This window comes from Streptomyces sp. NPDC050448 (assembly GCF_040655295.1).
GTDB lineage: Bacteria > Actinomycetota > Actinomycetes > Streptomycetales > Streptomycetaceae > Streptomyces.
The window spans coordinates 114,049-159,736 of the sequence record NZ_JBFAJR010000018.1 but is presented as its reverse complement, the minus strand read 5'-3'; the positions used below and the strand labels follow the sequence as shown (position 1 = coordinate 159,736).

The 45,688-nt window shown below is 71.2% G+C and carries 31 protein-coding genes and 1 pseudogene (1 of these 32 cut by a window edge); 20 read left to right on the top strand and 12 right to left on the bottom strand.

Annotation, left to right across the window (positions count from 1 at the left end; translation table 11 throughout):
- The first annotated feature begins 112 nt into the window (after positions 1 to 112).
- The 5 genes and pseudogenes from AB0I68_RS22215 to AB0I68_RS22195 all read left to right on the top strand — a co-directional run bounded on the left by AB0I68_RS22215 (position 113) and on the right by AB0I68_RS22195 (position 4,325).
- The gene (locus AB0I68_RS22215) at positions 113 to 1,009 is read left to right on the top strand and encodes an XRE family transcriptional regulator (RefSeq protein WP_363179060.1); all 897 of its coding nucleotides are present in this window, start codon (positions 113 to 115) and stop codon (positions 1,007 to 1,009) included.
- 319 nt (positions 1,010 to 1,328) lie between these two features.
- Positions 1,329 to 1,604 (top strand): annotated as a pseudogene (locus AB0I68_RS22210) (MFS transporter); the annotation flags it as partial.
- A gap of 22 nt (positions 1,605 to 1,626) precedes the next feature.
- Positions 1,627 to 2,136 (top strand): MarR family transcriptional regulator, encoded by a 510-nt coding sequence (locus AB0I68_RS22205; protein ID WP_363179059.1) that lies wholly within the window; start codon positions 1,627 to 1,629, stop codon positions 2,134 to 2,136.
- A 71-nt stretch (positions 2,137 to 2,207) separates the two neighbouring features.
- Complete coding sequence (locus AB0I68_RS22200; RefSeq protein ID WP_363179058.1) at positions 2,208 to 2,537, top strand: DUF3817 domain-containing protein; 330 nt, start codon at positions 2,208 to 2,210, stop codon at positions 2,535 to 2,537.
- A gap of 87 nt (positions 2,538 to 2,624) precedes the next feature.
- Entirely contained in the window at positions 2,625 to 4,325 is a 1,701-nt protein-coding gene (locus AB0I68_RS22195; protein ID WP_363179057.1) for a methylmalonyl-CoA mutase family protein, read from the top strand.
- Between the two features lie 111 nt (positions 4,326 to 4,436).
- Here the strand turns inward: AB0I68_RS22195 and AB0I68_RS22190 are convergent, their stop codons facing one another.
- The gene (locus AB0I68_RS22190) at positions 4,437 to 5,063 is read right to left on the bottom strand and encodes a TetR/AcrR family transcriptional regulator (RefSeq protein WP_363179056.1); all 627 of its coding nucleotides are present in this window, start codon (positions 5,061 to 5,063) and stop codon (positions 4,437 to 4,439) included.
- A 250-nt stretch (positions 5,064 to 5,313) separates the two neighbouring features.
- Between AB0I68_RS22190 and AB0I68_RS22185 the strand changes: the two genes are divergently transcribed.
- From AB0I68_RS22185 to AB0I68_RS22170, 4 genes are all read left to right on the top strand, one after another.
- Positions 5,314 to 6,318 (top strand): tetratricopeptide repeat protein, encoded by a 1,005-nt coding sequence (locus AB0I68_RS22185; protein WP_363179055.1) that lies wholly within the window; start codon positions 5,314 to 5,316, stop codon positions 6,316 to 6,318.
- 597 nt (positions 6,319 to 6,915) lie between these two features.
- Positions 6,916 to 7,554, top strand: coding sequence for a DUF6230 family protein (locus AB0I68_RS22180; protein ID WP_363179054.1), 639 nt, complete (start codon positions 6,916 to 6,918; stop codon positions 7,552 to 7,554).
- Between the two features lie 111 nt (positions 7,555 to 7,665).
- Positions 7,666 to 8,238: a DUF6114 domain-containing protein gene (locus tag AB0I68_RS22175; RefSeq protein ID WP_363179053.1), complete on the top strand. Its 573-nt coding sequence runs from the start codon at positions 7,666 to 7,668 to the stop codon at positions 8,236 to 8,238.
- The gene (locus tag AB0I68_RS22170; RefSeq protein WP_363179052.1) at positions 8,228 to 9,514 is read left to right on the top strand and encodes a hypothetical protein; all 1,287 of its coding nucleotides are present in this window, start codon (positions 8,228 to 8,230) and stop codon (positions 9,512 to 9,514) included. Before AB0I68_RS22175 ends, AB0I68_RS22170 begins: the two co-directional genes overlap by 11 nt.
- A 133-nt stretch (positions 9,515 to 9,647) precedes the next feature.
- Here the strand turns inward: AB0I68_RS22170 and pyk are convergent, their stop codons facing one another.
- The 3 genes from pyk to pta form a co-directional block, all read right to left on the bottom strand.
- On the bottom strand, positions 9,648 to 11,078 hold the full coding sequence (gene pyk / locus AB0I68_RS22165; protein WP_363179051.1) for a pyruvate kinase: 1,431 nt from the start codon (positions 11,076 to 11,078) through the stop codon (positions 9,648 to 9,650).
- A 61-nt stretch (positions 11,079 to 11,139) separates the two neighbouring features.
- Positions 11,140 to 12,357 carry an acetate kinase gene (locus AB0I68_RS22160; protein WP_363179050.1) on the bottom strand — a complete coding sequence of 406 codons (1,218 nt, stop codon included), beginning with the start codon at positions 12,355 to 12,357 and terminating at the stop codon, positions 11,140 to 11,142.
- A gap of 86 nt (positions 12,358 to 12,443) precedes the next feature.
- Positions 12,444 to 14,528: a phosphate acetyltransferase gene (pta, locus tag AB0I68_RS22155; RefSeq protein WP_363179049.1), complete on the bottom strand. Its 2,085-nt coding sequence runs from the start codon at positions 14,526 to 14,528 to the stop codon at positions 12,444 to 12,446.
- A gap of 308 nt (positions 14,529 to 14,836) precedes the next feature.
- Here pta and AB0I68_RS22150 point away from each other — a divergent pair, with 308 nt between their 5' ends.
- Both AB0I68_RS22150 and AB0I68_RS22145 read left to right on the top strand, forming a co-directional pair.
- A complete protein-coding gene (locus AB0I68_RS22150) occupies positions 14,837 to 15,862 on the top strand; it encodes an ATP-dependent 6-phosphofructokinase (RefSeq protein WP_363179048.1) in 1,026 nt (341 codons plus the stop codon).
- 303 nt (positions 15,863 to 16,165) lie between these two features.
- Positions 16,166 to 18,184, top strand: a complete 2,019-nt coding sequence (locus tag AB0I68_RS22145) for a hypothetical protein (protein WP_363179047.1) — start codon at positions 16,166 to 16,168, stop codon at positions 18,182 to 18,184.
- 49 nt (positions 18,185 to 18,233) lie between these two features.
- Here the strand turns inward: AB0I68_RS22145 and AB0I68_RS22140 are convergent, their stop codons facing one another.
- From AB0I68_RS22140 to AB0I68_RS22120, 5 genes are all read right to left on the bottom strand, one after another.
- On the bottom strand, positions 18,234 to 18,923 hold the full coding sequence (locus AB0I68_RS22140) for a helix-turn-helix transcriptional regulator (RefSeq protein WP_363179046.1): 690 nt from the start codon (positions 18,921 to 18,923) through the stop codon (positions 18,234 to 18,236).
- 366 nt (positions 18,924 to 19,289) lie between these two features.
- A complete protein-coding gene (glgB, locus tag AB0I68_RS22135) occupies positions 19,290 to 21,461 on the bottom strand; it encodes a 1,4-alpha-glucan branching enzyme (protein WP_363179045.1) in 2,172 nt (723 codons plus the stop codon).
- 140 nt (positions 21,462 to 21,601) lie between these two features.
- Complete coding sequence (locus tag AB0I68_RS22130; protein ID WP_363179044.1) at positions 21,602 to 23,158, bottom strand: maltokinase; 1,557 nt, start codon at positions 23,156 to 23,158, stop codon at positions 21,602 to 21,604.
- A gap of 174 nt (positions 23,159 to 23,332) precedes the next feature.
- Positions 23,333 to 25,027 (bottom strand): maltose alpha-D-glucosyltransferase, encoded by a 1,695-nt coding sequence (gene treS / locus AB0I68_RS22125; protein WP_363179043.1) that lies wholly within the window; start codon positions 25,025 to 25,027, stop codon positions 23,333 to 23,335.
- Positions 25,024 to 27,018: an alpha-1,4-glucan--maltose-1-phosphate maltosyltransferase gene (locus AB0I68_RS22120; RefSeq protein WP_363179042.1), complete on the bottom strand. Its 1,995-nt coding sequence runs from the start codon at positions 27,016 to 27,018 to the stop codon at positions 25,024 to 25,026. Before AB0I68_RS22120 ends, treS begins: the two co-directional genes overlap by 4 nt.
- A 550-nt stretch (positions 27,019 to 27,568) precedes the next feature.
- On the opposite strand from AB0I68_RS22120, the gene AB0I68_RS22115 reads away from it, so the two are divergent.
- From AB0I68_RS22115 to glgP, 3 genes are all read left to right on the top strand, one after another.
- Positions 27,569 to 28,276, top strand: coding sequence for a hypothetical protein (locus AB0I68_RS22115; RefSeq protein ID WP_363179041.1), 708 nt, complete (start codon positions 27,569 to 27,571; stop codon positions 28,274 to 28,276).
- Between the two features lie 79 nt (positions 28,277 to 28,355).
- Complete coding sequence (locus AB0I68_RS22110) at positions 28,356 to 28,601, top strand: hypothetical protein (protein ID WP_363179040.1); 246 nt, start codon at positions 28,356 to 28,358, stop codon at positions 28,599 to 28,601.
- 188 nt (positions 28,602 to 28,789) lie between these two features.
- Positions 28,790 to 31,444: an alpha-glucan family phosphorylase gene (gene glgP, locus AB0I68_RS22105; protein ID WP_363179039.1), complete on the top strand. Its 2,655-nt coding sequence runs from the start codon at positions 28,790 to 28,792 to the stop codon at positions 31,442 to 31,444.
- 53 nt (positions 31,445 to 31,497) lie between these two features.
- Here glgP and AB0I68_RS22100 read toward each other — a convergent pair whose 3' ends face one another.
- A complete protein-coding gene (locus AB0I68_RS22100; protein WP_363179038.1) occupies positions 31,498 to 32,607 on the bottom strand; it encodes an AsnC family transcriptional regulator in 1,110 nt (369 codons plus the stop codon).
- Positions 32,608 to 32,745: 138 nt separating this feature from the next.
- Here AB0I68_RS22100 and AB0I68_RS22095 point away from each other — a divergent pair, with 138 nt between their 5' ends.
- Together AB0I68_RS22095 and AB0I68_RS22090 are read left to right on the top strand one after the other, a co-directional pair.
- Positions 32,746 to 34,275, top strand: a complete 1,530-nt coding sequence (locus AB0I68_RS22095) for an MFS transporter (RefSeq protein ID WP_363179037.1) — start codon at positions 32,746 to 32,748, stop codon at positions 34,273 to 34,275.
- Between the two features lie 165 nt (positions 34,276 to 34,440).
- Positions 34,441 to 35,307, top strand: a complete 867-nt coding sequence (locus AB0I68_RS22090; protein WP_363179036.1) for a hypothetical protein — start codon at positions 34,441 to 34,443, stop codon at positions 35,305 to 35,307.
- Between the two features lie 109 nt (positions 35,308 to 35,416).
- Here the strand turns inward: AB0I68_RS22090 and AB0I68_RS22085 are convergent, their stop codons facing one another.
- The gene (locus AB0I68_RS22085; RefSeq protein WP_363179035.1) at positions 35,417 to 37,684 is read right to left on the bottom strand and encodes a M4 family metallopeptidase; all 2,268 of its coding nucleotides are present in this window, start codon (positions 37,682 to 37,684) and stop codon (positions 35,417 to 35,419) included.
- A gap of 382 nt (positions 37,685 to 38,066) precedes the next feature.
- Here AB0I68_RS22085 and AB0I68_RS22080 point away from each other — a divergent pair, with 382 nt between their 5' ends.
- On the top strand, positions 38,067 to 39,554 hold the full coding sequence (locus tag AB0I68_RS22080) for a sugar transferase (RefSeq protein WP_363179034.1): 1,488 nt from the start codon (positions 38,067 to 38,069) through the stop codon (positions 39,552 to 39,554).
- Between the two features lie 25 nt (positions 39,555 to 39,579).
- Here AB0I68_RS22080 and AB0I68_RS22075 read toward each other — a convergent pair whose 3' ends face one another.
- Positions 39,580 to 40,524: a GDP-L-fucose synthase gene (locus tag AB0I68_RS22075; protein WP_363179033.1), complete on the bottom strand. Its 945-nt coding sequence runs from the start codon at positions 40,522 to 40,524 to the stop codon at positions 39,580 to 39,582.
- Between the two features lie 395 nt (positions 40,525 to 40,919).
- Between AB0I68_RS22075 and gmd the strand changes: the two genes are divergently transcribed.
- The 3 genes from gmd to AB0I68_RS22060 all read left to right on the top strand — a co-directional run.
- A complete protein-coding gene (gene gmd / locus AB0I68_RS22070) occupies positions 40,920 to 41,933 on the top strand; it encodes a GDP-mannose 4,6-dehydratase (protein WP_363179032.1) in 1,014 nt (337 codons plus the stop codon).
- A 246-nt stretch (positions 41,934 to 42,179) separates the two neighbouring features.
- Positions 42,180 to 44,960: a DNRLRE domain-containing protein gene (locus tag AB0I68_RS22065; protein ID WP_363179031.1), complete on the top strand. Its 2,781-nt coding sequence runs from the start codon at positions 42,180 to 42,182 to the stop codon at positions 44,958 to 44,960.
- A gap of 122 nt (positions 44,961 to 45,082) precedes the next feature.
- Positions 45,083 to 45,688, top strand: the 5' portion of a protein-coding gene (locus AB0I68_RS22060; protein ID WP_363179030.1) for a hypothetical protein. It continues 69 nt past the right edge of the window; only the first 606 of its 675 coding nucleotides appear in the window; its start codon is at positions 45,083 to 45,085; its stop codon lies off the right edge, out of view.

Genomic DNA, 45,688 nt, shown 5'->3' with positions numbered 1-45,688 from the left:
TGCCGTTGCGAGGGTGTCCAGGTCTTTCGTCACACATTGACCCTGGACGCCCTCGCGCCATGTCCGCAGGCGAACCCTTGGACTCATTCATCTAGCTGTCCTTGAAGGTGAAGTGGACCGACGCGAGTTCCTTACCGACGTGGCCGGGGCCGCCATAGCCCCTGTCGTCGCCTCCGATCTGATCAGCGCAGGATTCGCCGCCCGGTTGCGTGGCGGGCCGTCAGCGGACGAGTGGGAGGCCAAGCTCGCGACGTACGGCACCCAGTACATGTCCATGGGTGCAGCGGACATCCAACGTCGGGTCTCCGGTGAACTCGTCACGGTGCAGCAGCAACTCGATGACCCTCGCCTGTGGTCCGTCGCCTCCCGCCTGATGACCCTCTACGCCAAGACGTTCCCCGGGTCGGACGGCTCCAAGGCGGTGCACTGGTACCGGATGGCAGCGACGGCTGCTGACGAGTCCGGCAACGACGATGCGCGCGTATGGGTCAGGGGCCGTGCGGCTATCGCCCTGGGCTACGAGGGCGCGTCTCTCGGGGTTGCTGACGTGCTGGCCGACCAAGCCATGGCGATTTCGGATCGGCCCTCCCTCGGCCTCCTCAACGCCGTCGTGGGCAAGGCGCACGCAGCGGCGATCCGAGGGGACCGCGCAACGGCACTCCACCTGGCGGACCGGGGCCGGCGCATCTTCGACAAGGCGGGGTCGCACGAGCAGACCAGCGACTACGCCGTGCCCTGGTGGCGCATGAACGTCTTCCTGTCCCTCCTCCTGGCCCGTCTGGGAGACGAACGGGGAGCCGTAGAAGCCCAGGAAGCTGCGCGCCGGGAACTCCCCGCAGAGCTGCCCCGCTTCGCGACGCACCTTGAGATGCACCGGGGGCTCATGCTCGCCCGATCCGGAGACCGGTTGGGCGGAGCCGCCTACGCCCGGACAGCTCTGGATGCCCTGCCGCCGGAAAAGCACTCCCTGACGCTGCGCTTGCTCATGGCGGAGATCGAACAGACCTGACGGCCGACGACCGCGAAACCCGTACGCGGGCAGGGCTGCCACCACGTTCCTGTCCCTTGGCTGGGCGTTTCGGGGGTCCTCCCCACCTCCTCACAGGGTTGTTCTCGGGTGGTGGCGGAGTCGTTTGCGCTGGTCAGCGCCAAACACGGACCGAAAAACCACGTTGCACCCAGGGCGTGCACTCCGTGCTTGGGCCGGGATCGCCGACGGGTCTGGGCGCCCAGCTTCCGGACCGCCCTTCCCTCGCTTGACCGGATCGCCATGCTCACAAAGGGCAACCGCCCAGATCGCGGGCGCCCTGCTCGCCGGTCTGGTGCACGCGTACACCCTCGGCCTCGACCAGTGGTACGTCGAAGCGGTCCCGGACGAGCTGCGCGGCCGGGCGATGACCCTGCTGAGCACGGGCCTGATGACCCTCCAGGGCGTCGGCATGGCCCTGGCCGGGCTGGCCGCCGAGTTCCTGCCGGTGCACGTGGTCGTCACCGGGGCCGCCGTGCTCGGCACGGCGGTGGTCCTGCTCCTCCTCGCCGAACTGCGGTCCGCGAGCGGGCGGGACGGCGGACCGAAGAATGAGACGGGGCCCACGGCCAAATGACCGCCCCGGTAGGGTCGGGTGCGTGTCCAAGCCGCTCAGCCTCCCCTTCGATCCCATCGCCCGCGCCGACGAGCTCTGGCAGCGCCGCTGGGGGCCGGTGCCGTCGATGGCCGCCATCACCTCGATCATGCGCGCGCACCAGATCCTGCTCGGCGAGGTCGACGCGGTGGTCAAGCCGTACGGGCTGACGTTCGCGCGGTACGAGGCGCTGGTCCTGCTCACGTTCTCCAAGGCCGGCGAGCTGCCGATGTCGAAGATCGGCGAGCGGCTGATGGTCCACCCGACGTCGGTGACGAACACGGTGGACCGGCTGGTGCGGTCCGGGCTGGTGGCCAAGCGGCCGAACCCGAACGACGGCCGCGGCACGCTCGCGTCCATCACGGACAAGGGCCGCGAGGTCGTCGAGGCGGCGACGAAGGACCTGATGGCGGTCGACTTCGGGCTCCGCGTGTACGACGCCGAGGAGTGCCAGGAGATCTTCGCGCTCCTGCGCCCCCTGCGGATCGCGGCCGAGGACTTCGAGGAGCAGTAGCCGCCGACGCCGGGCCGCCGACGCCGGGCCCCCGTCAAGATCGCGCAAAACGGACGGTTACGCTCGTATTCATGAAACGAAGCGTGCTGACCCGCTACCGCGTCATGGCCTATCTGACCGCGGTCATGCTGTTGATCCTCTGCACCTGCATGGTTCTCAAGTACGGCTTCGACACCGGCGCCGACCTGACCCTGGCGGTCTCGCAGGTGCACGGTGTGCTGTTCATGATCTACCTGGTGTTCGCCTTCGACCTCGGCTCCAAGGCCAGGTGGCCGTTCCCGAAGCTGCTCTGGGTGCTCGTCTCCGGCACGATCCCGCTGGCCGCCTTCTTCGTCGAGCGCAAGGTCCGGGCCGAGATCGAGCCGCTCGTCGTCGACGGCATGGCCACCGCCGACGCCTAGAGCGACGCTGGCCCGCAGGGCACCCCGGGGAGACTCCCCGGGGTTTCCCATCGACATTTACTAGGACGTCCTAGTAAATTCATGGGTATGGACGCTGACGCCATCGAGGAGGGCCGCCGCCGCTGGCAGGCCCGTTATGACAAGGCCCGCAAGCGCGAGGCCGATTTCACCACGCTCTCCGGGGATGACGTCGATCCCGTCTACGGGCCCCGGCCCGGTGATGCGTACGAGGGATTCGAGCGCATCGGCTGGCCGGGTGAGTACCCCTACACCCGCGGCCTGCACGCCACCGGATACCGCGGCCGGACCTGGACCATCCGCCAGTTCGCCGGGTTCGGCAACGCCGAGCAGACCAACGAGCGCTACAAGATGATCCTGGCCGCCGGCGGCGGCGGGCTCTCCGTGGCCTTCGACATGCCGACCCTCATGGGCCGCGACTCCGACGACCCCCGCGCCCTCGGCGAGGTCGGCCACTGCGGGGTCGCCATCGACTCCGCCGCCGACATGGAGGTCCTGTTCAAGGACATCCCGCTCGGCGACGTGACCACCTCGATGACGATCTCGGGCCCGGCCGTGCCCGCCTTCTGCATGTACCTGGTCGCCGCCGAACGGCAGGGCGTGGACCCGGCCCTGCTCAACGGCACCCTCCAGACGGACATCTTCAAGGAGTACATCGCCCAGAAGGAGTGGCTCTTCGAACCGGAGCCGCACCTGCGCCTCATCGGCGACCTCATGGAGTACTGCGCGAAGGGCATCCCGGCGTACAAGCCGCTGTCCGTCTCCGGGTACCACATCCGCGAGGCCGGTGCGACCGCCGCGCAGGAGCTCGCGTACACCCTCGCCGACGGCTTCGGCTACGTGGAGCTCGGCCTCTCCCGGGGTCTGGACGTCGACCACTTCGCGTCCGGCCTCTCCTTCTTCTTCGACGCGCACCTCGACTTCTTCGAGGAGATCGCCAAGTTCCGCGCCGCGCGCCGGATCTGGGCGCGCTGGATGAAGGAGGTGTACGGGGCGCAGAGCGAGAAGTCGATGTGGCTGCGCTTCCACACCCAGACCGCCGGCGTCTCGCTGACCGCGCAGCAGCCGTACAACAACGTCGTGCGCACCGCCGTCGAGGCCCTCGCGGCCGTCCTCGGCGGCACCAACTCGCTGCACACCAACGCCCTCGACGAGACCCTCGCGCTCCCGAGCGAGCAGGCGGCCGAGATCGCCCTGCGCACCCAGCAGGTGCTGATGGAGGAGACCGGGGTGGCCAACGTGGCCGACCCGCTGGGCGGTTCCTGGTACGTGGAGCAGCTCACCGACCGCATCGAGGCCGACGCCGAGAAGATCTTCGACCAGATCAAGGAGCGCGGCCTGCGCGCCCATCCGGACGGGCAGCACCCGATCGGGCCGATCACCTCGGGCATCCTGCGCGGCATCGAGGACGGCTGGTTCACCGGGGAGATCGCCGAGTCGGCCTTCCAGTACCAGCGGGCGCTGGAGAAGGGCGACAAGCGGGTCGTCGGCGTCAACGTGCACCACGGGTCGGTGACCGGGGACCTGGAGATCCTCCGCGTCAGCCACGAGGTGGAGCGCGTACAGGTGCAGGAGCTGGCCGCGCGCAGGGAGCGGCGCGACGACGCCAGGGTGAAGTCCTCCCTGGACGCCATGCTGGCCGCCGCCCGCGACGGGTCGAACATGATCCCGGCGATGCTGGACGCGGTGCGCGCCGAGGCCACGCTCGGCGAGATCTGCAACGTGCTGCGCGACGAGTGGGGCACCTACACGGAACCGCCGGGCTTCTAGGTCCGTCGCCCGGGATCCGGACTGCGGAGCATGCGCGGAAGGCCGGTCGTGGCAGCCCCTGAGGGGGCGGCCGCGACCGGCCTTCCCCGTTCCTGTGGGGGCGGGCCCGCGTCAGGCGTGGGCCGGGCCCCGGAGGCCGTGCATCAGGAGGGCAGTGAAGGTGGACACCCAGAGCTCGTCCACCGGTTCGGAGCTCACCAGCGCCCGGTGCACCACCGTGCCCGCGATCACGTCGAAGATCAGGTCCGTGGTGCGGCCGGCGAGGGTCTCGTCCTCCTCGTACGGGAGTTCGCCGCGGGCCTGGGCCCGTTCGCGGCCCAGTACGACGAGACGTTTCTGCCGGTCCACGATCGCCGACCGGATCCGGTCGCGCAGGGCCTCGTCCCGGGTGGACTCGGCGACGACGGCCATCAGGGCCGTACGGGCCTCCGGCCGCCGCAGCAGCGCCGCGAACTGGAGGACCACGTTCTCTATGTCGGCTTCGAGGGAGCCCCGGTCGGGGAGTTCGAGGGAGTCGAAGAGCTCTGCGACGGCGTCCACGACCAGCTCGTTCTTGCCCGCCCAGCGGCGGTAGAGGGTGGTCTTGGCGACCCCGGCCCGGGCCGAGACGTCGCCCATCGTCAGCTTCGACCAGCCCAGCTCGACCAGCCCGTCCCGCGTCGCGGCGAGGATCGCGGCGTCCGCAGCGGCGCTGCGGGGGCGGCCGGTGCGTCCGGTCGGGGAGCTGGGGTTGCGCATGGCCGAGACCATACCCGCCGGTAGCGGAACCGTTGGTCCCCGAATTGCTGTGGTTCAGATCACGGGGCGCGAAGGGCCGCGGGGAGTTACGCTACGGCTCGTAGCGTAAGAGCGACAACCACGCGAAGAGCTACCGGCGCCAGGTGGGGACCCGGCGCCACCACCGCACAACCGATCGGGTCCGACGCGGCAAGAAGGCATTTCGGCCGATCTTTTTCGTCGGCGCGCGCACACGGGGGAGGATGTACGCATGCAGCCCAGAAACATGTCCATGAGCGGCGTCGTCGACCTCGCCGCGGTGAAGGCGGCCGGCGAGGCCAAGGCGAAGGCCGAGCAGGCCCGTGCCGAAGCCGCCCGGCAGTCCGCCCAGAGCGGCGCACCCGCGTCCGCGGGTGCCGTGCCGCCGTCCGCGCTCGTGATCGACGTCGACGAGGCCGGCTTCGAACGCGACGTCCTCCAGCTCTCCGCCGAGGTCCCGGTCGTCCTGGACTTCTGGGCCGAGTGGTGCGAGCCCTGCAAGCAGCTCAGCCCGCTGCTGGAGCGCCTGACGCTCGAGGCGAACGGCCGCCTCCTCCTGGCCAAGGTCGACGTCGACTCCAACCAGATGCTGATGCAGCAGTTCGGCATCCAGGGCATCCCGGCCGTGTTCGCCGTGGTCGCGGGCCAGGTGCTGCCGCTGTTCCAGGGCGTGGCGCCCGAGCAGGAGATCCGCGCGACCCTGGCGCAGCTGATCCAGGTCGCCGAGGAGCGCTTCGGGATCATCGGCATCGAGGTGGATCCGAACGCCGAGGGCGGCCCCGCGGGCGCCCCGGCCGCCGAGGCCGAGGCCCCGGAGGGCCCGTACGACGCGCTGCTCGAGGCGGCGGTCGTCGCGCTGGACGCCGGTGACCTGGGTGGCGCGGTGCAGGCGTACAAGAACGTACTGGCGGACGACCCGGCCAACACCGAGGCCAAGCTGGGCCTGGCCCAGGCCGAGCTGCTCGCCCGGGTCAAGGACATGAACCCGCAGGCGGTCCGCACCGCGGCGGCCGAGAACCCGAAGGACCCGGCGGCCCAGATCGCCGCGGCGGACCTGGATCTGGCCGGCGGCCACGTGGAGGACGCCTTCGGGCGCCTGGTGGACACGGTCAGGGTGACGGCCGGCGCCGACCGGGACGCGGTCCGGGTGCGGCTGCTGGAGCTGTTCGAGGTCATCGGGGCCGACGATCCCCGGGTGGCGGCGGCGCGTACGGCGCTCGCGCGGGTGCTGTTCTAGAGTCCCTTCCGGAGGCGTCCGGGAGGCCGGCGAACCACCGGCGATTTGTTGACACGTAGATAAACAGCGGCCGCACTTTGCCAAAACTTGGCAATGGTGGCCGCTGTTACTCGCAGTAAGTAGAACCCCGCGATCTGTCCGGTGTGTTCATAAATCCGACACTCTGTCGTGGCCTTTGGTGACACCCTGCGTTGTCGCCCGATGGCACCGGGTCGACCCCTGGTTATCTTGCCGTTACCCGCCAGTAACGAACCCCCTTGTGTCCCGGCCTGGAATGGACCACGATCGGCGACGCTCGGTCCTTCCCGCAGAGCCGCTCATCCGGAACCGCGGCGGAGGGTCCCCACCGGGCCGGCCGGTGGCAGTGTCGCCGGCTGTGGGACAGGGGGGTCTTCGCCACACCGGCGGAGCCTGTCCTCCTGGTTGCGCGAACGCGTGACCCAGTGGTTGTCGCTCGGGGGTGAACGCCGGTGAACCGGACGCGGCTCTGCCGCGGCTCGGCGGCCTGCGCTCCTTCCCGAGGACGTAGCACTTCTCCCATCCCAGGACGGGTACGGCCCGGACCGGAGATGTACGTCCGAGAAGGAGGAACGAATAATGAGTTCTCAGGTTCGTGGCGGGACCAGATGGAAGCGCTTCGCTCTCGTCATGGTGCCGAGCATCGCGGCCACCGCCGCGGTCGGTGTGGGTCTGGCGCAGGGTGCCCTCGCGGCGTCCTTCAGCGTCTCCGGCCAGGACTTCAAGGTCTCGGCCGACAAGCTCGACGGTGACAACCTCATTCAGTACGGCGGTATCGCCGAGGGTCACGACCTCAAGGGCAACGCTGCGCACCACCCGGTGACCATCTCCGGGTTCAGCCACGCCGAGATCACCAACATGTGCCAGTCGCTGGTGACCCCGACCCCGCTGGGCAACATCACGCTCCAGCTGCGGACGGGCCAGAAGGGCAGGCCGGCCGTCGCCGACAACATCTACCTGGATGTTGCCGAGCTCGACACCGACGCCGAGTTCAAGAACCTTGACATCGGTGTCGCCGTGGGCGACGCGAGCCACAAGACCAAGCCGCAGGCCGGTACGGTCGCGAGCCCGTACGCGTTCTCCCAGCGCGCCGACAAGGCGATTCTGACGAACGTGCGCCAGAAGGCGTGGGCGACGACGGCGGGTACGTTCAAGCTGCCCGACCTCAAGCTGCGCCTGCTCGGCGGCGACCAGCCGTGCTACCAGGACGAGAACTGATCCGTCCCGGAGTGTGACCGGAGGGCGGTCGGCGGCGGCAGCGGCCGTCTCCGCCCGCCCGTCCGGCTCCACCCAGTTTTCCGTACCACCGTTTCCAGGGAGCTGTAGTCCATGAACCACCAGGCCCCGGTCTACGTTCGCCGCTCTGATGATGCTTGGCTCACCGTGGGGTACTACCACTTCTACGCCTGGCGCGGCCGCCGTCCGTTCTGGGCAGGCCTGTTCACGCTCCTCGGTGGTTTCCCGATCGCCTACTTCCCGTACGCGGACGTGCGGCTGGGCAACATCACCCTCGCGATGGCGACCACGGCCGGCTCCGGCTCTCTGATCATCGGCATCCTGCTGATCACGCTGGGCCTGGCCCTCTGGTTCCAGCAGGGCATCCGCGTCTTCGCCGGGGTCGCCTCGATCCTGCTCGCCCTGGTGTCCCTGCCGGTGTCCAACCTCGGCGGTTTCTTCCTGGGCTTCATCTTCTCCATGGTCGGCGGCGCCCTCGCACTCGCGTGGGTCCCCGGCAGCCCGCAGGAAGAGATCACCGCCCCGGCCGGTGACACGGGCAAGGCAGCGGCGATGGCGGGCAGCCCCCAGGGCATCCCCGGCATCCCGGCGCCCCGCGAGACGGAAACGGTACACGCGAGCGAGACGACTGCCCACGCCGATGGCGGGAGGAACAGTGCGGGGTGACGATACGCAGCGGGACGTGGCCCCGAGTGCAGAGTCCCGTGTAGGAAGGGGCCCGCGGCACGCCGCACCCCGGAAGTCGCTGCTGAACAAGATCCAGATACCCGTCGGCAAGACGATGGCGCTGGCGGCCATGCCGACCGCGGTCTTCGTCGGGATGGGCATGGCGCCCAAGCTGGCCCTGGCCGACGACAAGGAGATCCCCTTCGCGCCCGGACCGTGTGTGACGCGGTCCGACGCACCCGCGGAATCGGCCTCTCCGAGCCCCTCCACGTCGCCCTCGCCGAGTTCGTCGCCCACCGCGACCCCCTCGCCCGGTGCGTCCACGGCACCGAAGCCCGGCGTCACCCCGCCGGCTCCGAAGCCGTCCGCCAGCAAGGCCGCCGACTCCACCACCGCGTCGAAGCAGACGGCCCCGTCGGCCCCGGCCGCCGCACCGTCCCCGTCCAAGACCCCGAACCCGCTGGACCCGCTGGGCGTCGGCGACAAGGTCAAGGGCATCTTCGACGCGCTCGGCCAGCCGCTCCAGACCGCGCAGCCGTCGGCGACCCCGACGCCCACGCCCACGCCGTCCAAGTCCGCCACGGCGACGCCGTCCCCGACGACGCCCGCCCCGGACCCGGCCACGGACGCGATCCGCGACGCGGCGAAGAAGGCCGGCGTCGACGTCAAGGAGCTGTCCCAGGACGTCAAGGACACCGCGACGACCCCGAAGGACGAGACGGCCAAGACGGACGAGGGCGCGGACAAGCCCAAGCCCGAGGAGACGAAGGACGCGGACGGGAAGCAACCCTTCCCCTGCCCGACCTACGACGCCAAGGCGCTGGCCGACGCCCAGCTGGAGCCGGGCATCCCGCTCCTGCCGGACGAGCCCTGGTACCTCGACAGCTCGCTGCTGACCCTCTACGGCCTGGACTACCACGGCATCGTCGAGGTGAAGACGGCGGGCGGCAAGACGAAGAAGGTCCTGAAGTTCACGGCGGACTCGCTGGACATCAAGGACCTCTACCAGACGGTCGGCAAGAGCGGGAACGTCGCCCACCTGAAGTCCCGTCCCGGCTCCACCTCCAAGATCCGCGGCGGCACGGTGACGATGTACACCGAGAGCCTCAAGGGGAACCTGTTCGGCCTGATCCCGATCGAGTTCACCCCGAACAGCCCGCCGCCGCTGAACGTCCCGTTCGCGTTCTTCTCGAACGTCAAGGTCGTCCAGGCCGGCCAGTTCGGCGGCACGCTCACCGTCCCGGGCCTCAAGAACTACATCGGCCCGCCGGAGTAGTCCCGTACGGCCCCGCGCGCGGCGCCCGCGCCCCGCGCACCGCGGCACAGCACCGAGGGCGGCACCCCGGTCCCGACAAGGGATCCGGAGTGCCGCCCTCGGTCTCTGTGCGGCAGAGTCACACCGTGCGGTGTCAGCCCTGGGTCTGACCGCCCAGGTGGTGGACGCGGACCATGTTGGTCGTGCCCGGGACACCGGGGGGCGAGCCGGCGGTGATGACCATGGTGTCGCCCTCGTTGTAGCGGCCCAGCTTGAGCAGCTCGCCGTCCACCAGGTCGACCATCGCGTCCGTGGTGTCCACGTGCGGGACCACGTACGAGTCGACGCCCCAGCTCAGCGTGAGCTGGTTGCGGGTGTTGACGTCGGTGGTGAAGGCCAGGATCTGCTGCGTGGCGCGGTAGCGCGACAGGCGGCGGGCGGTGTCACCGGACTGGGTGAAGGCGATGAGCGCCTTGCCGTCGAGGAAGTCCGCGATCTCGCAGGCCGCGCGGGCGACGGAGCCGCCCTGGGTGCGGGGCTTCTTGCCCGGGACCAGCGGCTGCAGGCCCTTGGAGAGGAGCTCCTCCTCGGCCGCCGTGACGATCTTCGACATCGTCTTGACGGTCTCGATCGGGTAGGCGCCGACCGAGGACTCGGCCGACAGCATGACCGCGTCCGCGCCGTCGAGGATCGCGTTGGCGACGTCGGAAGCCTCCGCGCGCGTCGGGCGGGAGTTGGTGATCATCGACTCCATCATCTGGGTCGCGACGATCACCGGCTTGGCGTTGCGGCGGCACATCTCGATGAGCCGCTTCTGGACCATCGGGACCTTCTCGAGCGGGTACTCGACGGCCAGGTCGCCGCGGGCCACCATGACCGCGTCGAAGGCGTCCACCACGGCCGCCATGTTCTCGACCGCCTGGGGCTTCTCGACCTTGGCGATCACGGGGACCCGGCGGCCGACCTCGTCCATGACCTTGTGGACGTCCTTGACGTCGTTGGCGTCGCGGACGAAGGACAGGGCGACCATGTCGCAGCCCATCCGCAGCGCGAAGCGCAGGTCGTCGACGTCCTTCTCCGACAGGGCGGGGACGTTCACGGCGGCACCCGGCAGGTTGATGCCCTTGTGGTCCGAGATCACACCGCCCTCGATGACGATGGTCTTGACCCGGGTGCCGTCGACCCCGGTGACCCGCAGCTCGACGTTGCCGTCGTTGATCAGGATCGGGTCGCCCTGGGCGACGTCGCCCGGCAGGCCCTTGTAGGTGGTGCCGCAGATGGACTTGTCGCCCGGGACGTCCTCGATGGTGATGGTGAACTCGTCACCGCGCACCAGCTCGACGGGACCCTCGGCGAAGGTCTCCAGGCGGATCTTCGGGCCCTGGAGGTCGGCGAGCACGCCGACCGCGCGCCCGGTGTCCTCGGAGACCTTCCGGACGCGGTCGTACCGCTCCTGGTGTTCTGCCTGGGACCCGTGGCTGAAGTTGAATCGGGCCACGTTCATACCTGCCTCGATGAGCGCTTTCAGCTGCTCATACGAGTCGACGGCGGGGCCCAGCGTGCAGACGATTTTGGAACGGCGCATGACTGGATCCTATCGGTTTGTTTCGTAGCGGAATATTCCGTCTGGTGGAAAGTCCAAGTGACTACTCGGTAACCAGCGCGTACGCCTGGGTGGCGATCTCCAGTTCCTCATCCGTCGGGACCACGGCCACGGCCACCCGCGCGTGGTCCGGCGACACCAGCCGCGGCTCCGGGGAGCGCACGGCGTTGGCCTGCGGGTCCAGCGCGAGCCCCAGTTCCGTGAGGCCGTCCACGGCAGCTTCCCGGACCTGGTGGGCGTTCTCGCCGACCCCGGCCGTGAACGCCACCGCGTCCACCCGGCCGAGCACCGCCGAGTAGGCGCCGATGTACTTCTTCAGGCGGTGGACGTACGCCGCGAAGGCGAGCCGCGCCGACTCGTCGCCCTCGCCCGCCCGCCGCAGCACCTCGCGCATGTCGTTGTCGCCGCACAGGCCCAGCAGACCGCTCTTCTTGTTCAGGAGCGAATCGATCTCATCCACCGAGAGGCCGCCCACCCGCGCCAGGTGGAAGACGACCGCCGGGTCGAGGTCTCCCGAACGGGTGCCCATGACCAGGCCCTCCAGCGGGGTCAGGCCCATGGACGTCTCCACGCACACCCCGCCCCGGACCGCAGAGGCCGAGGCGCCGTTGCCCAGGTGCAGCACGATCACGTTCACGTCCTCCACCGGCCTGCCGAGCAGCCCGGCCGTGGCCCGCGAGACGTACGCGTGGGAGGTCCCGTGGAATCCGTACCGCCGGATGGCGTACTTGTCCGCCGTCGCGGCATCGATCGCGTACCGCGCCACGTACTCCGGCATCGTCGAGTGGAAGGCCGTGTCGAAGACGGCCACCTGCGGGAGGTCCGGGCGCAGCGCGCGCGCCACCTCGATGCCCATCACGTTCGCCGGGTTGTGCAGCGGGGCCAGGGGGATCAGGCTCCGGATCTCCGCCAGGACCTCGTCGTCGATGACCGTCGGCTGCGTGAACCTCGTCCCGCCGTGCACCACCCGGTGCCCGACGGCGGCCAGTTCGGGGGAGTCCAGGCCCAGCCCGTCGGCGGCCAGCTCCGCCGCGACGGCCCGGAGCGCGGCCTTGTGGTCCGGGATCGCGCCGAGCCGCTCGCGCTTGCCGCCCTCGGCGCCCGGACCGGAGAGCGGCTCGTGCACGATCCGCGAGGTCTCCTCGCCGATCCGCTCCACCAGGCCGACGGCGAGACGGGCGGAGTCCGCCATGTCGAGCAGCTGGTACTTCACCGACGAGGAGCCGGAGTTGAGGACGAGTACGCGCGATGCGGTGGTCACGATGAGGGTCTTTCCTTCGGGGTGAGGGCTCGGTGGTGGGGGCTCGGCGGGTGCCCGGCGGTCGCTCTGCGAGCGATCTGCGGGGGTCAGGCGGTCGGGGCCGGCGTTCCCTGCGCCTGGATCGCGGTGATGGCCACGGTGGTGACGATGTCCTGCACCAGCGCCCCGCGCGAGAGGTCGTTGACCGGCTTGCGCAGACCTTGGAGCACCGGGCCGACCGCGACGGCGCCCGCCGAGCGCTGCACGGCCTTGTACGTGTTGTTGCCCGTGTTGAGGTCCGGGAAGATCAGCACGCTCGCGCGCCCTGCCACGTCGGAGCCGGGCAGCTTGGTCGCGGCGACCGAGGGCTCGACGGCGGCGTCGTACTGGATGGGGCCCTCGATGAGCAGGTCCGGGCGCTGCGCGCGGACGAGCTCGGTGGCCTTGCGGACCTTGTCCACGTCAGCGCCGCTGCCCGAGGTGCCGGTCGAGTACGAGAGCATCGCGATCCGCGGCTCGACGCCGAAGGCGGCCGCGGTCGCCGCCGACTGGATGGCGATGTCGGCGAGCTGCTCGGCGCCCGGGTCCGGGTTGACCGCGCAGTCGCCGTAGACGAGGACCTTGTCGGCCAGGCACATGAAGAAGACCGAGGAGACGATGGAAGCGTCGGGCTTCGTCTTGATGATCTCGAAGGCGGGGCGGATGGTGGCGGCGGTGGAGTGCACCGAGCCGGAGACCATGCCGTCGGCGAGGCCCTCCTGGACCATCAGGGTGCCGAAGTAGTTGACGTCGCTGACCACGTCGAGGGCCAGCTCCACGGTCATGCCCTTGTGGGCGCGGGCCTGGGTGTAGAACTCGGCGAAACGTTCCCGCAGCGGGGAGGTCGCCGGGTCGATGAGCTGGGCGCCGGAGATGTCGACGCCCAAGTCGCCGGCCTTCTTCAGGATCGCCTGCTCCTCGCCCAGCAGGGTCAGGTCGCAGACCCCGCGGCGCAGCACCACGTCCGCGGCGCGCAGCACGCGCTCCTCCGCGCCCTCGGGCAGCACCACGCGGCGGCGCTCGGAGCGGGCCCGCTCCAGCAGCTCGTGCTCGAACATCATCGGGGTGACGCGCTCGGAGCGGGCCACCGACAGCAGCCCGCGCAGCTCGGCGGTGTCCACGTGCCGCTCGAACAGGCCGAGCGCGGTCTCCAGCTTGCGCGGGGTCGCGGAGTTCAACCGGCTCTGCAGCGAGAACAGTTCGGCGGCCGTCGGGAAGCTGTTGCCGGCCACCGAGACCACCGGGGTGCCCGGCGCCAGCTTCGAGGCCAGCGTCAGGATGTCCCGGCCCGGACGCTCGTTCAGGGTCAGCAGCACGCCGGCGATCGGCGGAGTGCCGGAGGCGTGTGCGGCCAGCGCCCCGATGACCAGGTCGGCGCGGTCCCCGGGGGTGACGACCAGGCAGCCGGGGGTCAGGGCGTTCAGGAAGTTCGGCAGCATGGCGCCGCCGAAGACGAAGTCCAGGGCGTCGCGGGCCAGCCCGGCGTCGTCGCCGAGGAGCACCTCGCCGCCGAGCGCCCGGGTGATCTGGGCGACGGTCGGGGCGGAGAGCGACTTGTCGTCCGGCAGCACGTAGCAGGGGACGGGCAGGCGGGCGGCCAGCCCCTCGGCTATGGAGTCCCGGTCCTCGGCGGCCACCCGGTTGACCATCATCGCGACGACGTGGCAGCCCAGGCTCTCGTACGCGCGGAAGGCGCTCTGGGCCTCGGCGCGGACGGCCTCGGCGGGGCGCTTGGTGCCGCCGACGACGGGCACCACCACGGCCCCCAGCTCGTTGGCGAGGCGGGCGTTCAGGGCCAGCTCGTCGGGCAGGTTCGTGTCGGCGTAGTCGGTGCCGAGGACGAGCATGACCTCGTAGTCGCGGGCCACCCGGTGGTAGTGGTCCACCAGCCGGGAGACGAGCTCGTCGGTGCCCTTCTCGGCCAGGATGGCGGAGGCCTCGTGGTACTCCATGCCGTACGCCGCCCGGGCGCCCTGGTCGATCCGGTAGCGGGCCTTGAGGAGGTCGAGGAGCCGGTCCGGTCCGTCGTGGAGCAACGGACGGTAGACGCCGACCCGGGCCGTCTGGCGGGTCAGCAGCTCCATGATCCCCAGCTCGACGACCTGCCGGCCGTCCCCCCGCTCGATACCGGTCACGTACACGCTGCGCGTCACGCGTGCTCTCCGTCCCATGGTCTGGATGTGGGTGCCGCCTCGCCGTGCCGACGGGCGGATGCGAGTTGTTTTTCCCCGTTAGGGTGGGCTTGACCTCTTGACAATACCTCGACGGGCAGATAGGGCGCCTGCCGGGAAAAGGCCTGTTCGGAGGGGTCGGAAGGCCTGGTGGGCGGAGCATCACAAGACGCGCCGCACCCCTTGCCCGTGGAACAATTGGACAGGGTTCACCATGACGCCCTCAGATGTACGGCCGTCCGCCCGCACGCGTACGGCCCGGTACGACCAGGAGCAGGAGACACAGCACGATGCGTATCGGAGTTCTCACCGCAGGCGGCGACTGCCCGGGCCTGAACGCTGTCATCCGTTCGGTCGTACACCGCGCCCTGGTCGGCCACGGGGACGAAGTCATCGGCTTCGAGGACGGCTTCAAGGGCCTCCTGGACGGTCACCACCGGCCCCTCGACATCAATGCCGTCAGCGGCATTCTCGCCCGGGGCGGCACGATTCTCGGTTCGGCGCGCATGGAGCGCGCGCGGCTGCACGAAGCCGCCGAGAACGCACAGGAATTGGCGAAGCGCTACGGCATCGACGCCCTCATCCCGATCGGCGGCGAGGGCACCCTGACCGCCGCCCGGATGCTGTCCGACGCCGGGATGCCGGTCGTCGGCGTGCCGAAGACCATCGACAACGACATCTCCTCCACCGACCGCACCTTCGGTTTCGACACCGCCGTCATGGTCGCCACCGAGGCCATCGACCGCCTCAAGACCACCGCCGAATCGCACCAGCGCGTGATGGTCGTCGAGGTCATGGGCCGGCACGCGGGCTGGATCGCCCTGGAGTCCGGCATGGCCGGCGGCGCGCACGGGATCTGCCTGCCGGAACGCCCCTTCGAGGTGGACGCCCTGGTGAAGATGGTGGAGGAACGATTCTCCCGCGGTAAGAAGTTCGCCGTCATCTGCGTCGCCGAAGGCGCACACCCGGCCGAGGGCTCCATGCCCTACGAGAAGGGCGCCATCGACCAGTACGGCCACGAGCGCTTCGCCGGCATCGGCAACCGCCTCGCGGTCGAGCTCGAGCACCGCCTGGGCAAGGAGGCCCGCCCGGTCATCCTCGGCCACGTCCAGCGCGGCGGCACCCCCACCGCGTACGACCGCGTCCTCGCCACCCGCTTCGGCTGGCACGCCGTGGAGGCCGTCCACCGCGGCGACTTCGGCAACATGACCGCCCTGCGCGGCACCGACATCGTGATGGCCCCGCTGGCCCACGCGGTCACCGAACTGAAGACGGTCCCGGAGGACCGCATGTACGAGGCCGAGTCCGTCTTCTGACCCGCCCCGTCCCGGGACCGCCCCGCCCCGCCCCGTCCCGGGACCACCGCCCTGCCCCGTCCCGGGACCGCCCCGCCCCGGCGGGGACCCCGGCCCACGGGCCGCAGGACTTCCATCCCGTATCGCGGGGCAGCGGAAGGCCCCGGAGACGGTTCTCCGGGGCTTTCTCCTTCCCTCACACCCGGCGGTTATGATCCGGCCTTGGGGATTGGGGTGGGGGCCGAGTCGCGTGGACAGATCGGGCCGTGATGTCCGGGCCCCGTCATCCGTTCCAACCGCTCGATGGGAAGGTGCCCGTCTCCCGTGGCGACCCGCTCTGCCGTTCTGACCGGCGAACCCGCTGAAATCCGGCCGGTGCGACAGGCCGGGGGGCCGCCCCGGGGCGCGCGGCGCCCGCCCGTGCTCGTCGCGGCTCTGGCCTCCTCCTGGGCGCTGCCGCTCCTGCTCCACACGCTCGGCCTGGACCTGGTGCTGATCCCCGTCCTGGTGCTGGCGACGGCCTCGCTGATCCGGGTCGGCGGAGGTCTCCTCGACCGCCTCGTGGTCGCGTCCTTCCTCCTCTGCGGGGCGGTGATGACCTTCGGCCTGCTCTTCTCCGTCTGGCCGTGGGGGCTGGCCCCCGTCCCCGGAACGGGCCTCCTGCTGAGCGTCCTGTCCGTCTCCGGCTGGCTCGCCGGCCGCAGCCCCCGCATACCGATGCGCCTGCGCGGCTCGGACGCCCTCGTACTCGGTACAACGGCCGTGGTCTGGCGCTACTTCCACCACCCGTTGGCCGGCAAGTCGACGGCCGACCGGCTGGCCTACTTCGCCACCTCCGAGGACCGGTTCGGCCACTTCTCCTACTTCGACGGCATCCACCACGTGGGCGGCTACGCCTTCCTCCACCAGGAGGCGGCCAGGGCGTACATGATGACCCCGGCCGAGGCGGTCTACCCGCAGGGCTCCCACTTCCTGCTGGCCTGGATCGACGTACTGGTGAAGTCCTCGACCGACGGCGGATCCGGCCTCGACATGACGCACCGCTATCTCCTGTACGTCCTGGCGGCCTACGCCCTGTTCTGCGGGGCACTCGTCTGGGCCGCCCGCTGGATCGGCGGACCGCGCCTGCGCGGCTGGCGCACGGCTGCGGTCTGCGCGACCGTGGCGGCGGTGATGATGTCCGGCTCGATGGCGCAACTGGTCGCGTGGGGCTTCGACTCGGAGACCTTCGGACTGCTGTTCCTGGCCGTCGCGCTGGCGCTGCTCGTGCGGCCGGCGATGGGCCGCGCCGAGTTCGTCCTCGTCGGGGTGGCCGCCCTGGTCTCCGTGACCTACGTCTACAACCTCTACGGCGTCCTCGTCGGCATCACCCTGGCCGCGGTCCTGGTCGTCCACCAGCGGCGCTTCGCCCCGCGCCGCCGCCTCGTCGTCGGCGCACTGGCGGGCGGCGCCCTGATCGCGGGACTGCCCAGCGTCTTCTCGGTCCTGACCGAGCTGGACGTCGCGAAGACGTCCAACCTCGCCGGACCGATGGTCATCCCTGATCGCCCGGTGTTCATCGGCTGCGGGCTGCTCGCCCTGGTGGCCGCGTCCCTGCCGGTGAACCGCAGGACGGGCACGGGGCAGATGGTCCTGGCCCTCGTCCTGGGCGCCACCGCGGTGATCGGTGTCTTCGGCGCCTGGCAGAAGCACACCATCGGCTACTACTCGTACTACTTCGAGAAGCTGACCGCCGCCGGCCTCGTGATCGCCCTGATCTCGCTGGGCCTGGTCGGGCTGATGCTCCAGCCCGCCGCACGCACGACGGGCTCCCCGCTGCGCCGGCGGGCCGACCTGCTGCTGCGCTCCGGTGTCGCGACGGCCGCCGCGCTCGCGCTGTTCGGCAACGTCCAATGGGGAGTGCCGTCCGGGTGGGGGCACCCCTCCGCCTGGTACGACAGCCCGATGATCAAATGGGCCCGGGGCGAGTCCGAGAACGACATCGGCCCGGCGGCGAACACACTGGCCCGGCGCGACCTGAAGGGCGTCGACTCGCCCGTGATCGCCCTCTACGGCAACGACACGTACCTGAACCTGAGAGCGACGTTCCTCGCGCAGATCCTCACGCACCGGGCGGGCGCGATGGTCGGGCTCTACGACGTCTTCAACGTCAAGATCGGCGGACCTGCCGCGGCCGACGAGAAGGACTACCAGTCATCGCTGGACCGCCTCGAGCGCGCCATCGCCTCCTGCCCCGAGCCGCCGACCGTCCTGGTGGGTGACCGGAAGACGGCCGACCGGCTGAAGCAGGACCTCGCCGATGCGGGCAGCGCCGCGACCGTCGTGTACGCGCCGCTGAAGTAACGGCCGGACGTCCCGCCCCGCCACGGGCGGGGCCGCCCGTCCGCACCCCCTAGGCGCCGCCGGCGAAGGCCCAGAAGTGGGCCACGATGTCGGCCAGGAACTCGCGGCCCGCGTCGCCCGTGCCGGCCTCGCCCGAGGCGCCGCCCCAGCTCAGGGTGGCCACCATCTTCGACTGGTAGTCCGCGTGCAGCCGCTCCAGGACCGGCTCCAGGTGCTGCTTGGGCACCGGCAGCAGCTTCGCCAGCGGCTTCACGTACGCCTGCCAGCGCGTGGTCACCGCACTGCGCAGGATCTCGGCGAGCTCCTCCTGCTTGCCGGTCGCCGCCACGAACTGGGCCAGCGACAGCCCGAGCACTTGCGCCAGGGCCACGGACTGCCGTTCGTTGCCCTTCCAGCGCCCGGTGTCCTCCATCTTCTGGTACGCGTTCGTCTCCAGCCCGATCCGCCGGGCCAGCTCGTCCGCGGCCAAGCCCCGGGCCACCCGGTGCTCCCGCAGGGTCACGGCCTCGGCGAGCAGTTCACCGGGGGCGCACCAGAGCACGCCCGCGAGCGCCGTCAGCTCGGCGGAACTCGGCGATATCTCGCCACGCTCCCACGCCATCACGGTCTCGGGCTCGACGATCAGTCCGTACTGGGCGCGCAGGCCATAGGCGACATGACCGGGAGCCATGCCCAGGGCTGCGCGGAGGCGACGCGCGGCGGGGGCATTGAAGGGAGGGCTGGAGTGCACAGGGCACACCGTAGGAGTGCCCAAGGGGTGGCGACTACAGACTGTTCAAACAAGCCCAGAACTCGTAGGAACGTCCTATGGAGTTCCATGCTTTTGCCGGGTTTCCCTGCGACTGTCCGGTAATCGGATCGTTTCTAGATCCATTGGCAAGCGTACGGTTCCGGCCAGCCGTTGCGATACCCCTGCGCACGATGTTCACGGTTCTCCCCCACCTCGTCCTGAACCGGCCTCCGGCGGCCTGCGTGATCCATGTCGGGGGCCCTCGCATACGGGGGTGGCGAGGGCCCCGCCCCAAGCTCGCCGAGCCCGTGAAGCAGACGGTGGGGGCCCGCGCCGAACGCGAGCTGCTTCAGGAGCTCGAGGAGGCCGCCGGCGTCACGGCCTGAGCCAGACCGTCGCCAGGGGCGGGAGCGTCATGCGCAGGCTCGCCGGGCGGCCCTGCGCCGGCACGGGCTCGGGCCGCAGGGGCTGCAGGTGGCGCACGCCGCTGCCGCCGTACTGCTCCAGGTCCGTGTTCAGGACCTCCCGCCACCACGGCACCTCCTCCGGGACGCCGATCCGGTAGCCGTGCCGGACCACCGGCGAGTAGTTCGACACGCACAGCAGCGGCGAACCGTCCTGCGCGTACCGCAGGAACGCGAAGACGTTGTCCTCCGCCGCGTCCGCCTCCACCCACGCGAAGCCCTCCGGTACGGTGTCCCGCTCCCACAGCGCGGGCGCCGACGCGTACGTGCGGTTCAGGTCGCGCACGAGGTCGCGTACGCCCCGGTGGTCGGCGGCCGCCCCGTACGAGGAGTCCAGCAGCCACCAGTCCGGCCCGTACCGCTCCTGCCACTCCGAGCCCTGTGCGAACTCCTGTCCCATGAACAGCAGTTGCTTGCCGGGATGGGCCCACATGAAGCCCAGGTACGCGCGGTGTATGGCCCGCTGCTGCCACCAGTCCCCGGGCATCTTCGACACCAGCGAGCCCTTGCCGTGCACCACTTCGTCGTGCGAGATCGGCAGCACGTAGTTCTCGCTGTACGCGTAGATCATCCCGAACGTCATGTCGTGGTGGTGGTACTTGCGGTGCACCGGATCCTTCGACGCGTACCGCAGGGTGTCGTGCATCCAGCCCATGTTCCACTTCAGCCCGAAGCCGAGCCCGCCGCCGTCCGTCGGCCGGGTCACACCCTCCCAGGCCGTGGACTCCTCCGCGATCGTCACCACGCCCGGGCAGCGCCGGTACACCGTCGCGTTCATCTCCTGGAGCATCGCCACCGCGTCCCAGTTCTCCCGCCCGCCGTGCTCGTTCGGCGCCCACTCGCCCTCGCCCCGCGAGTAGTCCAGGTAGAGCATCGAGGCCACCGCGTCCACCCGCAGCCCGTCCACGTGGAACTCCTGGCACCAGTACACGGCGTTGGCGACGAGGAAGTTGCGGACCTCCTTGCGGCCGTAGTCGAACTCCAGCGTCCCCCAGTCCGGGTGCGCGGCCCGCCGCGGGTCGTGGTGCTCGTACAGCGGCCGCCCGTCGAACTCCGCGAGCGCCCAGTCGTCGCGCGGGAAGTGCGCGGGCACCCAGTCGACGATCACCCCGATCCCGGCCCGGTGCAGCGCGTCCACCAGCATCCGGAAATCGTCCGGGCTGCCCATTCTCGAGGTCGGCGCGTAGAACCCGGTGACCTGGTAGCCCCACGAGCCGCCGAAGGGGTGCTCGGCGACCGGCATGAACTCCACGTGCGTGAAGCCGAGCTCCTTCACGTACGGCGGGAGCTGCTCGGCCAGCTGCCGGTACGAGAGCCCGGGCCGCCAGGAGGCCAGGTGCAGCTCGTACACCGAGAACGGTGCCTGGTGGGTGGGGCGGGCGCCGCGCTGCGCCATCCACTCCGCGTCCTGCCACTCGTACCGGGATGCGGTGACCACCGAGGCGGTGGCCGGCGGGACCTCCGTGTGCCGGGCCATCGGGTCGGCGCGCAGGGTGTGGCTGCCGTCCGGGCGGGTGATGTCGTACTTGTAGAGCGTGCCCTCGCCCACCCCCGGCAGGAACAGCTCCCACACCCCGGAGGCGCCCAGCGAGCGCATCGGGTACGCGACCGAGTCCCAGTACGAGAAGTCCCCGGTGACCCGCACCCCTTGGGCGTTCGGCGCCCACACCGTGAACCGGGTGCCGGCCACGCCCTGGTGCTCCATCGGGCGGGCCCCGAGCGCCGTCCACAGCTCCTCGTGCCGGCCCTCGCCGATCAGGTGCAGGTCCAGCTCACCGAGCGCGGGCAGGAACCGGTACGGGTCGTGCAGCTCGATCTCGTCGCCGTCGTACGTGACCAGCAGCCGGTAGTCCGGCACGCCGGTCAGCGGCAGCAGCCCCGAGAACAGCCCGTCCCCGTCGTCGAAGAGCTCGGCCCGCAGCCCCTTGGCGACGATCGTGACCGCCTTGGCGTACGGGCGCAGCACGCGGAAGGCCACCCCGCCCCGCTGGGTCCGGGCGCCCAGCACCCCGTGGGGGTCGTGGTGGCGGCCCTCCAGCAGCCGGGCCCGTTCGTCGGCCCCGAGCGCGGGCGCGGGCCGCACCCCGTGCGCGGGCGACCTCCGGGCACGCGGTGCCCTGGTTTTGCCCGCCGCCGCGGCGGCAGGCGCTCCGCGGCCCGTTGCCGGGGCCGGGGCCGGGGCCGGGGACGGCGGGGTGGTGGAGGGTGACTGACGGGCGGGGCTCACGTGTGCGGCCTCCTAGGCGGCTGCGGGCGGGGGTGGGGGGAGAGGGAGGAGAAGCCTTCGCCGGGGCCCGGGCCGGGTCCCGCGGCGGGTCCCGTGGCCGGGCCGGAACCGGGCCGGCGGGACTGCCCCGGGCGGGCTGCGGACCCGGGGCCGCCCGGCAGGGTCCGGCCGAACCCCCTGTCCGCGCCGGAGGCGAGCCGCCGGATGGCCGCCATGGGCACGTGCAGCCAGTCGGGGCGGTGCCGGGACTCGTAGCGCGCCTCGTACACCGCCTTGTCGGTCTCGTACGCGCGCAGCAGGACGGGGTCCTCCCGCGGGTCGCGCCCGGTGGTGCGGGCGTAGCCCTCGCAGAAGGCGGCCCGGCAGGCGTCCGCCCAGGCGGGGGCGAACGGGCGGTGGGAGCGGGCCGCGTAGTCGAACGAGCGCAGTATCCCGGCGATGTCGCGGACGGCGGGTTCGGGACGGCGGCGGTCGGCCAGCGGCCGGGCCGGCTCGCCCTCGAAGTCGATCAGCGCCCAGCTGCCGTCGGCGGTCCGCAGCGTCTGGCCCAGGTGCAGGTCCCCGTGGATCCGCTGGGCGGGCACCCCGGCTCCGCGGGAGGCGGCCAGCGCGTCGAAGGCCCCGCGCAGCCCCGCCTCGTAGGGCCGCAGCGCGGGCACCTCGCGGGCGGTGGCCGCCAGCCGGGCCGTCATCCCGGAGGCGAGCCGGGCGGTCTGCTCCGGGCCCAGCGCGACGGTGGGCAGGGCGGCGGCGAGAGCGCTGTGCACCTCGGCGGTGGCCCGGCCCAGCGCGTGCGCCTCGGCGGTGAAGTCGGCTCCGGCGCCGAGCCGGCGCAGCGCGAGCTGCCAGCCGTCGTCGGAGCCGCGCAGATAGGGCTGGAGCACGCCGAGGGTCAGCGGCTCGGCCCCGGGCAGCTCCGCCTCGTACCAGGCGACCGGCGCGGGGACGCGGGCGCACCCGGCGGCGGCCAGCGCTCTGGGCAGCTCCAGGTCCGGGTTGACGCCGGGGCCGACCCGGCGGAACACCTTCAGGATGTGCGAATCCCCGTAGATCAGCGAGGAGTTGGTCTGTTCCCCGGACAGCGGCCGGGGCGCCGGCTCGGCGGGGATCAGCGCGGCCGGGTCCCGGTCGAAGCGGAGCGGGCCGTGGCTGCCGGGGGTGCGCAACCGTTCCAGCAGGAGCGCCGCGAGCCGTGGATCGCCCAGGCCCTCGTACACGGCCTGGCCGGTGTACGGGCCCTGCTCGGCGTGCCCGATCAGGGCGGGCGCCAGCGCGGGCGGCAGCGGTGCGGGGCGCACCCCGAGCAGCAGCTGGTAGCAGTCCGCGCTGCCGTCCGCGGCGTCCACGCCGACGAGGAGGTGCAGCAGCCCAGGCAGGACCCCGGGCGGCAGCAGCTCGACGGCCGAGACCAGCCGCAGCCGGGTGATCGCGCGCCCCTTGCCGGCGAACCAGCGCTGGCTCGGCAGCCAGGCCCGCAGCATGGGCTCGAGCGGTCCGAGCGGGACCGCGGCCAGGCTGCCCTGGCGGCTCCGGGCGGATGCAGCCTCCGACATGGCGTCGCGTCCTTTCCCCGGGCCGTCACAGAATGCGCAGAGTGTCCCGGATGGCGAGGGTTGCTGTCCGGTGATGGGTAAGTGTCGGGTCAGGATGATCCGTACAGGGGCGGGCGATTGACCCATTCGTGTGCCCGCCCCGTACCGCTGCACGGGCGGTTCGCCGCTGTGCGCCTACTCGTTGCGCAGGCGGAACCAGTAGAAGCCGTGCCCTGCGAGCGTGAGCAGGTACGGCCACTCGCCGATCGGCGGGAAGCGCACATCACCCGTGAGCTCCACCGGGACCCGCCCGTTGAACGACCGCAGATCCAGTTCCGTGGGCTGCGCGAAGCGGGAGAAGTTGTGCACGCACAGCACCAGGTCGTCGCCGTAGTCGCGAAGGAAGGCGAGCACCGCCGGGTTGGACGAGGGCAGTTCGGTGTACGAGCCGAGTCCGAAGGCCGGGTTCGCCTTGCGGATCTCGATCAGCTTGCGGGTCCAGTGCAGCAGTGAGGAGGGCGATGCCATCGCGGCCTCGACATTGGTCACCTGGTACCCGTGGACCGGGTCCATGATGACCGGCAGGTTCAGCCTGCCCGGATCGCAGGAGGAGAAACCGGCGTTGCGGTCCGGGGTCCACTGCATGGGCGTGCGGACGCCGTCGCGGTCGCCGAGCCAGATGTTGTCGCCCATGCCGATCTCGTCGCCGTAGTAGAGCACCGGCGATCCGGGCAGCGACAGCAGCAGGGCGGTGAACAGCTCCATCTGGTTGCGGTCGTTGTCGAGGAGCGGGGCGAGCCGGCGCCGGATACCGATGTTGGCCCGCATCCGCGGGTCCTTGGCGTACTCGGCGTACATGTAGTCGCGCTCTTCGTCCGTGACCATCTCGAGGGTGAGCTCGTCGTGGTTGCGCAGGAAGATGCCCCACTGGCAGCGGTCCGGGATCGCCGGGGTCTTGGCCAGGATTTCGGAGACGGGGTAGCGCGACTCTCTTCGTACGGCCATGAAGATGCGCGGCATGACGGGGAAGTGGAAGGCCATGTGGCATTCGTCCCCGCCCTTCGCGTAGTCGCCGAAGTAGTCGACGACGTCCTCGGGCCACTGGTTGGCCTCGGCGAGCAGCACGGTGTCGGGGTAGTGCGCGTCGATCTCGGCGCGGACCCGCTTGAGGAGCTGGTGGGTGCGGGGCAGGTTCTCGCAGTTGGTGCCCTCCTCGGCGTACAGGTAGGGCACCGCGTCGAGTCTGAACCCGTCGATTCCGAGGTCCAGCCAGAAGCGGAGGGCGGAGACGATCTCCTCGACGACGGCCGGGTTCTCGTAGTTGAGGTCGGGCTGGTGCGAGAAGAACCGGTGCCAGTAGTACTGCTTGCGGACCGGGTCGTACGTCCAGTTCGAGGTCTCGGTGTCGATGAAGATGATGCGGGCGTCCTGGTACTGCTTGTCGTTGTCGGCCCACATGTAGTAGTCGCCGTACGGACCGTCGGGGTCCTTGCGGGACTGCTGGAACCACTCGTGCTGGTCGCTCGTGTGGTTCATGACGAAGTCGATGATCACCCGCATGCCGCGCTGGTGCGCGGCGTCCACGAACTCCACGAAGTCGGCGAGGTCGCCGAACTCGGGGAGCACCGAGGTGTAGTCGGAGACGTCGTAGCCCCCGTCGCGGAGCGGAGAGGCGAAGAACGGCGGCAGCCAGAGGCAGTCGACGCCCAGCCACTGGAGGTAGTCGAGCTTGGCGGTGAGTCCCTTCAGGTCTCCTACGCCGTCGCCGTTGCTGTCGTGGAAGGACCGCACGAGCACCTCGTAGAAGACCGCCCGCTTGAACCAGTCGGGGTCGCGGTCCTTCGCGGGGGTGTCCTCGAACGTGTCGTGGACGGGATCGTTGATCATCATGTGGTGGGTGACCCTCCGGTGGGCGGGGACGGTCGCAGAGCCGCCAGTACGTGCGCGGGCGTGCGGCCCGGCTCTAGGCGCACGTAGTTGGCCCTGCCCCAGTGGTAGGTCTCGCCGGTGAGCTCGTCGCGCACCGCGAGGGACCCGTGCCAGTCGAGGCCGAGTACCGGCATGTCCAACGAGACCGTCGCCTCCTGGGTGTGGTGTGGATCGAGGTTGACGACCACCAGTACGGAATTGGTGCCGGCGTGCTTCGAATAGGCGATCACCTGGTCGTTGTCGGTCGTGTGGAAATGGATGTCGCGCAGCTGCTGCAGGGCCGGGTTGCGGCGGCGCAGCCGGTTCAGGGCGGTGATCAGCGGGGCGATGGTGCGGCCCTCGCGGTCCGCGGCCGCCCAGTCGCGCGGCCGGAACTCGTACTTCTCGGAGTTCAGGTACTCCTCGCTGCCCTCCCGGACCGGGGTGTTCTCGCAGAGCTCGTAGCCGGCGTAGACGCCCCAGGTGGGGGAGAGGGTGGCGGCGAGGACGGCGCGCACCTCGAAGGCCGGGCGGCCGCCCTGCTGGAGGTACTCGTGGAGGATGTCGGGCGTATTGACGAAGAAATTCGGCCGCATGACGGCGGCGGAGCGGGTGTCCGCGAGCTCGGTCAGGTACTCGGTCAGCTCGGCCTTGGTGTTGCGCCAGGTGAAGTACGTGTACGACTGCTGGAAGCCGATGGCGGCGAGCGTGCGCATCATGGCGGGCCGGGTGAAGGCCTCCGCCAGGAAGATCACGTCGGGATCGGACTTGTTGATGTCCGCGATCACCTTCTGCCAGAAGACGACCGGCTTCGTGTGCGGATTGTCCACCCGGAAGATGCGGACGCCGTGGTCCATCCAGTACCGCAGGATGCGGACCGTCTCCTGGACGAGCCCGGCCATGTCGGTGTCGAAGTGGATCGGGTAGATGTCCTGGTACTTCTTCGGCGGGTTCTCGGCGTACGCGATCGTCCCGTCGGCCCGGTGGCGGAACCACTCGGGGTGCTTCTCCACCCAGGGGTGGTCCGGGGAGCACTGGAGCGCGAAGTCGAGCGCGATCTCCATGCGCAGCTCGCGGGCGCGGGCGACGAAGGCGTCGAAGCCCTCGATCGTGCCGAGGTCGGGGTGGACCGCGTCGTGGCCGCCCTCGGTGGAGCCGATGGCCCACGGCACCCCGGGGTCCCAACTTCCAGCCGAAAGAGTGTTGTTCGGACCCTTGCGGTACGTACTCCCAATGGGGTGCACCGGCGGCAGGTACACCACGTCGAAGCCCATCGCGGCGACGGCCGGCAGCCGTTCGGCGGCGGTGCGGAACGTGCCGCTCACGGGCTGCTCGCCGGGCTCGACGACGGCGCCCTCGGAGCGCGGGAACATCTCGTACCAGGAGCCGAAGAGGGCCCGCTTGCGCTCCACGGTCAGCGGCAGGGCCTTGGAGGCGGTGACCAGCTCGCGGTACGGGCGCCGGGCGAGCGCGGCCTGCACCGGGGACGCGAGGGCGGCGGCGTACCGCAGCGACACCGCGCGGTCCTCGTCGCGCATCGCGGCGGCGGCGGCCATGATGTGCGCGCGCCCGTCCTTCTTGGGGATCCGGGAGCCGGCCCGCTCGTAGAGCTCGGCGCCTTCCAGCAGCGTGAGCCCGGGGTCGATGCCCGCGGGGATCTTGATGGCGGCGTGGGCCTGCCAGGTGCCGACCGGATCGCTCCACGCCTCGACGGTGTACGTCCACCTCCCCTCGACCTCGGCGGAGACCCGCGCCCCCCACCGGTCGGTGCCGGGCGCCAGCTCGCGCATCGGCACGGGGGGCCGCAGCCGTCCGCTCGGGTCGCGGAGCACGACATGGGCGGCGACGGCGTCGTGGCCCTCGCGGAACACGGTGGCGGAGATCTCGAAGACCTCGCCGACGACGGCCTTCGCGGGTCTGGCCCCGCAGTCGACGGCGGGGCGGACATCCAGCACGGGAATGCGACCGATCATGATGGGATCACCTGGGGGCAGTTCGCGGGGCTCGGTGACAACAGCCCAGCCGGAGCACCGGCTGGTCGTGCACGCTCTGTTCGCTCTGTTTCTAGCCGCTCAGAAGACGGCTGGGCTGCGGGCATGGCCGCTCCTGTCCGCGTTCACTCGGGTGGCGGGAGAGGTGGTGGGGCGGGGGTACCGTGCGTGTACGCGGGGAGCCCTTCCCACTCTCACCCCGCCCAATCCGTGCGCTTGGTTAACTACTCGTACGTAGTCGCACGGCCCAGACCAAGCCCCTGGTCGACATCTGCCGAGGCTCCGTCAAGTCGGTCAGGACTACTGGATGTACGTCCAGGCACCCCTGTCCCACCAGCACCGCAGGCACCTTGTGTGACCGTGGGTTTGATCCGGTGAGGGTGAAATATCCGGAGTGACAGGGGCTTTGCGAGAAGGGATCACGGAGCCCGTCTCCGCGGGTTCGCACGCGCCCGGCAACGAGGGTTTCCAGCCGCCGCGCAGTGCCGGAATGTCCTGAATCCGCGTCGCCTTTCCCGAAGGAACCTTCCTGTTGCGTCCCACTCGTACGGCGGTCCTGCTCACCGCGGGCCTCGTCACCCTTCTCGGTGTCCCGGCGCAAGCCGCCGCCGGCACACCGGCCACGCTGTACGTCAACAACGTTGACGCCAACTGCTCAGACGCCGGAGCCGGTGCGCAGACCGTGCCGTTCTGCACGGTTTCGGCAGCGGCCAGGGTCGTGCAGCCCGGCCAGACCGTGCGGATCAAGGCGGGCCGGACGTACGACGAGGCTGTCACCGTCGACCGCTCCGGCGAGCCGGGCAGGCCGATCACCTTCGTCGCCGACCCGAGCCCCCTCGTGCACCAGGCAGAGGTCTCCAAGGGCCTGGCCATCAGCGGCGCCGGCCACGTGGTGGTCCGCGAGCTGTCCACCCACGGGGGTGTCCGGGTCGGCCGCTCCGCGGACGTCGAGCTGGACCGGCTGACCAGTGCCCGCTACGGGCTCGACTCCGTCGTGGTCGGCGAGGGGAGCACGGACGTCCGCGTCACCCGGAGCCGGCTGTCCGGGGTCCGGATCGAGGGCGGCGCCCGCGGCACCGTCCTCAGCCGCAACCTCATCGGCGGCACCACGCAGGCGGCGGTCACGGTGGTCGACGCGCCCGGCACGGCCGTCACCAACAACACCGCCGGCGGCTACTGCGCGGCGACCGTCTCGGTCGGCGGCGGCTCAGGCGGCTCCGCGGTGTTCAACGTGATCTAGCCAGGAATCCCGGCTCTTCAGGGCTCGGGAGGAATGGCTTCTCTGGACTGCTCTGACGCCCGCGTCACAGTGGGTGTTTTTGCTGCTCGATGTACTCCTTGATGGCGGACTGCGGGGCTCCGCCAGCGGAGGCCGCGAAGTACGAGATGTCGATCGACCGGACACCAGCCGCCCGGAGGCGAGCAGCCTCAACACCCGCCCCGGCGACACCGTCCCCAACCACGTCACCACGCCCGTGGCCGACGGCGGCGTCGCCATCTCCAACAGCTGGGGCGGCAGCACCCACGTGATCACCGACCTGCTCGGCTGGTTCACCCAGCCCTGAGCGGGCCCGCACCACACCGCCGCCCCGGCCGCCCGTGCAGTGCACGCGGTGGCCGGGGCGGCTCTGTGGTGCGGCCGAGGCACCATGGCAGGGCGGGGCGCGGTGAGGCTAGCCTTCCCGGGGTGATGCGCGGGCGCACAGCGTGGTGCGGCCGCTTCGATCCGCAATTGCCTGCGAAGGTGGAACGCGTGAAGGCTATCCGTCGATTCACCGTACGCCCCGTCCTCCCGGAACCACTGCTGCCGCTCGCCGACCTCGCACGCAATCTGCGCTGGTCGTGGCATACCGAGACCCGCGAACTCTTCCAATCCGTCGACCCCGAGGGCTGGCAGGCCGCCGGCGGCGATCCCGTCCGGCTGCTCGGCGCAGTCTCCGCCCCCCGCCTCGAGGAACTGGCAGGCGACCGGCGGTTCCTGCGCCGGCTCGCCGTCGTCGCCGCCGACCTCGACGACTACGTCCACGGCGGGAGGTGGTACCAGAGTCACGAGGACCGCGGCGAGCTACCCGCCGGGATCGCCTACTTCTCCCCCGAGTTCGGGATCACCGCCGCCCTGCCCCAGTACTCCGGCGGGCTCGGGATCCTCGCCGGGGACCACCTCAAGGCCGCCAGCGACCTCGGCGTCCCCCTCATCGGCGTGGGACTGCTGTACCGGCACGGGTACTTCCGCCAGTCCCTCTCCCGTGACGGCTGGCAGCAGGAGCACTATCCCGTCCTCGATCCCAACGAGCTCCCCGTCGCCCTGCTGCGGGACGCCGACGGGGCGCCCGCCCGGGTGTCCCTGAGCCTGCCGGGCGGCCGGGCCCTGCACGCGCACATCTGGCAGGCCCGCGTCGGCCGGGTGCCGCTGCTGCTCCTGGACTCCGACGTCGAGGACAACGACGCCGGCGCCCGGGAGGTGACCGACCGGCTCTACGGCGGCGGCAGCGACCACCGCCTCCTCCAGGAGATGCTGCTCGGCATCGGAGGCGTGCGCGCGGTGCGCACGTACTGCGCGATCACCGGGCATCCCGACCCCGAGGTGTTCCACACGAACGAGGGGCACGCCGGCTTCCTCGGGCTCGAACGCATAAGGGAACTGGAAGGGGAGCAGGGGCTCGGCTTCGACGCCGCCGTCGAGGCGGTGCGCGCCGGGACCGTGTTCACCACGCACACGCCGGTGCCCGCCGGCATCGACCGGTTCGAGCGGGCCCTGGTGGCACGGCACTTCGGGCCCGGCGCGGAGCTGGCCGGCCTGCCGGTCGACCGGATCCTGGAACTGGGCGCCGAGTCCTATCCCGGCGGTGACCCCGGGGTGTTCAACATGGCGGTGATGGGGCTGCGCCTGGCCCAGCGGGCCAACGGGGTCTCGACCCTGCACGGGGCGGTCAGCCGCGGCATGTTCGCCGGGCTGTGGCCGGGCTTCGACCCGGCCGACGTACCCATCACCTCCGTGACCAACGGCGTGCACGCCCCGACCTGGGTGGCCCCCGAGGTCGTCCGCCTCGGAGCCCGCCAGATCGGCGCGGGGCGGACCGAGGACGCGCTGTCGGTCGGCGGCTCCGAGCGGTGGGACGCGGTCGCCGACATCGGCGACCAGGACATCTGGGACCTGCGGCGCGGGCTGCGCGAGCAGCTGGTGCAGGAAGTGCGCGACCGGCTGCGGGCCTCGTGGCTCCAGCGCGGGGCCGCCGACGCCGAACTCGGCTGGGTGGACTCCGTACTTGACCCGGACGTGCTCACCATCGGGTTCGCGCGGCGCGTGCCCTCGTACAAGCGGCTCACGCTGATGCTGCGCGACCCGGACCGGCTGCGCAGGATGCTGCTCGACCCGGACCGGCCCGTGCAGATCGTCGTCGCGGGCAAGGCGCACCCGGCCGACGACGGGGGCAAGCGGCTCGTGCAGGAGCTGGTGCGGTTCGCGGACGACCCGCGGTTGCGCCACCGGATCGTCTTCCTGCCCGACTACGGCATGGCCATGGCGCAGAAGCTCTACCCGGGCTGCGACGTCTGGCTGAACAACCCGCTGCGGCCGCTGGAGGCCTGCGGGACGAGCGGGATGAAGGCGGCGCTCAACGGCTGCCTCAACCTGTCCGTGCTGGACGGCTGGTGGGACGAGTGGTTCGAGCCGGACTTCGGCTGGGCCATCCCGACGGCCGACGGGCTCGGGACGGACGAGGACCGGCGCGACGACCTGGAGGCCCACGCCCTCTACGAGTTGATCGAGGGTCACGTCGCCCCGCGGTTCTACGACCGGGCGGGCCGCAGCGGACTGCCGGTGCGGTGGATCGAGATGGTCCGGCGCACGCTCGTCTCGCTGGGTCCCAAGGTGCTCGCGGGCCGCATGGTGCGGGAGTACGTGGAGCGGCTGTACGCGCCGGCCGCGCGCGCCCACCGGGCCCTGAACGCGGACGCGGCTCGGGACCTGGCCTGGTGGAAGGGCCGGGTCCGGGCGGCCTGGCCACGGGTCGTCGTCGAGCACGTGGAGGCACTGGCCGCGGCTCCCGTGAACGGCACCGCCGAGCTCGGGGCCACCCTCACGCTGCGGGTGCGGGTGGCGCTGGACGCGCTCACCCCCGAGGACGTGGAGGTGCAGGCCGTCGCGGGCCGGGTGGATCCGCAGGACGTGATCCGCGACGGGCGGAGCTTCCCGCTCAAGCCGGCCGCCGGGCCGGACCTGGAGGGGCGCTGGATGTACGAGGGCCCGCTCGCCCTCGACCGCACCGGGCCCTACGGCTACACCGTGCGCATCCTGCCCGCGCACCCGCTGCTGGCCACGCCGGCCGAACTGGGGCTGGTCGCGGCCCCGGTGGGGACCGACGCGGCCGGTGACCAGGGCGCGGGGGGCGGCGTACTGCTGCGCTAGCGGTCAGGACCCGACAGGGGCAGGACCCGACACGGGGGCGCAGGTGCAGAGGTTCAGGGGGCGGGCGGCGGGTCCACCAGCCGCCCGCCCTCCACCAGCATCCCGGCCCGCTTGATGTTGCGCAGGGTCGGGATCACCTCCACGTGCCGGATGCCGGGAACCGAGCCGATCCGCTCGGTCATGTACGTGTACAGCGCGTCGGTGTCCCGGCACACCACCGCGGCCATCAGGTTGGCCGTGCCGGTCACCGCGGCGGCGAACGGCACTTCCGGGTGGCCGGCGAGCGCGGCGCCCACCTCCGCCAGCCGGGCCGGCTCCGCGGTCAGCATCAGCGTCGCCTCCGCCTCGAAGCCCAGGGTCGAGGGGACGAGCTCCACGTCGAAGTACAGCGCCTGCAGCTCCCGCAGCCGGTCCAGTCGCCGGCGCGCGGTGGACTCCGACAGGCCGGAGGCGCGGGCCAGCTCCGGATAGCCCGCCCGGCCGTCCTGGGCGAGCACCGCCAGCAGCGCCAGCTCGGCCTCGTCCAGGGTGTACCGCTCCTGCCCGTGCGCCACGGGGGGCCGCCTCAGCGCCGCGACCTGCTCGGGCCGCAGGGTGTCCAGGCCGCACCACTGCGTCGGGCCGCCGGTGTACACCCGCAGGATGGTGTGGGCGCTGACCCCGGTCACCCGGCGGGTGCGCGGGAGCTTGTCCAGCAGCAGGCCGTCGCGGTCCTGCCGGGTCCGGGCCTTGGTCAGACAGTTGATCTCGGTGCCGCCGGAGCCGAGTTTCACCCAGGAGATGTCCGGCCGCCGGGCCAGCGCCTCGGCCACCGCGAGCGCGGCGTCGGGCGCGCACTGCACCCGCAGCCAAGACTCGAACAGTCCGACGCGGCTGCCCAGCGCCAGCCCGACCACCCGGATCAGGCCCGAGGTCCGCAGCCGGCGGTAGCGGCGCACCACCGTCTGGTCGGAGACCTCCAGCACCTCGGCGATCCGGCTGAAGGGGGCCCGGCCGTCGATCATCAGGGCCTGCACCAGCCCCTGGTCGAGGGCGTCCAGCCGTTCGGCCCCGGGGCCGGGGCCGAACCCGGGGCCGGGGCGGGAGCCGGAGCCGGGGCCGGGGCGTGAGCCGAGCCCGGGGCGGGAGCCGGATCCGGTGCTCGGTTTCGCGGGTGTGGTCATGGATTCCATCATGGCAGGGCCTGTCGTGGGTGAAATCCGGCAGTCGGGGGCGTGTGGATGGGGGATCGGCCGCGCGGCTGAGAGTTTGGAGCCACCGCCAACCCCCTGCCGGGCCTCCGGGTCCCGAGGAGAACTCACATGCGTAAATGGCTCCCGCTGACCGCGGTGTGCCTCGGCGCGTTCATGCTCCTGGTCGACGTCACGATCGTGATGGTCGCCCTGCCCGACATGGCCGCAGACATGCACACCGGTTTCGCCGGACTCCAGTGGGTCATGGACGTCTACGCCCTGGCCCTCGCCGCGCTGCTGCTCGGCGCCGGCTCCCTCGCCGACCGGATCGGCCGCCGCCGCGTCTACCTGGGCGGGCTCGGGCTCTTCGCCGCCGCCTCGCTCGCCTGCGGGCTGGCCGCCGGGCCGGCCGCGCTGATCGCCTTCCGCGCCGTCCAGGGCATCGGCGGCGCCGCGATGTTCGCCACCACCATGGCCCTGCTCAGCAGCGCCTACCAGGGGCGCGACCGCGGGATCGCCTTCGGCGTCTGGGGCGCGGTCAACGGCGCCGCCGCCGCGGCCGGCCCGATCATCGGCGGACTGCTCACCGAGCACTTCGGCTGGCGCTGGATCTTCTTCATCAACCTCCCGGTCTGCGCCCTGGCCGTGTACGTGACCCTCCGGTCGGTCGCCGAGTCCCGCGACCCCCGCGCCAAGGGCCTCGACCTGCCCGGCATGGCCGCCTTCACCACCGGCGCGGCGGCCGTCACGTACGCCCTGATCCGGGTCGGCGAGAACGGCTGGACCGGGCCCGCCACCCTCGGCCTGTTCGGCCTCGGCGCGGCCGCCTTCGCCGCGTTCGTCCTCGTCGAACTGCGCAGCTCCCGCCCGATGCTGGACCTCTCGCTGTTCCGCAGCCGCACCTTCGTCGCCGTCATGGCCGGGGCGCTGCTGCTGTCCGGCGCCGCGTTCTCGTACCTGATGTACGTCTCCCTCTGGCTGCAGTCCGCCGAGGGGATGGGCCCGGTGTCCGCCGGCCTGGTGCTGGTGCCGCTGAGCCTTGCCGCGTTCGCCGTCTCCGCGGTGGCCGGCCGGGTGCTGCACGGGGCCCCGGCGCGGCTGACCATCGGCGGCGGGCTGCTGCTGATCGGGGCGGGCGCACTGCTCCAGGCCTGGATGACGGACGCGGGCGACGGCTGGTCGGCCCTGGTCCCGGGTCTGGTGGTGACCGGCCTCGGGGTGGGCATGGCGACCCCGGCGCTGGCGGCCACCGCGATGGGAGCCGTGGCCCCGGCCCGGGCGGGCATGGCCGGCGGGGCCCTCAACACCGCGCGGCAGCTGGGCATGGCGCTCGGCATCGCGGTGCTCGGCGCGGTCTTCCAGGCCGGGCTGACGGACGGGCTCAGCGGCTCCGGCCAAGGGCACGGCACGGCCGAGGCGTTGGCCTCCGGCCGGGCCGGGGAACTGCTGGCCGCGGGGCCGGCCGCCCGGGTCTGGGTGGAGGAGGCCTTCGCGAGCGGGCTGCGGGGGACGTTCCTGGTCTCGGGGCTGATGGGGCTGGCCGGCGCGCTGGTGGTGCTCGTCCTGGTCCGCACGGCGGCGCCCGCTCAGGCTTCGGTACCGGCTCCGGCGGCTCCGGCTGCCGCGGACACCCCGGCGTCCGAACGCGCGTCCGCGTAAGGGGCGTGGGGCGGGTCCGTACGGGCGCAGGCCACCGATCCGGGCGGGTGAACCTTCGAACGCGCTGCGCATGCTGAATCGTTTCGGCATGGAGGGGCGCTCCTACGCTGCCCGCTGGATGCCACCGGACCGGCATTCAGTGCCCACAGAACGGACTGTCTCCCCATGCGTCTTCGCCCCACCGCCGCCGCGCTCCTCGGCGCCCTTGCGCTCGTCCTGCCCACCGCCGGCCCGTCGCTGGCCGCCGACCACGACGACCACGACGGTCGTCGCACGCTGGGTCAGCTGGAGTACGTCATCGACAACGACGAGCGCGCACAGATCCACCCGGCGGACAACGACACCTGCTACGAGCTGACGGGCACCTCGCGTCGCCGCCCCGCGACGTCGGTGCGCAACGAGACCGAGTCGCGCGCCACGATCTACTCGGAGCGCGGCTGCAACGGCCGGTCGGAGCGGGTGCTCGAGCCGGGCGACCGGGTCAACGACGTCGACGCCCTTTCGGCACTCTTGACGCCGGTCGACGAAGACCACGGCCGCCGCGACGACTTCCGCGACGACCGCCGTGACGACTTCCGCGACGACCGCCGTGACGACTTCCGGGACGACTCCCGCGACGACGACGGCGCCCGCCGCATCCACCGCACGCGGATGGACCAGCCGGGGCAGGGACAGCCGGGTATGGACCAGCCGGAGCAGGACCAGCCGGGTATGGACCAGCCGGAGCAGGACCAGCCGGAGCAGGGGCAGGAGCCTGGGCGGGAGCAGGACCAGGAGCAAGGGCGGGAGCAGGAGCAGGGGCAGGAGCCGGAGCACGGGCGGGAGCAGGAGCACGGGCAGGAGCAGGGCCAGGAGCAGGAGCAGGAGCACGGGCAGGAGCAGGAGCAGGAGCACGGGCGGGAGCAGGAGCACGGGCAGGAGCAGGAGCAGGGGCAGGAGCAGGGGCAGGAGCAGGGCGAGGGCATGGAGCGCCGCGGGCTCCTCAAGCACGGGCCCGACCTCTTCGACTCCATCTTCACGTCCCGCGGCTGACTTCCGGACCCGATGACCGGAAATGGAACAGGGCCGTCCGGGAGGGTCTCTCCCGGACGGCCCCGCGTTTTCATGGGTCAGCCGCTTCGCTTCACCTGCCCCGGTGGGGTCAGAAGGTGAGCTTCCAGCTGTTGATGTAGCCGGTGTCCAGGCTGGCGAGGTCCGCCACGCGGAGCTTCCAGGTGCCCTGGGCCACCTCGGCCGATGCGTTCACGGTGAAGCTCTGGACGATGTTGTCCGCGCTGCCGCCGGTGCGGTTGCGCAGGTTGTAGACGGTGCCGTCGGGGGCGACCAGGTCGACCCTGAGGTCACCGACGTAGGTGTGGACGATGTTCACGTCCACCTTGAGGGTGCTCGGGGCGTTGCCCGTGCGGGTGACGGCGATCGGGGACTCGACGGTCGAGTTGTCCGCGATCTGGTAGTCGTTCGTGTTCTCGAACACGTTCTGCTGGGACGTGCCGACGGTCCAGGTGAAGGACGCCGTGCCCGTCTTGTTCGCCGAGTCGGTCACCGTCACGGTCACGTTGGACGTGCCCGCGGTGGTCGCCGTGCCCGAGATCAGACCGTTCGAGGAGTTGATCGACAGGCCGGCCGGCAGGCCGGTCGCCGAGTAGCTCAGCGCACCCGTGTTGGTGCTGCTCGCCTGGACCTGCAGGCTCACAGCGGTGTTGATCTGGGTGTTCTGGTTGGCGATCGCGGTGACCGTGACGCCGTCGCTGATGCGCGGGCCGACGTTGATGGCCGCCCAGGCGTTGGCCACGTTGTTGTACGTGGTCGAACCGGCGCCGTACAGGTCGGCGGCGGCCTTCAGCGTCTGCACGCGGGCGTCCGCGTAGTTGGTGTTCGACTTGAAGTAGCCCACCGTCAGCGCGCGGAACCAGATCTTGGCGGCGGCGTCGCGGCCGATCGCGGTGACCGGGAGGCCGTCGGAGGTCGGCGAGTTGTAGCTCACGCCGTTGATGACCTTGGCGCCGGAGCCCTCGGAGGCCAGGTAGAACCAGTGGTTGGCCGGGCCGGAGGAGTAGTGGACATCGACGCCGCCGATGCCCGAGTACCACGCGTCCTTGGAGCCGCCGTCCTTGCTCGGCTTGTCCATGTAGCGCAGCGGGGTGCCGTCACCGTTGATGTCGATCTTCTCGCCGACCAGGTAGTCGCCCACGTCCTGCGGGTTGTTGGCGTAGAACTCGACGGCCGCCGACATGATGTCGGAGGTCGCCTCGTTCAGGCCGCCGGACTCACCGCTGTAGGCCATGTTGCCGGTGACCGAGGTGAGGCCGTGGGTCATCTCGTGCGCGGCCACGTCGATCGACGTCAGCGGGTGCGTGTTGCTCGTACCGTCGCCGTACGTCATGCAGAAGCAGGAGTCGTCCCAGAACGCGTTCACGTACGCGTTGCCGTAGTGGACCCGGCTGTACGGGGCTACGCCGTCGTTGCGCAGACCGTTGCGGCCGTGCACGTTCTTGTAGTAGTCCCAGGTCAGCTGTGCGCCGTAGTGCGCGTCAGCGCCCGCGGTCGCCCGGTTGGACGCGGCGCCGTTGCCCCACACATCGGTCGTGTTGGTGAAGAGGCTGCCGGTGCCGGAGCTGCCGCCGTTGAGGTCGTACGTCTTGTGGCCGCCGCGCCCGGCGTCGGTCAGCGTGTAGTTGCTGCCCGACTGCGAGGTGCCCATCGTGACCTGGCCGCTGTACATGGTGTTGCCGGTGCCGGTCTCGATGGCCTGCCACTGGGTGATCTTCGCGCCCGTCTTGGCGTTGGTGACCACGTGCAGCTCGCTCGGGGTGCCGTCGTCCTGGAGGCCGCCCACGACGGTCTCGTAGGCGAGGACCGGGACGCCCTCGGCGGCCCAGATCACCTTGCGGGCGCCCTTGGAGGCCTTCGCGTCCTTGGAGCCCGCGTCGTTCGCCGCGGAGACGGCCTGGCCCTCGGCACCCGCGGGGGTCACGGTGGCCGTGGTGTCGGCGACCTTGATCTCGTGGTTGGTCGCCTTGGTGATGCTCTTGGTGACGCCGCCCTTGGCGTGGACCGTCAGGTCGCCGCCGAGCACGGGGAGTCCGCCGTAGGTGCGTTCGTACGTGGTGTGCGTGGTGCCGTCGGCGTCCTTGACGACGTCGCGGACGACCAGCTTCTCCTGCTCGCCGAGGCCGAGGGCCTTGGCCGCCTGGACGGTGGTCGAGTTGGCATCGGCGATGAGCGTCGCACGCTCGGAGGGACTGAGATTGGCGGCGGCCGCGCCCGGGTTGGGCTGAGCGGCCTTGCGGGCCTGCGCCGCGGTGGCGTCGGCGGATGCGGTACCGGCCTGTATGCCGACGGCGAGCAGCGCTGCTGCGGCAACGAGCGCGCCGGCTGCGGTGGCACGCCTGTGGGGGGTGGGACTCAACGCAGACTCCTTCTGCAAGGGGGGTTCCGGACGGCTGGGTGGGCCTCCGGGCAGAGCAGGACTGGTGCGATGAACGGATCGAAGAGTGCCAGCTGTTGGCGTCAATGTCAGGGCCGCGTCAAAAGGTTGGCCGGAAACGGTTCGTTGACCGAAGAGACGTATCCGGTATCCGAACCATTCACCTTCGCGTGCGAAAGGGGGCATCAATATCTGGAACGGTTGGTACCGGTTGCTAACACTTGCGCAACAAGAGATCCGGTTCGTGCAATCGGCATTTGTCGTACGGGTGTTTGTCGTACTGTTTCCCGGTGCGCCAGATGTCCGTCGCCAGGGGAAGCCATGGGCACGCGCCACTGTCATAGACCACGTGCCAGGGGGGCCCATGAGGCATGTCCATTTTCCTGCGCAAAGACTGGCCGCAGCAGCCGCTGAATCGGCGGGGCTCGCGGCCGCCCCGGCGAGGCGGCTCGGCGACAAGGCCCGCTGGTACCTTCCCGCCGCCCTCACGGCCGACTTCCTCGGCGCCGCAGTCCCCGTAGGGCTGGTCTTCGAGGCGGCGCAGCAGGTCCGGCCGGTGTACTGCGCCCTCGGCGCGGCCCTGGCGTGGACCGGCGTACAGGCGGTGCGCCGGCGTTACGCCGCCCGCGCGCTCGGAGAATCCCGCGGCGTGCTGCCCGTCGTGCACGACTGGCTGATTCTGATCGGTGTCCTGGCCGTGGCCCGCGTGGTGACCGGCGAGAGCACCCCCAGGCTGTCCGCGCTCGGCGCCCTGCTGCCTGCCCTCCTCATCACCGTGGCCTGCCACAAGCTGACCTACCGCCACCTCTCGGCGGCCCGCCGCGAGGCCCACGCCGTGAGCCGGGTCCTGGTGGTCGGCGAACCCGGCGCGGCCGAGTCCGTCATCGAGCATCTGGCCGCGCGCACCGACCACCCGTACGTCGTCGTCGGCGTGGTGCCGGTCGGAGCCGGCCCGCTCGAGGGCGGGGTGCCCGTCGCGGCCCGGCTCGACGCGGCCGCGCCCGAGGCTCCCACCGCGGACTCCGCCGCCCTGCTCGGCGCCGTCCGCAGCCACCACGCCGACCTCGTGCTGGTCGCCCCGGGCGCGCGGATCGCGGGGGAGCGGCTGCGCAAGGTCGCGTGGGCGCTGCACGACGCAGGCCTGGAACTCGCCGTCTTCCCCGGGCTCGTGGAGGTCTCCGTCAAGCGGCTGGAGACCCTGTCCGCGGGCGGGCTCGCCGTGCTGCGGGTGGCGCCGCCGGTGAGCCGTGGCGTCCAGACCCTGCTCAAGTCGGTCCTCGACCGCACAGGTGCGGCGGCCGGGCTGCTGCTGCTCTCCCCGGTCTTCCTCGCCATCGTCCTGGCGATCCGCCTCGGCTCCCGCGGCCCGGCGTTCTACCGGCAGCGGCGCATCGGGCGCGACGGGGTCCCGTTCGTCATGTGGAAGTTCCGCACCATGGTCGTGGACGCGGACCGGCTCAAGAGCAAGCTGTCCGGCGACAACGAGAACGACGGCCTGATGTTCAAGATCCGTCGCGACCCCCGGGTGACCCGCGTGGGCCGGCTGCTGCGCCGCACCTCCATGGACGAACTGCCGCAGCTGTTCAACGTACTGAGCGGGCACATGTCGCTGGTCGGCCCGCGCCCGCCGCTGCCGGAGGAGGTGGCCCAGTACGACGAGGTCGAACTGCGCCGGCTCACCGTGCGGCCGGGCATGACCGGGCTGTGGCAGATCAGCGGACGGTCCGACCTCTCCTGGGACGAGACGATCCAGCTCGATCTGCAGTACGTCGACAACTGGTCGTTCACCAGCGATGTCGACGTCATGGGCCGTACCCTCCGCGCCGTCGTCGACGGTCGCGGAGCGTACTGAGGGGCCGCACCACGTGCCGCCCCGTTCAGCCCTGCTCGCGCCACCACCGGTAGGTGGAGGCGATGCCGTCCCGCAGCCCGATCTCCGGCTTCCAGCCCAGCGAGGTCAGGCGCGTGACGTCCAGGAGCTTGCGCGGCGTGCCGTCCGGCTTGGACGTGTCCCAGGCGAGCCGGCCCCGGAAGCCGGTCACCTCGGCGACGGTCTCGGCGAGGGCCTTGATGGTGAGGTCCTCGCCGCAGCCGATGTTGACCGGCTCGTCGCCGTCGTAGCTGCCGAGCAGCACCGCGCAGGCGGCCGCCAGGTCGTCCACGTGCAGGAACTCCCGGCGCGGGGTGCCGCTGCCCCACAGGGTGACCTCGTCGCGGCCCTCGGCGGCGGCCTCGTGGAAGCGCCGGATCAGGGCGGGCAGCACGTGCGAGGTCTCGAGGTCGAAGTTGTCGCCCGGCCCGTAGAGGTTCGTGGGCATGGCCGAGATGTACGAGGCCCCGTACTGCTTGCGGTACGACTGGACCTGGACGATGCCGGCGATCTTCGCCAGGGCGTACGCCTCGTTGGTCGGCTCCAGCGGGCCCGTCAGGAGGGCGTCCTCGCTGATGGGTTGCGGGGCCAGCTTCGGGTAGATGCACGAGGAGCCGAGGAACAGCAGGCGGCCGACCCCGGCGGCGTGCGCGCCGCCGATGACGCTGAGCTGGATCTTGAGGTTGTCCTCGAGGAACTGCACCGGGTACGTGCTGTTGGCCATGATCCCGCCGACCTTGGCGGCGGCCAGCACGACGGCGTCGGGGCGGACGTCCTTCAGGTACGCCCCGGTCGCCGCCGCATCGCGCAGGTCGAGGTCGGCGCGGCCCCGGGTGAGCACCTCGTGGCCGTCGGCGGTGAGCCGGCGGGCGACCGCGGACCCCACGAGGCCGCGGTGGCCCGCGACGAAGACGCGGGCGTTCGGGGGCAGGAGCGGCAGCGAACTTGTCATACCGCCGATGATGCCAGTCCGCGTCCGCGGTTTCGGCGGGGGTCCGCGCCCCGTGACTCCGTCCCCGGCCCGGCGCTCCCGCCCGGTCGGCCGCCGCCCGTTCGGCTCCGGCCCGGGGCCGCTGAGGCGCCCAACCCCTGGGCGAGGCCGCCCCGTCGGCACTCCACCCTGCCCGCGGCGCGTCCCGCGCCGCGCATCCGGCATGCGGGACCAGGCCCGACAGCGGCTGCGGCGGAATCCGGCGCAAAGACGTTCGGACCGGGCGTGTACGGTACGCATCCAGCCCCCGGGCCGCGGCCCGACAGCTCGGTGCGCCGCCCCCTGCCAGGGCCCGCCCCACACCCACCCGAGGCGCAGCCTCACCACGACCGACACGACCAACAGGGGGACCCCACATGGGCAAGACCGCACTGATAACCGGCGTCACCGGGCAGGACGGCTCCTACCTCTCCGAGCTGCTGCTCTCCAAGGGCTACACGGTGCACGGCCTCGTGCGGCGGTCCTCCAGCTTCAACACCGAGCGGATCGACCACATCTACCAGGACCCGCAGACCGCGAACCGGTCCTTCGTCCTGCACCACGCCGACCTCTCCGACGGCGTCGCGCTCGTGAACCTGCTCCGCGAGATCAGGCCCGACGAGGTCTACAACCTCGGCGCCCAGTCGCACGTGCGGGTGTCCTTCGACGCCCCCCTCTACACCGGCGACGTGACCGGCCTCGGCGCGCTGCGGCTGCTCGAGGCGATCCGGGCCAGCGGTGTGGACACCCGGATCTACCAGGCCTCGTCCTCGGAGATGTTCGGGGCCACCCCGCCCCCGCAGAACGAGAAGACCCCGTTCCACCCGCGCAGCCCGTACGGCGCCGCCAAGGTCTTCGCGTACTGGACCACGGTGAACTACCGCGAGGCGTACGACATGTTCGCCGTCAACGGGATCCTCTTCAACCACGAGTCCCCGCGCCGCGGCGAGACCTTCGTGACCCGCAAGATCACCCGCGCGGTCGCCCGCATCAAGGCCGGCCTGCAGGAGCACCTCTACCTCGGCAACCTCGACGCGGTCCGCGACTGGGGCTACGCCCCCGAGTACGTGGACGCCATGTGGCGGATGCTCCAGCAGGACGAGCCGACCGACTACGTCGTCGCCACGGGCGTCGCCGCCACGGTCCGCGAGTTCGTCGAGTCGTCCTTCGCCCACGCGGGCCTCGACTGGGCCGAGCACGTGCGCTACGACCCCAAGTACGAGCGCCCGAGCGAGGTCGACGCCCTCATCGGCGACGCCTCCAAGGCCAACGCGCTGCTTGGCTGGAAGCCGACGGTTCTGGTGGCCGAACTGGCGCGGATCATGGTCGACGCCGACATCCGGCAGGTCGAGGACCAACTGGCGGGCGTGACCGTCCGTATCGACCGCTGAGGCCTTTGATTTCCCCTACGATTTGCCGTGTCCCGGTCATCTCTACAGGCCTCTGTGGGTCTGACCGGGGCGACCTGCCCTATGTCCGTTGCGCACCCTCCATGCTGAACCCTGTTGATTCCAAGTTGGTATGCAATGGGTCAAGGGAGATGGCCGGGCCCTCGCGGGAGCCCTAGTCTGCGCCAGTACATATGGCTGTTCGGATAGTTCCAGCCATCAAAACCGGGCGATTGCCCTGGGGGGCTCATGCGTAGATCCAGAGGGCTGACTGCTGCCCTCGCCCTGTCACTGGCCGGCGCAGGCACCGGCATAGGTCTGGTGCTGATGCCCGAGGCGTCCGCCATCACGCCTCCCGTGGCATTCACCGCCGACGAACTGCCCACCTGGCAGCCGAACGGCATCGTCTTCGCGATGGCCGAGGCGAACGGCACCGTCTTCGCGGGCGGCACCTTCTCGGCCGTCCGTCCGCCCGACGGCGCCGGCGGCACCGAGCAGGAAGCGGTGAACTTCGTGGCGCTCGACGCCGCGACGGGCAACCCGACCTCGTGCAAGCTCGCCTTCACCGTCGGCGACGGCAGCGCGACCGTGCGTACGCTGGTCGTCTCCAAGGACAAGAAGACCCTGTACGCGGGCGGGTACTTCGGCGCCGTCAACGGCACCCCGGTCTCCAGCCTCGCCGCGATCGACATCGCGAGCTGCACCCCCAAGGCCGCCTTCCACCCGGGCTTCCCCGCCACCGTGCGCGGACTCGCCGTCTCCGACGACACCCTGTACGCGGCCGGCGACTTCGGCACGGTCGAGGGCCAGACCCGCGAGCGGTTCGCCGCGGTCGACGCCGGCTCCGGTGCGCTCAAGCCCTTCGTCGCCAACGCCGACGAGCCCGGCCGCGCGGTCGAGGTCACCCCGGACGGCAAGAACGTCCTCCTGGGCGGTGACTTCTTCTCGGTCAACGGCTCCAACACGCACGCGCTGGCCGTCGTGAACGCCGACACGGGCGCGGTCGCCAAGACGTACAGCAGCATCCCGTCGAACTCCGTGGTCAAGGACATCGCCACCGACTCGACCGGCTTCTACACCGGCAACGAGGGCTCCGGCGGCGGTGTCTTCGACGGCCGCATCGGCCTCAAGCTGAGCGACTTCAGCGAGAAGTGGCGCGACCGCTGCCTCGGCGCGACGCAGGCCGTGCTGCCGTACGACGGCGTGCTCTACAGCTCCTCGCACGCGCACGACTGCTCCCTCGAGGGACAGTTCCCCGACGGCAAGCGCAACTTCCTGAACGCGCAGCTGACCGACTACGAAGGCGCCGCCCCCGCGCCCGTGGACGGCTTCGTGCGCAGCCCGCGCAAGCTCGGCTGGCACCCCACCGCCAACGACGGCATCGGCGAGGGCATCGGCCCGCGCGTCATGAGCATCGCCGAGAAGAACGACGTCAAGTACATGTGGGTCGGCGGCGAGTTCACCGCCATCAACGGCAAGCCCCAGCAGGCGCTCACCCGCTTCGCCTCCACCGGCGACGTCGGCGCCCCCACGACCCCGGTCGCGAGCGCCGGCAGCGTCAAGCCCGGTGAGGTCCAGGTCCGCTGGCGCACCAGCTACGACGCGGACGACAGCAAGCTGACGTACCGGATCTACCGCAACGGCTCCGCCAGCCCCATCGCCACCGTCACCGCCGAGTCCCTGGAGTGGGAGCGCCCGCAGGCCTCCTGGAACGACACCACGGTCAAGGCCGGCCAGTCGTACACCTACCGCGTGACGGCCACCGACGCGGCGGGCAACACCAGCGCCCTGTCGGCCACCGCCTCGGTCACGGTCCCGACCTCGGTCCAGTCGTACCCGGACCAGGTCCGCGCCGACGGCGCCAACCTGTACTGGCGCTACGACGACACCGTCAGCCCGTACGTCGCCGACTCCTCGGTCGGCGGCAACACCAGCGGCGTCCAGCTCAACGCCCCGGCCCTGCGCCAGACGCCCGGCGCGATCAGCGGCACCAGCACGGCGATGGGCTTCAACGGCACCAGCCAGCAGGTGTACAGCGACCACCGCCAGACGGTGGGCAACGCCTTCTCCGTCGAGACGTGGTTCAAGACCAACACCACGCGCGGCGGCAAGCTGATCGGCTTCGGCAACAACACCACGCGCAACAGCGGCTCGTACGACAAGCAGATCTACATGACCAACACCGGTCGTCTGGTCTTCGGCGTCTACAGCGGCACGACCCGCACCGTCTCCACCGGTCTGCTCGACACGTACAACGACAACAAGTGGCACCACGTCGTCGGAGCCATGGGCCCGGGCGGCATGGAGCTGATCGTCGACGGGCAGAGCAAGGGCACGCTGAACAGCGTCACCAGCTCCACGTCGTACGAGGGCTACTGGCACGTCGGCGGCGACAACCTCGGCAACTGGCCGACCAAGCCGACGAGCAACTTCTTCGCCGGCCAGATCGACGAGACGGCCGTCTACCCGAAGGCGCTCACGGCGGCCCAGGCCAAGAACCACTACGACCTGGCCAAGGCGCCCTCCGACACGGTCTCCAAGGTCTCCGCGACCGAGGACACCTACGTCAACCAGGGCGCCCCGAGCGCCGCCTACGGCGCGTCCACCTCGCTCGCGGTGCGCGGCACCTCGGCGTACGAGACGTACCTGCGCTTCAACCTGCCGGCCGCGCCGGCCGGGCAGGTCCTCAAGTCCGCCGCGCTCCAGATCAAGACGTCGACCCAGGCGAGCGCCGGTACGGCCGACACGGTGTCCGTGGTCCCGGTCACCGGCACCTGGAGCGGTGCGGGCACGACGTACAACACCAAGCCCGCCCTCGGCACCACCCCGCTCGGCGCGTTCGCGAGCGTGCCGGACGGCTCGGCGGTCCAGAGCACCCCGCTGGACACCGCCGCGCTCTCCGCGGTGCTGGGCAGCAGCTACGGCATGGCCCTGACGAGCACGGGCACCGACCCGCTGTGGATCTGGTCCATGGAGTCGACGGCCGCGGACGCCGCTCCGCAGCTCGTCCTCACCTTCGGCTCGAAGTAGCCGTCTGACGGAGTGCGGGGCCCGGCCGTTCCACGCCGGGCCCCGCACTCCTGTCTCACCCGAGTCCCAACCGCGTCCCAACCGCGTCCCACCCGATCAACCGGCAAGTACGGGAGCCCCTGATGTACCGACGCTCCGCCGCGGCTGCTGTTCTGCTGGCCGCAGCTCTGACCCTGACCGCCTGCAGCTCGGGCGGCGACGGCAAGGCCGACGCCGCGGCGGCGAAGCCGAAGCCGCCGGCCTCGTCGGCGGCCGCGGACCCGGCGGACGCCCCGGCGACGGCGTCGCCCGACGCGAAGCCGACGGGACCGGTCCTGCCGGACGCGAAGCTCATCCCGAAGACGGGCAGCTTCAAGCCCAACGAGAAGCAGTACCTGAGCGGGCGGGTCCCGGAGAAGATGGACCCGGCGGCGGTCCTGCAGACCGGCCAGGAGTCCTGCCAGCGGGTGGAGCGCACCGCGAAGCGCGACAAGGACGCGGCGACCGGGGCCATCGTCGCCGGGGAGATCCCGGGGGCGAAGGACGCGATCACCTACCTGTGCCCGGAGCAGAAGCCGATCCTGGACGCGGCCTCCAAGGGCTTCGGCGACGGCACCCGCCAGTCGCCTGCGGCGGGCACGTACCGGGCGCTGACCCAGAGCACGACGTGCAGCTGGGAGGCCAGGGGCAAGGACGGCTCGGTCCTGGCCTCGGGCCCGGAGACGGCCCCGAAGGCCGGCGAGAAGATC

Coding starts and splice junctions, on each gene's coding strand:
- AB0I68_RS22075 (WP_363179033.1), bottom strand. CDS start 40,524: ATGACAAGTTCGCTGCCGCTCCTGCCCCCGAACGCCCGCGTCTTCGTC.
- AB0I68_RS22200 (WP_363179058.1), top strand. CDS start 2,208: ATGAAACGAAGCGTGCTGACCCGCTACCGCGTCATGGCCTATCTGACC.
- AB0I68_RS22180 (WP_363179054.1), top strand. CDS start 6,916: ATGAGTTCTCAGGTTCGTGGCGGGACCAGATGGAAGCGCTTCGCTCTC.
- AB0I68_RS22150 (WP_363179048.1), top strand. CDS start 14,837: ATGCGTATCGGAGTTCTCACCGCAGGCGGCGACTGCCCGGGCCTGAAC.
- AB0I68_RS22120 (WP_363179042.1), bottom strand. CDS start 27,018: ATGATCGGTCGCATTCCCGTGCTGGATGTCCGCCCCGCCGTCGACTGC.
- treS (WP_363179043.1), bottom strand. CDS start 25,027: ATGATGATCAACGATCCCGTCCACGACACGTTCGAGGACACCCCCGCG.
- gmd (WP_363179032.1), top strand. CDS start 40,920: ATGGGCAAGACCGCACTGATAACCGGCGTCACCGGGCAGGACGGCTCC.
- AB0I68_RS22185 (WP_363179055.1), top strand. CDS start 5,314: ATGCAGCCCAGAAACATGTCCATGAGCGGCGTCGTCGACCTCGCCGCG.
- AB0I68_RS22080 (WP_363179034.1), top strand. CDS start 38,067: ATGAGGCATGTCCATTTTCCTGCGCAAAGACTGGCCGCAGCAGCCGCT.
- AB0I68_RS22100 (WP_363179038.1), bottom strand. CDS start 32,607: ATGACCACACCCGCGAAACCGAGCACCGGATCCGGCTCCCGCCCCGGG.
- AB0I68_RS22190 (WP_363179056.1), bottom strand. CDS start 5,063: ATGCGCAACCCCAGCTCCCCGACCGGACGCACCGGCCGCCCCCGCAGC.
- AB0I68_RS22130 (WP_363179044.1), bottom strand. CDS start 23,158: ATGTCGGAGGCTGCATCCGCCCGGAGCCGCCAGGGCAGCCTGGCCGCG.
- AB0I68_RS22175 (WP_363179053.1), top strand. CDS start 7,666: ATGAACCACCAGGCCCCGGTCTACGTTCGCCGCTCTGATGATGCTTGG.
- AB0I68_RS22090 (WP_363179036.1), top strand. CDS start 34,441: ATGCGTCTTCGCCCCACCGCCGCCGCGCTCCTCGGCGCCCTTGCGCTC.
- pyk (WP_363179051.1), bottom strand. CDS start 11,078: ATGCGCCGTTCCAAAATCGTCTGCACGCTGGGCCCCGCCGTCGACTCG.
- AB0I68_RS22095 (WP_363179037.1), top strand. CDS start 32,746: ATGCGTAAATGGCTCCCGCTGACCGCGGTGTGCCTCGGCGCGTTCATG.
- AB0I68_RS22065 (WP_363179031.1), top strand. CDS start 42,180: ATGCGTAGATCCAGAGGGCTGACTGCTGCCCTCGCCCTGTCACTGGCC.
- AB0I68_RS22195 (WP_363179057.1), top strand. CDS start 2,625: ATGGACGCTGACGCCATCGAGGAGGGCCGCCGCCGCTGGCAGGCCCGT.